Origin of the sequence: Microbispora sp. KK1-11 (assembly GCF_006874435.1) — a bacterium.
In the GTDB taxonomy this organism is placed as follows: domain Bacteria; phylum Actinomycetota; class Actinomycetes; order Streptosporangiales; family Streptosporangiaceae; genus Microbispora; species Microbispora catharanthi.
The window spans coordinates 226,916-275,523 of record NZ_VIRJ01000008.1; the positions used below are offsets into that span (position 1 = coordinate 226,916).

Sequence of the window (48,608 nt, forward strand, 5' to 3'; positions counted from 1 at the left end):
GACGGTGACCTCGTCCAGCAGCGACGGGATCGGCTCGACCCCGATGCCCGGGCCGGTGGGCACGGTCAGATGCCCGTCCTCGAGCTCGAAGGGCGGTGTGATGTCGGTGCTGTAGTAGCGGCGGGAACCGGAGGTGTCGCCGGGCAGGGTGAAGCCGGGAAGCGCGGCCAGCGCGACGTTGGCCGCCCGGCCGATCCCGGTCTCCAGCATGCCGCCGCACCAGACCGCCACGCCGTGGGCGCGGCACAGGTCGTGGATGCGCCGGGCCTCCAGGTAACCGCCCACCCGCCCCGGCTTGATGTTGATCACCGAGCACGCGCCGAGGGAGATGGCCGCCGCCGCGTGCTCGGCGGACTCGATCGACTCGTCCAGGCACACGGGGGTGCTGATCGCGGCGGCCAGCCGGGCGTGCTGGACCATGTCGTCGTCGGCCAGCGGCTGCTCGATGAGCAGCAGGCCGAACTCGTCCAGCCGCGCCAACTGCGGGGCGTCGGCAAGGGTGTAGGCGGCGTTCGCGTCGACCTGCAGCGGCAGTTCGGGTCCGAAACGCTCGCGCACGGCGCGTACGGGCTCCAGATCCCAGCCGGGCTGGATCTTGAGCTTGATGCGGACGTAGCCCTCGTCCAGGTAGCCGGCGACGGCGTCGAGCAGTTCGGGGACGGAGTTCATGATGCCGACCGAGACCCCGGCGGCCACCCGGCTCCTCGTGGCGCCGAGGAAGCCGGCGAGCGACTGCCCGGTGGTGCGCAGGTGGGCGTCCAGCACGGCCGTTTCCAGCGCCGCCTTGGCCATGCGGTGCCCCTTGATCGGGCGCAGCGCCTCGTTGACGGCGTACGGCCCGGGGCGCGAGGGCAGCGCGGGGATCAGGAAGCGGCGCAGCACGTCGGCCGCGCCTTCGGCGTACTCGGAGGAGTAGAGCGGCTGGGACATCGCCACGCACTCGCCCCAGCCCTCGGCGTCGGGCGTGACGACGCGCAGCAGCAGTACGTCACGCCGCGTCTCGGTGCCAAAGGACGTGCGGAACGGCGCGACCAGCGGCATCGCGATCCGCCGCAGCTCGATACCAGTGATCTTCATGCCCGTGTTCGTCATGCCCGTGTTCGTCATGCCCGTGGTCTCCATCCGCGTGGTGTCATCACAGTGCGCGGCCTGCGCCGCCTCTCCCTTCCTCGCGGGCGCCCCGGCGGACGACGTAGCAGGACCTGTCGTGGAATCCGGTGACCCGGGCGCCGTCGCGCAGCAGGCCGCCGAGCACCTCGCGCAGGGCCAGCCGCCAGGCCCGGGCCGCGGCCGGATCGGTCACGCGCAGGGTCTCGATGTCCCTGGGCACGGCGACCAGCACCGTCTCGGCGTCGGTGCGGCCCCGCACGGGCCGGCCGCCGTCGTCGTCCAGTCCAACGACGGCGTCCGGCGGGATCTCCACCGGGGACGGCTCACCCCGTACGGCGGCGAGCACGGGAGGCGAGGCCAGGTGCCAGACGGCGAGCACCCGGTCGGACTCGTCCCCGGCGTTGATCGCGTCGCCCATGGTGCCGTAGAAGGCCGGCAGGTACTCCTCGGGCCGCGCGCCGAGCTTGGCGAGGTTGAAGTGGGCGTTGCGGCGCACCAGCGGATCGTACGTCCAGGTGATTGTCTCCAGGCCTCGGTCGAGCGCCCACTCCCGCTGGTGCAGCTTCAGCGCGAAGCCGACGCCGCACCCGGCGAGAGTCCCGGTGACGTGGGAGTGCAGCGCCCGCCGCGGCGGGGCCGCGGCGAACCCGACCGACGCGCCGACCAGCCGATCGTGCAGGTAGGCCCCGGTGACGTAGTTGCCGGCGTGCGAAAGCGCCCGCATCATCTCCACCGTGATCGGCTCGCCTCCGGGATCCGGCCGCCAGATGCCGCCGAACAGGCGGCAGACGTCCTCGAACTCCTCGATGGTGTGGAGTTCCCGCAGACGCAGGTCGCCGAGGCCGCTCATCGGCGCACCGCCTCGATCAGGCCGGTCAGCAGCGCCGCACGGCCCGGCATCTCGGCCACGACCACGTGCTCGTCGTCGGCGTGCGCGCCGCCGCCGACCGCGCCCAGCCCGTCCAGGGTCGGGCAGCCGGCCCCGGCGGTGAGGTTGCCGTCCGACGCGCCTCCGACGGCCGCGCCCGTGAGGGGAGCGAGCCCGAGGCCGGCGGCGACCCGCTGCGCGAGCGCGAACAGGCCGGCCGACGAGGCAGGTTCGAGCGGCGGGCGGTTCGGGCCGCCGAGAACCTCCAGACGGATGCCGGGCGTCCGGGGTGACAGCGCCCGCATCAGCGCGTCCACGCGGAGCTGGGCCGCGACGGTCGGCACGCGGACGTCCACGGCCAGGCGGGCCAGCGCGGGCACGGTGTTCATGGTGGTGCCGCCGGACAGCAGCGTGGGCGTGACCGTCGTTCCGTCCAGGGTCCCGCCCGGGCCGTCCGCGGCCGCCATCGCGGCGACGGCGAGGATCTGGTGGGCGAGCTCGACTCCGGCGTTGGCCCCCTTGCCGGGGTCGAGGCCCGCGTGGGCGGCCCGGCCGTGCACCACGATCTCGTACGCCGAGATGCCCTTGCGCGCGATCTTCAGCGCGCCGCCCTCGGCGCTCGCCTCCAGCACGAAGGCGGCGGCGCGGCCGCGCGCCGACTCCTCGACCAGGGCGCGGGAGGACGGCGACCCGACCTCCTCGTCCCCGGTGACCAGCACGCACACGCCGTCGGGGGAGGGCAGCGCGGCCAGCGCGTGGAACATCTGCACCAGCCCGGCCTTCATGTCGAACACTCCGGGTCCCCGCGCGATCCCGCCGCTGAACGACCACGGCCGCGTACGCAGGGAGCCGATCGGCCAGACCGTGTCGTGGTGACCGAGCAGCAGCACGCGCGGCTCGCCGAAGCTCCACCGCAGGTGCGTCACCCCGTCGATCACGATCGTCTCGGGAGGCACACCGAGCAGGCGGCGCCCCTGGCCGGCGACCACGGCGGCGCTGCGGGCCACCGCCTCATGGTCGGCGGAGAACGACTCGCAGCAGACGAGCTCCTCCAGGTCGGCGAGCATGGCCGCGGCATTCACCGTCGTCGTCACCGGGGCCTGCCCAGCTCGGCTCGGAACAGCCGCCGCACGTTGCCGCCGAGGATCTTCAGGATGTCGTCGCCGGGCAGGCCGCGCCGCAGCAGGGCCTCGGTGACCAGGGGCAGCCCGCGTGGCCCGTCCAGCCCGGGCAGGGCGGCGCCGGGGTCGATTCCGTCGAAGCCGAAGTCCTCACAGCACGGGGGAGTGACGTCGTGCAGCACCTCGCGGACGAAGTCGGGCCCCAGCCCCACGTGGTCGATCCCGGCGACCTCCGCGACGTGCTCGATGTGGTCCACCAGCCGGTCCACGGTGTGGTCGGCCGGATCCTCGGCGAGGAAGACCGGGAAGAAGTTGACGCAGACGACCCCGCCGGTGGCGGCGACGCCGCGGAGCTGGTCGTCGGTGAGGTTGCGGTGGTGGTCGCGCAGGGCCCGGGCGGACGAATGCGTCGCCATCACCGGGCGGCCGGCCAGCTCCAGCACGTGCTCGACCCCGCGTGCGCCCAGGTGGGAGACGTCGAAGATCATGCCGAGCCGTTCCATCTCGCGTACGGCCGCCACCCCGGCGTGGGTCAGCCGGCCACCGGTGGCGTCCTCGCCGCTGCCGTCCGCAAGCGGCGTGCGTCCCCAGTGGGCGATCGAGGCGACCCGTACGCCGAGCCGGTGCAGGGTGGGCAGCAGTTCGACGGAGGAGTCCAGGCCGGGCATGCTCTCCAGGGCCAGGACCAGGGCGATCACGCCGTCGTCGAGCGCCCGGTCGACCTGCGCGCCGTCCAGGCACAGCCGTACGGCGTCGGCGTTGCCCTCGGCCAGCGTGTGCGCGCACTCGATCATGCGAAGGGTCTGGCGCAGCGCGCCCTCCGGGCGGTAGCGGTCGTCGACGAAGACCGGCAGCACCTGGAGGTCCACTCCGCCGTCCCGCAGCTGGGGCAGCCACCGTTCCCGGAAGAACTCCGCCCACCGGGCCGGCGGGCGTTCCGCGACCGCCATCAGCAGGTCGTTGTGCGTGTCCGCGACGACCGCGCGGTGGTGGAAGGAGGAGGGGAGTTCGACTGACACCCCGCTGACGGTACGGCAGGGAGAGAGCGCGGCAATTCGTCCGGTCTCACCAAAGAACGGCGTGATGTTCGTCCGCCCGCACAAACGCCTCACATTACTTTGTAAAGGCGGTCCGCTGAATAAGCTGACCCCGTGGCAGCGCCGTACCGGACGATCAGGGACATCGTCGAGCACGAGATCGAGATCCGCCGTTCGCGCTTCGTCTGCGCGCTCGCCCCCGCCGCGACGGAGGAGGCCGCGCGGGAGTTCGTCGCCGAGCGCAGGCGCCTCTACGCCGACGCGACCCACAACTGCTCGGCGTACGTCGTCGGTGAGAGCGTGCGCAGGGCGGACGACGACGGGGAGCCCGGCGGCACGGCCGGCACGCCGATGCTGGAGATGCTCACCAGGCGCGGCTTCGCCGACGTGGCCGCCGTCGTCACCCGCTACTTTGGCGGGGTGCTGCTGGGCGCGGGCGGCCTCGCGCGGGCGTACGGCGGTGCGGTGGGGGAGACGCTCGACCGGGCGGAGGTGGTCGAGATGGTCCCCGCGGCGGTCGTGACCGTGTCGGTCGGCCACGCCCAGGCCGGAAGGCTGGAAAGCGACCTGCGCGCCTCGCCGTACGCGCTGCGCGGTGTGGACTACGGCGCGCGGGTCGCCTTCGAGGTGGCGGTGGCCGAGGACCGGCTGCCCGTCTTCGAGGAGTGGATCGCGGCGGTCACCGCCGGGCGGGCCGTGACCGCGCTCGGCGGCACCGTTCACCTCGCTCGCTGACGCGAGTCCCGCCTCGCCCGCCTCGCTCGCTGAGACGAGGAGACGCGCGTCACCCCTCCAGGGCGTACCGCATCACGCGGAGCTTGGCCTGCGCCTCGGCGAGCTCGGCGGCGGGGTCCGACCCGGCCATGATGCCGCAGCCGGCGAACAGCCGGGCGCGCCTGCCCGAGACGTACGCGCAGCGCAGCGCGATGCCCCACTCGCCGTCGCCGCGCGAGTCGATCCAGCCGACCGGTCCGGCGTAGCCCGCGCGGTCCATGCCCTCCAGTTCGCGGATGACGCCGAGCGCGGCCCTGGTGGGCGTTCCGCCGACGGCGGCCGTGGGGTGCATGGCCGCCACCACGTCGAGCACCGACGCGCCGTCGGACAGCCGCCCGGTGACCCGGCTGGCCAGATGCTGCACGTTGGGCAGCACCAGGAGCTCGGGCTCGTCGGGGACGTGCAGTTCCGAGCACAGGGGGGTGAGGGCCTCCCGGACCGACGCGACCGCGCAGGCGTGCTCGTGGCGGTCCTTCTCCGACGCGTACAGCGCGGCGGCGCGCGCGGCGTCGTCGGCCGCGCCGCCGCCCCGCGCCGTCGTGCCCGCGAGCACCAGCGACTCCACCGCCTGGCCGGTGTGCCGCACCAGCAGCTCCGGCGTCGCGCCGACCAGCCCGTCCACGGAGAACGTGTAGCACTCGGGGTAGCGCTCGGCCAGCCGTCCCAGCAGCACGCGGGGGTCGATGTCCCGCTCGGCGACGGCCGTCAGGTCGCGGGCGAGCACGACCTTGTCCAGCAGGCTGTCCTCCTTGATCCGCCGCACGGCTCGCGCGACCCGGTGCTCCCACTGGGCCGCCGTCAGCGAGCCGTCGGCGTACCGGATGCGGCCGGGCCCCCTCGGTGGGGTGACCAGGTCGAAGGCGCTGTCGCCGATCGTGGTGAGCCAGGCGCGGCCGTCCCGTCGGGCGAGCACCACGCGGGGGACGACCAGCACGGTCCCCTGGGCGTCGCCGTCGAAGGTGAAGGAGCCGAAGGCGACCGGTCCCGAGCCCGGCACGCCGACCTCGTCCTCGATGAGCGCCCCCGCGAACAGCGAGGAGAGCCAGCCGCGCGCCCAGTCGAACCGGCCGGGGCCGGGCGGCACCGCGGCCCGTGCCGCCTCCCCCCAGCCCACGAGTCCCTCACCGTGTCTGATCCAGGCGTACGGCGCGGCGTCGGGCAGACGCGCCAGCAGATCGTCAGGGTCGCTGACCGCGACCGTGCGAACCACGAGGGGCCGGATTAGAGCGACAGTCACCCGACTCACTCTACGCAGGATCTGAACATGTTCGACAAGAGACCCCCCTTGCGCTCGCGGGCTCCCTCTGTCAAGCCGCGATAGGAACTTGGTCATGGAAGGCCCGCCTTCCCTGGTGGCGATAGAGCGCACCTCCACGCGATCCCTACCTTTGATCTCCCGGAGGTGCCAATGATCAAGAAGATCGCGCCGGTCCTGGCCACGGCCGTCCTGCTCGTGCCGACCGGCGCCCACGCCAGTACGACCCCGGCCGTGATGGCGGCGCTGGGCGACTCGATCAGCGCGGGGTTCAACGCCTGCGGCTGGTATGTCGCCTGCACGTCCCGCTCGTGGTCCGCGGGCGACTCGCCGTCCGTGAACAGCCACTATCTGCGCCTGCTCGCCATGGGGAGCGCGATCAAGGGGCACAACCTGAACTTCGCCGTCCCGGGGGCGACCAGCGCCGACCTGGCCGGGCAGGCGCGGCAGGCCGTCCAGGCCGGGGCCGGCTACGTCACCGTCCTGATCGGCGCGCAGGACGCCTGCGTGGGCTCCGAGAAGGAGATGACCCCCGTGACCGCGTTCCGGCGCAACATCGACGCGGCCTTCGACGTGCTGCGGCCCACCGGCGCGCGGGTCTATGTCGCGAGCATCCCGGACGTCAAGCGCCTGTGGCGGGTCGGCAAGGACAACGGATGGGCACGCGTCTTCTGGGGGATCGGCCACATCTGCCAGTCGATGCTGGCCAACCCCAAGTCCACCGCGAAGAAGGACGAGGCCAGGCGCGACCGGGTGCGCGAGCGGGTGATGGACTACAACGATCAGCTCGCGCAGGCGTGCGAGAGCTACGGCCCGGCCTGCCGCTACGACGGGGGCGCGGTCTTCTCCTACCCGTTCAGCCTGAAGCAGGTGAGCGCCTGGGACTACTTCCACCCCAACGCCGACGGGCAGAAGGCCCTCGCCAAGATCACCTTTGACGCCGGCTTCTTCTCCGACGTCGAGCCCTGACCGCGCTCACTCAACCGCGCTCACTCAACCGCGCTCACTCAACCGCGCTGACTCATTCGGCGCGGCGGAGGCGGTCGAGGGTCTGCTCCAGTTCCTCCTGCAGCACGCGGCCCGCGCCGTCGGCGTCGCCGCGCTCGACGGCTCCGACGAACGCCGCGTGGGAGTCGTCTCCCGGGTTCGGGTCGCCCGTCCGCAGGTCGAGCAGGTCCACCAGGGCGACCAGACCCTCGCGCAGCCGGGGGACGAACTCGGCGAACAGGTCGGTCAGCACCGGGTTGTGCGCGGCGGCGACGACGGCCGCGTGCAGGGCGATGTCGGCGTCGACGAAGGCGGCGTCACTCTCCCGCGCGGCGGCCCGCCGCGCCTCCAGCGCCGCGTGCAGCGCCGTCACGTCGTCCGGCGTACGGCGCCGCGCCGCCAGCCGGGCGGCCTGCACCTCGACCAGCATGCGCACCTCGTAGACGTCGGCCACGGCCGCACGGCGCAGGCGGGCCGTCCAGTCCTCGGCGGGACTGGTGGCGATGACGAAGACACCGGCGCCCTGCCGCGCCTGCACCAGCCCGGCTCCGGCCAGCGCGCGCAGGGCCTCGCGGACGGTGGAGCGGCCCACGCCCAGGGTCTTGGCCAGGGTCGTCTCACCGGGCAGCCGGGTGCCGACCGGCCAGCGACCCTCCGCGATCTGCTCGCGCAGGCTCTCGACGGCCTGGTCGACCAGAGGGCTGCGGTGGAGTGCGCCGAGCGCCATCGAATCTCACCTCTCAGGTTGTCTGAGGAGTTGTCCTGTGGTTAGTCTAGCCGCCATGTCGTCGCACTGGTCCTTCGGCCGTCTTCCCGGCCTGCTTCTCGGCCGCCGCGGCGGGGTTTGATCCGAGACCGGCGCCCCGCCGCGGGGTGCCGTGCCGCCGGTCGCCGGCAGACCGACCAAAGGATCGACTCTGTGACCACCGTCCCCACTCCCGTCCCGACGACCCGCGCACCTTTCCCCACACTCCGCACCCCGGACGGCCCGGTGCCCGCCGATGCGCCCACCTGGAATCCCCAGCGGGGCAGCGCGATGCCGCACCACCGCTACCGGCCCGCGCACGAGCGGGTCGAGATTCCCGAGATCCGGCGCGCCTGGCCGGGGCGCAGGATCGAGCGGGCCCCGCTGTGGGTGCCCGTGGACCTGCGCGACGGCAACCAGGCGCTGGCCGAGCCGATGGACACGCCGCGCAAGCGCCGCATGTTCGACCTCCTCGTCGCGATGGGGTTCAAGGAGATCGAGGTCGGCTACCCGTCGTCGAGCCGGACCGACTTCGACTTCGTCCGCCACCTGGCCGCACGCGGCGCGGTGCCGGACGACGTGACCCCCGTGGTGTTCACTGCGGCCCGCCGCGACCTCATCGAGCAGACCTTCGCCTCCATCCAGGGCATGCCGCGCGCGGTGGTGCATCTGTACACCGCGACCGCGCCGGTCTGGCGCGACATCGTGCTCGGACAGGACCGGGCCGGCCTGCACGCGCTCATCAGGGAGGCGGCCGAGCACATCGCGCGCCTGGCCGACGCCATGCCGGAGACGGCGGTGCGGTTCGAGTTCTCCCCCGAGGTGTTCAACTGCACCGAGCCCGACTTCGTCCTGGAGGTCTGCAACGGCCTCACCCGGTTGTGGGACGCCTCGCCTGACCGGCCGGTGATCCACAACCTGCCCGCCACCGTCGAGATCGCCACGCCCAACCTGTACGCCGACCAGATCGAGTACATGCACCGCCACCTCGAACGGCGTGACGCGGTCATCCTCTCGGTCCACCCGCACAACGACAGGGGCACGGGGGTGGCCTGCGCGGAGCTCGCCGTACTGGCCGGGGCGCAGCGCGTCGAGGGCTGCCTGTTCGGCAACGGCGAGCGCACCGGGAACGTCGACCTCGTCACCCTCGCGCTGAACCTGTACGCGCAGGGCGTCGACCCGATGGTGGACTTCTCCGACATCGACGTCATCCGGCGGACCGTCGAGGAGTGCAACCGGCTGCCGGTCCACGTGAGGCATCCGTACGGGGGAGACCTGGTCTACACGGCCTTCTCCGGCACCCACCAGGACGCGATCAGCAAGGGCCTCGCCCACCACGAGCGCGCGGCGGCCGAGCGGGGCGTGCCGGTGGGGGAGGCGCCCTGGTCGGTGCCCTACCTGCCCATCGACCCGGCCGACGTCGGCCGCACGTACGAGGCGGTCATCCGGGTCAACAGCCAGTCGGGCAAGGGCGGCATCGCCCACCTCCTCCAGGCGCACCACGGGCTCGACCTGCCGAAGGCGCTGCGCGCCGAGTTCTCCCAAGTCGTGCAGGACGCGACGGACCGCAGCGGGCGGGAGGCCACGCCGAAGGACCTGCTCCAGTTGTTCCGCGCCGCGTACATGCCTGAGGACGGGCCGGTCACGCTGTCGTCGTGGACCGCCGGCGACGGCGGCTTCCACTGCCTGGTCCGGCGGGACGGGCGCGACAGCGAGGGCGCCGGCGCGGAGCCCGTGGACGCCCTCACCGCCGCGCTGGAGGCGTCCGGAATCGCGGTGGAGGTGCTCTGGCAGGGCGGGCATCCGGCGGACGGCGGCGCCGTCGCCTACGCCCGGTGCCGCGTCGGCGACACCCCCGCGTGGGGAGCGGGCGAGGACGCCGACGCCGTGACGGCGTCCGCCCGGGCGGTGCTCGCGGCCGTCAACCGCGCCCTGGCCGGGCAGCGGGGTGACCGCTCGCAGGGGTGACCGGGCGATCCGCCCGCCCCCGGCGAGTCTCGGTGGCCTTGCTCGCCTGCCCAGGTGGGAGGCGGGCAAGGCGCCGAAGAGGCGGCGCAGGATCCGGCTCGCCCGGCGCCCGGGCATGCGGCCCTGGCGGCCCCGCACCGGCTGCGGTGACGGCGAAACGCCGTCTCGTCGGGGTGTCCTAGTTCGGGGACGTGCGTGTCGAGGCGGTGTCGTGCCGGTGCTGAGGGCCGAGCACGCGCAGCATGTCCAGCGCCTCGGTGCCGCCGGGCGGCGGAGTGAAGACCCGCAGCCGCTGGTCCGTCGCAGGCGTCGCCAGCACCTCGCAGTCGAACTCGATCCTGCCCAGCTCGGGATGCACGAGCCGGTACGGGTGTGACCTGCGGACCGCGACCTCGTGCCGGTCCCAGAGCGCCGCGAACTCGGCACTGGCCGCGCGGAGCCGCGTGACAAGTGCGAGGGCCGCCGCGTCGTTCCCGCGGCGGGCCACCGCGGCGCGCAGGTCGGCGACCAGCTGCCGGGAGTGCTCCTCGTGCTCCTCGGCCGCGAAGTGGTTGCGCACGTCCGGCTCGGTGAACCAGCGCAGCACGATGTTGCGGTCCTCCCGGGCCACCCTGCACACGCACCCGAACAGCGCCTGCGCCATGTCGTTCTGCGCCAGCAGGTCGCCCAGGTCGCTCAGGACCTGGACCGGGACGCTGTCCAGACGGTCGAGGAGGTACAGCATGCTCGGCCGCAGGTACTCCCCGGCCCGCGCTCCCTCCGGCGGGCGGTGCCCGGCGAGCAGGTACAGGTGGTCCCGCTCATCGGTGGTCAGCCGCAGCGCGTGCGTCAGCGCCGCCAGCACCTGAACCGAGGGCTGCGGGCTCCTGGCCTGCTCGAGCCGCATGTAGTAGTCGGCCGACATCCTGGCGAGTGCCGCGACCTCCTCGCGGCGCAGTCCCGGCGTACGCCGCCTCGGCCCCTCGACCAGTCCGACGTCCCGTGGACTCAGCCGCTCTCGCGACCGGCGCAGGAAGTCGGCGAGGTCGTCGCGGTGAATCCCCATATCGCTAGTGATATCACCGTTCGTCGAACACATCCTGGGACCGTCGATCCTAGGGAGACCGCTCCGCTTCTGACCCGTCGACGGCGGAGGCATAGTCGAGCCCTGGCCGTTCACGGCCCATCCCGACGAGGAAAACGATGAAGGCGGTCTCATGAGGGAATCCGTGCTGGAAGTGCCCGGCGCGCGGCTGCGTCATTTCGTCCGTGGCTCGGGCCCCCTGCTCGTGCTCGTCGCCGGAGGGCATGGGGACGCCGCCGTGAACGAGGCTCTCGCCGGTCATCTCGCCGACAGGTACACCGTCCTGACCTACGACCGCCGTGGCCTGTCCGGAAGCACCACCGACGCCCCCGGACCGACGCCGGCCACGCATGCCGACGACATCTCCCACCTGCTCTCCGCACTCACCACTGAACCCGCCCACGTCTTCGGCAGAAGCATGGGTGCGCTGATCTCGCTGGAGCTCACGATCAGGCACCCCGGGCAGGTCGGCGTGGTCGTCGCGCACGAACCGCCCGTCATCCAGCTGTTGCCGGAGCCGGAGCGCGCTCGCGCCGTCGAGGACCTGCTCGGAGCCGAGGAGACGTTCAAGGCGGAGGGCGCCTTCCCCGCCCTGCGCAGGTTCGCGACGTTCGCCGGCATCGACCCGACAGACCGCGAGTCCGACGTCGAGACGCGCGTTCCGGGGCCGGAACAGCTGCCCAACCTGGAGTTCTTCCTCACCCACGACGCGCCGGCCGTACGGACGCACGCTCTCGACCTGACCGGGCTCAGGAACTCACCCGTCCGTATCGTGCCCGCTGCCGGTGAGAACTCGGGCCACATCTGGGCGCACAGGTGCGCCAGGTTGCTCGCCGAGGAGCTGGGGATCGCCTGCGAGATGTTCCCCGGCGGGCACAACGGATACGTCTTCCGCCCGCGCGCGACCGCGGAGCGACTTCACCAGGTGCTCGACGACCAGGCCTGCCGGACCGGCACCCCCGATACCTGTCCGAACAAGGAAGAGCGGTGATCACGCGATGAAGGCGGTGCGGTTCCACGAGTACGGCGGGATCGACGTGCTGCGGGTGGAGGAGGTGGAGCGTCCGGTTCCCGGCCCCGGGCAGGTGCTGGTCGAGGTCCGCGCGGCCGGGATCCAGCCCGGCGAGGTGATGATCCGGAAGGGCGCCCGGCACGAGCGCTGGCCGGCGACGTTCCCCTCCGGGCAGGGCAGCGATCTGGCCGGTGTCGTGGTGGAGGTCGGTCCGCACGCGCGTGGCGTCGCGGTGGGCGACGAGGTCCTCGGCTTCACCCACAACAGGGCAAGCCACGCGGAGTTCGTGGTGGTCGACGACGTGAATCTGACCCGGCGTCCGGAGGGGCTGTCCTGGGACGTGGCCGGGTCGTTGTACGTGGCCGGCACCACCGCGTACGCCACCGTGTTCGCGGTCGACCCCGGACCGGCGGACACGGTCGTCGTGTCCGGTGCGGCGGGCGGCGTCGGGTCCCTCGCCGTGCAGCTCGCGCGGCGGCGCGGCGCCACGGTGATCGGGCTGGCGAGCGAGCCGAATCACGCCTGGTTGAAGGATCGCGGTGTCGTCCCGGTCGAGTACGGGGAGGGCGTGGCCGAGCGGATCCGGCAGGCCTGCGGCGGGAAGGTCGACGCCTTCATCGACACGTTCGGCGACGGCTACGTGGATCTGGCGGTGGAGCTGGGCGTGCGGCCCGAGCGGATCGACACGATCCGCGACTGGCGGACCGCGGCCAGGGTCGGCGCGCGGACCTACGGAGAGGGCGCGGCGGCGTGCGCGGTCGTGCTCGGCGAGCTGGCCCGGCTCGCCGCGCGCGGGGAGCTTGAGGTGCCGATCGCCCGCGTCTACCCGCTGGAGCGGGTGCGGGACGCGTTCCGCGAGCTGGAACGGGGGCACACGCACGGCAAGATCGTGCTGCGGCCCTAGTACTCCAGACGTAGATCGTGATCTTGTTGCCGGAGTGCGGTGGAGAGGGGGCAGCGGTCAGTCGTCGACGAGATCGAGCTGGGCAGCACAGGCGTCCGCTACTCGAGCCCTTCGAGACGGCGGGCATCTTTGATCTCGCTGATCCTGGCAGCCGTCATCGGGGTCCACTCCCTCCTCTGTCCAGCGGCACGGAGGGCTTCTCCAACCTCGCTGAGCTTCACGGAGGACAACACGCCCGCCCGCTCGATCAGGTCGTCCCGGGCCACGGTGGTCAGCCATGTGCACGGAGTAAAGCCTGGACGCGGGAGCGCGAACCGCAGCACGCCTTCGAAGGGCAGTCCTTCCGGGGCTCCTACGGCCACTTCAACGCCCAGGCCGCTGATGTCGACGCCCGCTGGCGCAACGACCTGCATCGCCTGAAACCCGGATGACTCCTCGTCCGAGAGCAGCACGACCGGGCGTCGCTCATCGAAGTCGACCCACCAGACTTCACCGCGTTGCATCTGTCCTCCTGGCACGAGACGGGGGGCGAACGCTGCGTGCCCCGTGCGGGACACGGAAGGGATGCGGCCCCGTCTTCGCAGGTCGTGACCGAGGGGCGGTGAAGACGGGCGCGGCACCGTTGATCATCGGTGTGTGAAGACTGAAGATCATGCGGTGGCCGCGAGTCACAGCGTAGACCCTGCCCGCTGGCAGGAGGCGTTCGAGGTCCTGATGCCCCGGATAGCGGGCCGGTTCGCGTGGGTTGAACCCCGGCGTCGGGTGCGGGACTTGGTGCTGGGGCTGCTGTCGGACCTGCCGCGCAAGAACTGCTGGAGCATCGCCGAGTGGGCCGGGCAGGCCAGTCCGCATGGAATGCAGCACCTGCTCGGCCGGGCTAAGTGGGATGCCGACACCGTGGGCGATGACGTGCGCGAGTACGTGCTGGAACATCTGCACGACGACGATGCGGTGCTGGTCGTCGATGAGACCGGGGACGTGAAGAAGGGCACGCACACCGTGGGTGTCCAGCGCCGGTACACCGGCACGGCCGGGGTGATCGAAAACGCTCAGGTCGCTGTCTACCTCGTCTATGCAGGCTGCCGCGGACCCGCGGCGATCGACCGCGAGCTGTACGTCCCGCGCTCGTGGACGTGCGACCCGGACCGCTGCCGGGCGGCGGGACTGGGCGAGGACACCGTCTTCGCGACCAAGCCGGAGCCGGCCGCCCGCATGATCGGCCGGTTCCTTGACGCCGGGCACCGTGTGGGCTGGGTCGCGGGCGATGAGGTCTACCGCGGCAACCCCAAGCTGCGGGCCGCGCTGGAAGAGCGCCAGGTCGGCTACGTGCTCGCCGTTGCTTGCTCGGCCGAAGTCACCACGGGCGCGGGGAAGTTCCGCGCGGATGCCCTGGCCGTGAAGGTGCCGAAGTGGGCCTGGCTGAAGCTGTCGGCAGGGGCCCACGGCCGTCGTGGGTGCTGTCGGGACCTTCAGCGGAAGGAGCGGCGGTAGGCGGCCGGGGTGGTGCGCAGGGCGGTGTGGAAGCGACGGCGGAGGTTGACCGCGGAGGAGAGGCCGACGCGGGTGGCGATGGTCTCGACGGGCAGGTCGGTCTCCTCCAGCAGGGCGCGGGTGGCGGCCAGGCGGCGTTCCAGCAGCCAGCGGGCGGGTGGGACGCCGAGCTGATCGGCGAACTGGCGGGTGAGGGTGCGGGGGGAGACGCCCGAGTAGGCGGCCATGTCCTTGACGGTGACCTGGTCGGCCAGGCGTGAGAGGAGCCATTCGAGCAGGGGCGCCAGGGAGTCCGGCATGGGGCCGGTGGTGGGGAGGGGAGGGTACTGGCGCTGGCAGCCCTCGCGGTGCGGACCGGCGGCGAGCTGGCGGCCGATGCGCATGGCGTGGGCCGCGCCGTACTCCTGGAGGACCTGGTGAAGGCAGAGGTCGAGGGTGGCGGCCGAGGCTCCGGCGGTGGCGACGTCGCCGTGATCGACGTAGATGACGGTGTCGTCGGGAATGACGCGCGGGTGGCGCGCGGCGAGTTCGCCGGACAGTTCCCAGTGGACGGAGGCGCGGCGGCCGTCCAGGAGGCCCAGGGCGGCGGGGATGAAGATTCCGGCGCAGACGGCGACGATGCGGGCGCCTCGGGCGTGGGCTTGCGACACCGCGTGGAGTACGGCGGGCGAGGGCGTGAGGGTCCAGCTCGCGATGACCACGGTGTCGGCGTCGTCGAGGGCTTCGAGACCGCTGTCCACCTGGATGGGGACGCCGAGGGTGGTGGGGAGGGTGCCGGGGTGTTCGGCGCACAGGCTGAAGCTGTAGCGCTGGGGGATGTCGGGGCCGTGGTAGCCGAAGACGGCTGAGGCGGAGGTGACCGGGTAGAGCTCCTGGTTCGGGGCGATCACGGCGACCACGCGATGCGGGTTGAGCGGCGCAGGGGGCGTTTCCGGGCAGTCCAAGGCCATGGCGCAAATGTACCTAATGATGTCATTCGGGACACCGGTGCTCTGATCTGGAAAAATCCAAGATTGGGCTCATGTGGACGAGGAACTTCACCCTCTACTTCGGGGCCCGCACGATCTCACTGCTCGGCGACGCGATGATGCCGGTCGCCTCGGCGCTGGCGATCGGGAAAGTCTATGGGATCGCGGGTGTCGGCTACGTGCTCGCGCTCTGGACCGCGTCGGCTGTGCTGGTCATGGTGTTCGGCGGGGTTGTCGCCGACCGGATCGGCGCCCGGCGCCTGATGATCGGCGCGGACGTGGTCAGGGTCGTCACCCAGGGCGTCGTGGCCGTCGCCTTCCTGGGCGGTGCTCCGCCGTACGCCCTGTTGCTGGCGATGGCGTTCTTGTCGGGCACGGCCGCCGGGATGTTCGAACCGGGCGTCAACGGCATGGTCCCGCTGGTCGCCGGAGACCCGCAGCGGGCGAACGCGACGCTGAAGATCGCCGAGGCGGTCACCCAGCTGGCGGGTCCCGCGCTGGCCGGAGTCCTCGTCGTCGTCGCCGGGCCGGTCTTCGTCTACACGGTGGACGCCGCGACGTTCCTGGTCAGCGCGGTGTGCCTGCTGCTGGTCCGGGTCGCCGTACCCAGGCCGGAACCCTCCGGCGTGCTGAGCGACCTGCGCAGGGGCTGGGAGGAGTTCACGGCAAGGAGCTGGATGTGGTCGGTCATCCTGGTCTGGGTGTTCTGGGGCGTTCTGGTGGTCGGGCCGTACGTGCCGCTGTCGTCGCAGGTCATCGGGGCCGACTACGGCTGGGTGATGTCGGCGCTCGGACTCGGCACCGTGCTGGGCGGGCTGGTCGCGATCAGACTGAGGCCGCGCAGGCCGCTGGCGGCCGGGGCGGTGGCGCTGAGCGGGTACGCGGCGGTGCCGCTGACGGTCGCGCTCGGTTTGCCGCTGCCGCTGCTGATGGCCGGGCACCTGCTCGGGGGGTGCGCGTGGGCGTTCTGGTCGGTGATGTGGTCGACCAGCGTGCAGACACAGGTCGCGCCGGACGTGGTGAACCGGGTCAACGCCTACCAGGTGGCCGGGTCGGTCGCCGGCATGACGGTCGGGCAGGCGATGGCCGGTCCGGTCACCGCGCTGGTCGAACCGCGCACCTTCATGCTGGGGTCGGCTCTGGTGACGGCCGGCGTGGTGGCGGCGCTGCTGTCGATCACGCCGGTCAGGCGGCTGGGCCGGGAACCTCTGGAGCCCGCAGGCCGGTCGATCCCGGTCTCGGCCGGCTTGTCGACGTAGTCGCCCGCCACCGGTGGACTCTCCCACTGTGGGAGGCCTGACGCTACTTTCAGCGATCAGGGATGGGGGCGGTGGGACCGCCGCGCCGGCATGAGGAGAGCGAGCATGGCCGTCGTGAAGGACGTCGAGGCCCGTGGGATGCGGCACTGCGAGACGACGGCGCTGGGGGTGCTGTTGCGGCATGAGGGACTCGATCTGTCCGAGCCCATGCTGTTCGGGCTGGGCTCGGGCCTGTCCTTCATCTACTGGGACAGCAAGGGCATGCCGTTCCCCCTTCTCGGAGGGCGGGTCAAGCCTTTCGACCTCACCAGGAACCTGGCCGCCAGGCTGGGGCTGACGTTGACGGTCGAAGAGACCGCCTCACCGCGCAAGGCGTGGGAGAACGTGGCCGCCCCCATCGACGCGGGCCGGCCGGTCGGCGTCCAGCTCGACTCCTATCACCTGGACTACTTCCGCTCCAAGGTGCACTTCGGCGGTCATGTCGTCGCCATGTACGGCTACGACGAGCACGACGTCTACCTTGTGGACACCGACCAGCAGGGAGGGGCGGTGCGCGCCAGCCGGGCCGGCCTCGCCATGGCACGGGCCGAACGCGGCCCGATGGCCGCAAGGAACCGATCCTTCACCATCACCCTGCCGGCTCGGCCGCTTTCCTGGCAGGACCAGATCATCCCCGCCATCAGAGACTGCGCCGGCGCCTTCCTCGCCGCTCCCATCGCGAATCTGGGCCACCGGGGCATCGAGAAAGCCGGCAAGCAGGTGCCCGGATGGCTGCTACGCGCCGGCGATCCGCGGCAGGACCTGCCGCAGGCCGCCCTCCTCATGGAGAAGGGCGGCACCGGCGGTGCCCTGTTCCGCGTCCTCTATCGCGACTTCCTCGACGAGTGCACCCGGCTGATCGACGACGACGACCTCCGCGCCGGTCACCGGCTGTACGCCGAGGCCGCCGTCCTGTGGGCGCAGGTGTCCGCTCTGATCGCGAAGGCGGGGGAGAGCGGTGACGCGGGGTGCCTCGAACAGGCCGGCGCCATCCTCCACGATCTTTCGCGCGTCGAGAAGGACGCCATGCAGGTGCTGCGTCGGTTGTAGACGGCCTCAGTCACGTTCACGTCGTCCCGGCGCCGTTCCGGCGGCGCGGGCCCGCCCGGCCGCCGAGGGCGTCGGCGATCAGGCGGGCAGGTCGGCCACCCGGGCGGCGACCGGGCCGAACAGGTCGCCGATCGTGGTCAGGGCGGCGGCGTGCAGGGCCTGCGCGGGGATCGGCGCGCCGTCCGGGCCCGCCAGCGGCCGGGTCGCGCACGCCTCGGCGACGACGGTGGGCCGGTAGCCGAGGTTGAACGCGCTCTGGGCGGTGAACTGGACGCACATATGGGTCATGAAGCCCGCCAGCACCAGGTGCGGCCCGGCGTCCAGGCCGCGCAGCACCTCCGGCAGGTCGGTGCCGTGGAAGGAGTCGGGAAAGTTCTTCACCACGACCGGCTCGCCGTCCCGGGGCGCGACGCGCGTGTCGATCTGCCCGATCTCGGCCCGGATGTCGTACGGGCTGCCTTCGCCGCCGTCGTTGACCACGTGCACCACCGGGGCGCCTGCGGCGCGGGCGCGGTCAAGGAGGCGGGCGGCGGCGTCCAGCGCGCGGTCGGCGTCCGGCAGCGCCATGACGCCGGTGCGATAGGTGTTCTGGAAGTCGATCATGATCAGGGTGCTCGCGGAGAGCGCCGGCAGCGCGCCGTCCAGGCCGATCACTTCACGCAGGGTCGTCGAAACGGTCATCATCGTCTCCTTGCATACAGAGGGAAAAGGGCAGGACGAACCGCCGGTCCTGCCGGGCCGGGAAAAGGGGGAAGGGAAAGATCAGGCGGCGGTGCGGAAGCGCCGCCGGTAGGCCGCCGGGGTGGTGGCCAGCCGACGCCTGAACACGCGGTGCAGGGTCTCCACCGAGCCCAGGCCGGCCGCGGCGGCGACCCGCTCCAGTGGCTCGTCGGTGCTTTCCAGCAGCCGCCGCGCCGCCTCCGTCCGCGCCGCCTCGACATACGCGGCCGGGGTTTCGCCGGTCTCCTTGCGGAAGACCCGGGTGAAGTGGCGCTCACTCAGGCACATCCGCTCGGCGAGCGCCGCGGCGGACAGGTCGGCGGTCAGGTTCTCGGTGATCCACGCCCGCAGTTCGTCGAGGTCCCGGCGCTCGGCCGGGGCCTGCCACAGCGGGACGCTGAACTGGCTCTGCCCGCCCTGCCGCTTGAGGTACATCACCAGTTGCCGGGCCACCGCCAGCGCCGGCCGCTCACCGTGGTCCTCGGCGACCAGGGCGAGCGCGAGATCCATGCACGCGCTGATCCCCGCGCCCGTCCACACCTTCCCCGAGCGCACGTAGATCGGGTCCGGGTCCACGACGACGTCGGGGTGGTCGGCCGCCAGCCGGGCGGCGGTGGCCCAGTGCGTGGTCGCCGTCCGGCCCGCCAGCAGGCCTGCGGCGGCCAGCAGATGCGCGCCGACGCACACCGAGGCGACTCGGCGTGCGTGCCGGGCGGTCTCGCCGATCCAGCCGACCAGGTGCGGGTCGATCACCGGCGCCCCGTCGCGGTCCACCGCTCCGGGCACCACGAGGGTGTCCACCCGGTCGCCGACCTGGCCGAAGGTCAGGTCGGTCGCGAGCCGGACGCCGGCGGCGGTGCGCACCTGGCCGCCGTCCGGGCCGGCCAGCAGCACCTGGTAGGGCGGCCGGTCGGGTATCTCCCGGTTGGCGACCGCGAACACCTCCGCGGGTCCGGTGACGTCGAGGAGGTCGACGTCGGGGAACACGGCGATGACGACACGGTGCGGGGCGGGCATGCACCCATTGTTGTCATTGCACAGCCATGGCCGCCATGACGGGGTTCTGTCACATCCGGACATCCGAGGGTATGCCCCCCCGCGAGCTGCGGCGACACGGCCTGACGTCGTCCCGGACCCTGCGCCGGCGGGGCGGGCGAACGCTAGCCCTCGCGGGAACGGTGGGCGCGGACCTTGTGGCGGTTGCCGCACCGCTCCATCGAGCACCAGCGCCTGCTGCCCGGGCGTGAGGTGTCGACGAAGATGAGGGCGCAGTTGTCTCCCGCGCACTCCCGCACGCGGTCCGCGTACGGGCCGGTGAACAGCTCGATCGCGTCTCTCGCGACGGTCGCGGCCACCTGGCCCCCGGTCGCGGGGGCGGCCCAGGATCGCAGCCCGTCCGCCGTCATCACGGGCGTCAGCGGCGGCTCCGCCGCCGCCCGGTTGACCGCGTCCACGTCCGCCTGTCTCGGCGTTCGTCCGTGGACGCGGTCGCCGGCCAGCCCCCACAGGGCGGCGCGCAGGGCTTTGGCGCGGGCGAGCTCGTCGGCCGTCGTGTCCACTTCCGCCAGGCCGAGCCGGGACACGGCGGCCCACCGGGCGAGGTCGGCCGGCTCGTGCAGCGTCTCGTAGTGGACGTAGACCCCGACGCCGCCGCTCACCAGGAACTCCAGGCAGAGGGCGCCCGGATCGAAGCGGAAGGAGACGCCGTCGCGTGGATGTAGCGTCAGGCTCATGTAACCACTATAAAGGGTTACATGACTCTCGAATGGAAGCTTGTCGTCGACTGTGCCGACCCGCATGCGCAGGCGGCCTTCTGGGCGGAGGCCCTGGGCTACGAGGTGGAGGACAACAGCGCGGTGGTCGGCCGGCTCCTGGCCGCCGGCGTCGTGGGGGAGGAGGCGGTGACCCCCGACCACGCGGCCTTCCGGACGCTGCGGGCCGTACGGCACCCGGACGACCCGGTCGATCCGGACAGCGGCACCGGCCTCGGCCGCCGGATCCTCTTCCAGGCGGTGCCTGAGCCGAAGGCCGGCAAGAACCGCCTGCACATCGACCTGCACGCGGGACCCGAGCGCAGGGACGCCGAGGTGGACCGGCTCAAGGCGCTCGGCGCCACCGTGCTGCGCACCGTACGGGAGCCCGGGGGCCACCACGTGACCATGGCCGACCCCGAGGGCAACGAGTTCGACGTGCAGTGAGCCTCTACAGCCAGCCGTTGTGGCGGGCCAGGCGGGCGGCCTCGATCCGGTTCCTGGTGCCGGTCTTGCCGATGGCCGACGACAGGTAGTTGCGCACGGTGCTCTCCGACAGGTGGAGGCGGGCCGAGATGTCGGAGATCGTCGAGCCGTCGGACGCCGCGGCGAGGACGTCCCGCTCCCGGTCGGTCAGCGGGCTCGGGCCGGTGCTGAGCGCGGCCGCCGCGAGTGCGGGGTCGATGACCCGCTCGCCGCGCAGCACGCGGCGGACGGCGTCGGCGAGATCCTCGACCGGGCCGTCCTTGACCAGGAACCCGCGCGCCCCGGCTTCCATGGCGCGGCGCAGGTAGCCGGGCCGCCCGAACGTCGTGAGGATGAGCACGGCGCAGCCGGGCAGGCGCTCGCGCAGGTCCGCGGCGGTCTCCAGCCCGCCGCGGCCCGGCATCTCGATGTCGAGCAGGGCCACGTCGGGCCGGGTGCGCAGGGCGGTGTCCACCACCTCGTCGCCGTGGCCGACCTGGGCGACGACCTCGATGTCCTCCTCCAGGCCGAGAAGCAGGGCCAGCGCGCCGCGCATCATGCCCTGGTCCTCGGCCAGCAGCACCTTGATCACTGACCGTCCTCCTTCGCGTACGGCACGGCCACCCGGAGCAGGAAGCCTCCGTCCGCCGGCGCCGTGGCCTCCACGGTGCCCGCGGCGGCCTTCACCCGCTCACGCAGGCCGATCAGCCCGTTGCCGTGCCCCTGGGCCTTCTTCGGCGGGCCGTCGTCGCGGATCTCCAGCACCAGGAGCCCGCCGTCGTCGCGCAGATCGATCTCGCAGGCCGACGCGCGGCTGTGCCGTACGACGTTGGTCACGCCCTCGCGCACGGCCCAGCCGAGCAGCGCGTCGGTCTCGGGACCGGGCCGTACGGAGGAGGTGCGGACGGTCGCCTCGATGCCGGCGTCCGCGAGCGCGGCGCGCGCGGAGTCGAGCTCGGCGGTGAGCCCCCTGCCCCGGTAGCCGGTGACGGCGGCCCGCACCTCGGTCAGCGCCTGCCGCCCGATCTGCTCGATGTCGGCCGCCTGCCCCGCCGCCGCGTCCGCGTCCACCCGCGACAGCCGGCGTACGGCCTCGGCCTTGACGACCATGATCGAGAGGGTGTGCCCGAGCAGGTCGTGCAGGTCGCGGGAGAAACGCAGCCGCTCCTCGGTCACGGCGGCCCGGGCCAGCTCCTCGCGGGTGGCCTTGAGCTCGTGGATGGCCTCCCACAGCCGGATGATGATCGCTGGTATCAGGCCCGCGGTGAACGTGCCCCAGATCATGGACAGGACGCCGGTGAGGTCGGCGCCGGCCCCCACGGCCACGGCCAGTGCGGCGCCGCACTCGGCGAACAGCACCACCGGAAGGACCTTGCCGCGCACGGTGATCCCGGTGGCGACGGCCAGCATGACGATCAGGTAGAGCCAGTTGTGCCGGAACCCGGCGGCGGACGCGAGGACCACCACCGCGAGCAGTCCGAGCACCGGCAGGGCGCGCCGCCGGTCGGCGAAGGCGAAGTACGTGGTGACCACGTAGAGCCCGGCGGCGGCCAGCGCGGCCGGCCAGGCCAGCCAGAGGGGGTGGGACCGGCCGTGCGCGATGTCCCACATGGGCGCCGCCGTCACGGCCACCCACATGTACATGCCCTTGGCGTCCGGACCGCGCTCGCCCTCGCGTAGCGGGTCGAGCCAGGTGTCGCGTTCTGTCGTCATCGGGAACGTCACATTAGCGGTCAGGCCCGGCGACCGGCGCGGCGGTAGCCGTACACCGCGTAGACACCGAAGACGATCAGCCAGGCCGACAGGAGGACGACCTGACGGAGGGTGGGGACGTCGCCGAACGCGATCCGCCAGGACAGGCCCGCGTAGCTGTTCGACGGGGTCCACTCGGCGATCGCCCGCAGCCAGGACGGGAAGTTCTCGACCGGCACCCACAGGCCGCCGAGGATCGCCAGCGTCAGCATGGTCGCGATGTTGGCCATCGCCGCCGACTGACCCGTCAGGCGGTAACCGTTGCCGAGACCGAGCAGGGAGAAGGGCACGGTGCCCGCCCACAGGAGCGCGACGATCGCCAGCCACCGCTGCGGGGGGAGCGTGACGTGGTTGACCAGCACGCCGGCCAGCAGCACGGCCGCGATGCTGGGCACGACGGCGACCACTCCGGTGACGACCTTCCCGGCCACCACCTGGGCCGGGGTCAGCGGGGTGAGCCGCAACTGACGCAGCCACCCCGCCGCGCGGTCCTCCGCGATGCCGCTGCCGTTGTTGAACGCGCCGCCGAGCGCGCCGTACGCCGCCATGCTGACCATCGTGTAGATCGCGGCGTCGTGCCGGTCGCCGGGGGCCAGGCCGAGGTTGGTGAAGACGAGGTACATGACGACCGGCATCACGATCCCGAAGATCACGTAGCCGCCGTCGCGCAGGGTCCTGGTCAGTTCGAGCCGTACGTATCCCCACATCACGCGTTCTCCTTCGTTGTGAGGGCGACGAAGGCGTCCTCCAGGTCGGCCGGGACGACCTCCAGCTCGCGGACGGCGCCCGCGCGGGCGAGGGCCATGACGGTGGCGTCGGAGTCGCCGCTGCGCAGGTGGACCCGGCGGCCCCTGATCTCCATGTGGCGCACGCCGGGCAGGGTCGAGAGCCAGGCCGACTCGCCGTCGGCGGTCACGCTCACCGTGGTGAGCGCCGCCGCCCGCTTGATCTCCGCGCTGGTGCCGTCGGCGATCACCTTTCCGTGGCCGAGCACGACGACGCGGTCGGCGTGCTCGTCGGCCTCGTCCAGGTAGTGGGTGCTGAAGAGGATGGTCTTGCCCTGGCTGGCGAGCCCGCGCATGCCATCCCAGAACTCGCGCCGGGCCTCCACGTCGAGCGCGGCGGTGGGCTCGTCGAGGACGATCAGGTCGGGGTCGCCGCACACCGCCATCGCGAACCGCACGCGCTGCGCCTGCCCGCCGGACAACCGGTCCACCCGGCGGTCGCGCAGGTCTGCGATCCGGGCGAGCGTGAGCACCTGGTCGAGGGGGAGGGGAGCGGCGTAGGTCCCGGACACGAAGGTCAGCAACTCGCGGACCGTGACCCGGGGGATCAGGCCGCCCTCCTGCGGCATCGCGCCCACCAGGCCCTGCCGTACGGCCTGCTCGGGGCCGAGCCCGAACAGCGCGGCCCGCCCGGAGTCGGGTGGCAGCAGTCCGAGCAGCAGCGCGATGGTGGTCGACTTGCCCGCGCCGTTGGGGCCGAGGAGGGCCACGGTCTGGCCGCGGGGGATGGCGAGCGTGAGCCCGTCCACGGCCCGTACGGGGCCGAAGCGCTTGGTCGCCGAGGTCAGGCACACGGCGTCGGCGGTTGTCGTGGTCATGGGGACGACGGTAGGCGGGGGCCGTCGGCCCAGGTAGAGAGATCGATACGGCCCTGGGCGGGACATTTGTCCCGCCCAGGGAATCTACAACGTAAAGGCGTCCGCGTGTTATGCCACCTCGGCAAGGAGCACGGCCAGATCACCGGCGCGGGAGAGCATCGGCCAGTGCCCGGTGGGCAGCTCACGCAGCTCCCACTCCGGCCCGCCCAGCGGTGCGAACGCCGGGTGTCCGGTCGCGATCAGCTCCTTGACCTGCGCGAGCGGGAACGAGCAGCTCACCAGCGTCTTCGGCAGCGCGGCGAACGCGGCGGCGTCGTCGCCGAGCGCGAGGGGCTGCGTGATCGTGCCGAGCGGCTGGTCGGTGGCCCGGGCGGCCATCAGCGCACGCTCGCGCTCGCCCAGCCCCTCCAGGCTCGCACCCGACTCCTGCAGTTCGTCCCAGGAGGGCATGGGGTAGCGCCGGCCGTCCACGACGCGCTTCTCGACGAACTCCCGCCCGGTGAGGTCGATCTGGGCCATGCCGTCCGGCACCGGGCCGCTCTCGACGTACACGACCCGGCTCACGCGGCCGGCCGCGCGGGCGGCGGCTCCGGTGACCGCGGCGCCGCTCCCGCTGTGGCCGACGAGCACCACGTCGTTCAGGTCCTCGGCCTCGACGAGGCCGGTGATGTCGCGGATGTGGGTGTCCAGGTCGAGATCGGGGGAGGCGAGGTGGGCGCGGTCGGCGAGGCCGGTGAGGGTCAGGGGGTGGACCTCGTGCCCCATGCCGCGGAGGGCGGCGGTCACGTCCCGCCATGCCCATGCGCCGAGCCAGAACCCCGGAACGAGTACGTATGTCGTCATGTTTCGACGCTAGAGCCGAATCAGGGCAGAATCGGTCCTGTTATGTCGACCAATCGCGTTCTCGCCTTCCTGGAGCTGCTGCAGGCCAGGCCCGGGCTTACCGGTCCCGAGCTGGCCGAGCGCCTGGAGGTGGACGTGCGGAGCGTGCGCCGCTACGTGCGCAGGCTGGAGGACCTCGGCATTCCGGTGCAGGCCGAGCGGGGACGCTACGGCGGCTACCGGCTGATGCCGGGCTACCGGCTGCCGCCGCTCATGCTGACCGGCGACGAGGCCACCGCCGTGGTGCTCGGGCTGCTCGCGGGCCGGCGCGCGGGCCTGACGGTGGGCGAGGGGGCGGCCGAGAGCGCGCTCGCGAAGATCCAGCGGGTGCTGCCCGACGCCCTGCGCGACCGGGTCGGCGCCGTCGAGGACATGGTCGGCCTGACCACCCGCTCCGCCGCGACCTCCCGGCCGAGCGGCGCCACGTTGCTGACGCTGGCCGGCGCGGCCCGCCGTCGTCTCCGCGTACGGCTGGCCTATCGGTCCTACCGGGGACAGGACAGCGAGCGGACGGTCGATCCCTACGGGCTGGTGTTCCACTCGGGCCGCTGGTATCTGACCGGCCACGACCATCGCAGGGGCGAGGTGCGGACGTTCCGGCTCGACCGGATCGGCCGGGCGGAGACGACGGAGGAGGAGTTTCCCGCCCCAGGGGAGTTCGACGCGGTCGCCCACGTCGTGGAGTCGCTGGCCTCCGTGCCGTACCGCTACGAGGTCGAGGTGGTGCTGGCCACGACGATGGAGGAGGCGCGGCGGCGGATCCCGCCGACGGTGGCCACGCTCGCCCCGGTGGACGGCGGCGTCCGGATGACCGGCCGCGCGGAGCGGCTGGACGGCATGGCGCAGGTGCTGGCGGGCCTCGGCGTGCCGTTCACCGTGGTCGGCCCGCCCGAACTGCGCGAGGAGGTCCGGGCGCTCGCCCGTCGTCTGGAGGAGTGGGCCGGTCAGGCTCCGAGGCGCTGACTGCCGATGACGGCGAGCAGGCGCAGTTTGTCGTGGCTCTCGGTGCCCGGCGTGGCCGTGTAGACGAGCAGCGCCTGCGACTGGTCGGGATCGAGCAGCGTCTGGCACTGCAGTTCCAGCACGCCGAGCTCCGGGTGCAGCAGCCGTTTTGTGTCGGGGTGCCCGAGACCGACCTCGTGTCTCTCCCAGAGCGCGGCGAACTCGGCGCTGCGGCCGAGGAGGTCGTGGGTGAGAGCGGCGGCGCGGGAGCGGGGCCCCTCGCGCGTGGCGGCCTCCCGCAGCAGGGCGGTGAACACACGTCCGTACAGGGGATGGTCGTCCTCCAGGTAGAGGCGCCGTTCGGCCGGGTCGGTGAACCACCGGTAGAACAGGCTGCGCTCCATGCCGCTGAAGACGGTCTGGTCGCCGAACAGGGCGACGGCGGCCGGGGTCTGCCGGAGCGTCTCGCCGAGTGCGGTGGTGACCAGGGCGGGTGTGTCGCAGAGCCGGTCGAGCACGCGCATGATCCCCGGGTTCACGTGGTCGCCCCGCAGCGCCCGCTGAGGTGCGCTGTGCCCGGCGAGCCGGAAGAGGTGGTCGCGCTCGGCGAGGGTCAGGCGCAGCCCGCGGGCGATCGCGGCGAGCATCTGCTCCGACGGCTGCGGCCCTCTCCGGCGTTCCATCCGGCTGTAGTAGTCGTTGGACATGCCGCAGAGGGCGGCCACCTCCTCGCGGCGGAGCCCGCTGGTGCGCCGGCGCGGCCCGCGCACCATCCCGACGTCCTCGGGCTGCAGCGCCTCCCTGCGCTTGCGCAGGAAGTCCGCCAGTCCCTCGCGGTCCACCCTCGGCCTCCTCTCCCTCGCCCTCTCCCGCTCATCCTTCCGCGCCGGCCGCCCCGTATCCACGGCCTGCCGATCCCCGGATACGCGCGCCCCGGCTGCGTGGGCCGTGGCTGCGCGGGTCATGGATATGTGGGCCGTGGCAGCCCGGCGCGTGACCCGGTGAACTGGGCGTGCCGGCCCCGCCGGGGGCCGTGTTCCCGATGACCAGGAGCTTCAATCATGACCTCTCAGCGAATCGCCCTCATCACCGGCGGCAACCGGGGCCTCGGGCGTGCCACGGCCCTCGCCCTCGCCGAGCGCGGCGTCGACGTCGTCGTCACCTATCGGGCCGGCAAGGACCAGGCCGAGGAGGTCGTCGAGTCCGTGACCCGGCTCGGCCGCACCGCGGCGGCGCTGTCGCTGGACACCGCGGTGGTGGCCGGGTTCGACGGCTTCGCGGACGAGTTGCGCCGCACCCTGCGCGAGCGGTGGGACCGGGACGGGTTCGACTACCTCGTCAACAACGCCGGCATCGCGGTCAGCGCGGCGTTCGCCGACACGACCGAGAGCGAGTTCGACGCCCTGACCGACGTGCACTTCAAGGGCGTCTTCTTCCTCACGCAGAAGCTCGCGCCCCTCATCGCGGACGGCGGCCGGATCGTCAACCTGTCGACCGGGCTGACCAGGTTCACGAGCGTGGGGCAGGCGGCGTACGCGTCGGTGAAGGGCGCGGTGGAGGTGCTGACGCGATACCTCGCCAAGGAACTGGGGCCGCGCGGCATCACGGTCAACACCGTCGCCCCCGGCCCTGTCGGCACCGACTTCGCGGGCGGCGTCATGCGGGACGACGAGGGGTTCCGCGCCGTGCTCGCGTCGCAGACCGCGCTGGGACGGGTGGGGGAGCCCGCCGACGTCGGGGGCGCGATCGGCGCCCTGCTCGCCGACGAGAGCCGCTGGATCACCGGTCAGCGTGTCGAGGTCTCCGGCGGAATCTTCCTGTGACCGTGGCCCCGGAGTCGCCGGCGGTGCTCCGGACGGTCCTCCTGATCGCCCGTGACACGGCCCCCCGCCGGTGGCTCACGCGTCCTGGCTGAGGCGTGCCGTCCGCCCGTCAGGCGTACGGCCGACGTCGAGCGCGGCGGCGTCGAGGGGGCCCGGCCGTTCCCCGGCGTCGTGCTCGCCGGTCCCGCCGGTCCCGCCGGTCCCGGCGGTCGCGGGCGCGAGCGGGTCGCCGGGCGCGAGACCGCGCCGCCGGGCCACCAGGCCGGACAGCAGGTCCTCCCATCGCGCGCCGATGACGTCGAGGTCGTGGCGCGCGGCCGTCTTCAGCGCGTTGGCGCCCATCTGACGGCGCAGGTCCTCGTCCTCGATGAGCGTGCAGATGGCGTCGGCCATCGCGTGGATCTTCTCCGGCTTCACCAGCAGGCCGTCGTGGCCGTGGGTGATCATCTCCTTGGGGCCCGTCGGGCAGTCGTAGCTGACGACGGGGACGCCCTTGCTCATCGCCTCGAGGATGACCATCGGCATGCCCTCGTGGCGGGAGCTCAGCACGAACATCGAGGCGTCCGCGAGGACGGCGCCGACGTCCTCGGCCGGGCCTTCGAGGAACACCCGCTCGGAGAGCCCGCGCTTGTCGATCGACGCCTGGAGCTTCTCCTGCCGGGGGCCGCCGCCGTAGATCCGCAGCGTCCAGTCCGGGTGCCGCGCCGCCACATGCGCCCACGCGCGAATGAGCAGGTCGTAGCCTTTGCCCCAGGTGAGGCGGCCCACGGTGACGACGGTCTTCGCGGTGAGCGGCGAGACGCCGCCGTTCAGGCGGGGCGTGGCGTTGGGCACCTGCGCCAGCACGGCCGGCCGGTCCCTGCGCGCCTTCTCGAAGGACCGCTCGTAGGCGCGCAGGTCGGCCTGTGTGAGGGTGACGACCGCGTCGTGCCTGGCGTACCTGCGGATGATCTGCTTGCGCACCAGCGGCTGGTGCGAGGACAGGTTCCCGTGCTCCTGGGCGACCGTGATGATCTCCGGTGGTGCGAAGCGGGCGGCGATCAGGTTCAGGCCGGGCCGGGTCCCGATGAGGATGCCCCTGCGGCGGGAGCGGATGTAGCGGACCAGCTTGAGGTCGGTGCGCAGGGTGAACCAGTGGTAGGCCGCCTCGTCCTTCGGCACCAGCCTGCTCGGGAACCGCGACAGCAGGCCCTTGCGGCGGGGCAGCCGGTCGTCGAGGTAGCGGACGCGCACTCCTGGAGGAACGGGGAGGAAGGGCTCCTCGCGTTCCCGTACGACGCTCACGATCTCGACATCGTGGGTGCGCGCCAGATATCCGGCGAGGTTGAAGACCGTGCGGATCGTGCCGCCCATGCCGTTGGCGTGCAGCAGCAGGATGCGGATCTCGTGACCGTCGGGCGGCGGCGCCGAGCGGGCACGCTGCCGGTCGCGGGCCTCCAGCGCCCGTACGACCGCCCTGGCCGCTTTCCTTGCCACCCTGCGGTGAAGAGAAGACACAGTCACGCCCCGTTTCGTGTCAGATGAAGATCCCCTTCCCTATGACGTAACCGGCAGTTACTCCGTTGTTGTGAACTAGGTCACAGAGTGCTTGGAAAGCCGATATATGGTCGTCCGTTTGCTGGGGGCGTCCTCCAGAACGGCGGGCACCTGATGCACCCCGACCTGCTCGAACACGCCCTCAGGGAGATAGGAGCAGGCGCGGTCGGGCACCCCGATAAGGACATCGCCGCCGGCCCGGGACAGGAACGGGGTGACCCGCCGGGCCAGCGACTCCTCGTAGTAGACGTCCCCGGCCAGCACGACCTGCTGGGACGGCGTCCCGTCGAGCAGGTCGCCGCCGGCGACGCGCACCGCGACGCCGTTGGCGCGGGCGTTCACGCCGACGGCCGCCAGCGCGTACGGGTCGACGTCGTTGGCGACGACCAGGGCGGCTCCGGCCAGCGCGGCGGCGACCGCGACCAGCCCCGAGCCGGTGGCGAGGTCGAGGACGGTGCGGCCCCGCACGATCTCGGGGTGGTCGAGCACGTGGCGGGCCAGCGCCTGCCCACCGGCCCAGGGACAGGCCCAGAAGGGCAGCCGCCCGGCGCGCTCCCACAGCTCGTACACGCGGTCGTCCCCGCCCGCGTCCGGCACCGCACTGCGCATGCCGCCGGGCACGGCGCCGGGCGTGATCAGGTGCAGCCGTATCTCCGGCACGTACGGCACGGCCGCGAGCTCGGTGTGCGCGCGGACGAAGGCCTCGGCGTCGTCCTCCACGGCCGCCGATCGTATCCGCATGGACACGCGTCCGGGGCTGCTACCCACTCGCGAGGAGGATCGCAACGGCCGGTGGCGTCATACCGTACGGCTCGCTCGCGGCCCGCCCAGCCCCCAGGAGACGATCTTGGTCGGGGTGATCCTGATGATCTCTCGGGACAGGCCGGGCAGGGGTGGCTCCTGATCGGTCAGCGCCGCCGCCTTGCCCCGGATCTCGACACCCCGGGGCGCCCACGGATCGACCGTCGCCACGTCGTCCACGACGAACGCGACCGTGCTGCCCTGCTGGACGTTCCGGAACTTCTTCGACCTGCCCAGCGCGCCCCCGCCGATGACGATCGTGCCGGTGCCGGCATCGAGGAAGAAATTGGTCGGGTTGTTCTGCACCTGCCCGTCGGGTGAGACCGTGGCCAGCCGCCCGATGCGCTGCGTGGCCAGGTAGTCGAGTTCGGCCTGGGTGAAGATCAAGGTTTCGATCCTTCCGTTGCTCCTGTAGCGGCGGTCCTCAGATCTGGATGCCGCCGGCGATGGTGGAGGCCGGCGTGTTGAGGATGCCGTCGAACGCGTCGAGGACGGGGGTGTGCAGGTAGGTGCTCTGCAGCCGGATGCGGTCGGGGCCGGGGCCGGGGGCGTGGCCGGTGCCGTCGGCCGGCTCACGGCGTGCCCGGCGGAGATCGGCGATGCCGAGCCCGAGGCCGGCGTCGGCGAATGCGGCTTCGACGCTTCCGGGTTCGGGCGGCCCCAGCGCGGTGTCGTCGATGGTGAAACCGAAGGGCGTCTTCTCGTCGCGGCGCATCTCGGCCGTGTGTCCGGTGATGCTCGTCAGGCCGAGGGCGAAGTACTCGTCGCCGAGGGCCCTGTGCAGGTGCTGCCCCATGGGAAGCCCCGTGAGGTGACCGTCGAAGGAGATCGGCGTCTTCTGGATGTGGGCGTTGTGGGCCACCAGCACGACCCGGGTGCCGGGTTCATGGCGCTCCAGATGCCACAGGACCGACCCGGCCATGTAGACGTCGCGGGCCGAGGTGTCGGCGGTCAGGCCGGTTCCGGCGAAGAGGCCTGCCATGGCGCGGAAGGTGTAGTCGCCGTGGCAGGCGGCTTCGAGGCGACGCAGGGCGATGTCATAGCTGTCCTGGTCCCCGCGCGAGACGTACAGCGGTTCGACGGCGCGGAACCGGATGAGCAGGCGCATCAGGATCGCGCTGAGGGCGTCCTGCTCGGCGGTGGCCAGGCGTGCCCACGCGGGCGCGGCCACCGCTCCGGAGCCGCTGGCGAACGATTCCGCGATCCGGATGGCCTCCTGGATCGCCGGCAGAGCCTCGGGATCGATCTGGCGCAGGTAGTCGGCGATCGGGGAGAGCGCGGGGAGCAGGGACCCGCCGGCCGCGGGGATGTCGATGCCGGCGAAGCGCACCGGTTGTGCGGCTGTGCGGTTGTGCCGCCGGATCCAGCGCAACGGCTCGTCGAGTCCCACGGGGATCGTCGCGGCGAGGTGGACCGCCAGGTCGTCGTCCGTGCCCTTCCCCTGGGCCCATGCGTCGAGGGGGAAGCCCTCGCTGAAGCCGTATTCGAAGGCCAGGACGGTGAATCCGCAACGTTCGACCAGGAACCGCAGGATGCGCCGGCGCATGAGCATGAACTCGTCGATGAAGTGGGAGTGCTCGCCGACCGCGACGACGCGCGCGTCGCCGATGATGTCGCGCAGCGGCTCCAGGTCGTCGAGCGGCGCCGCCGGGTCGAGGTGGGTGAGCGGGACGGCATGGCCGCGTAGCCAGCCGGCGAACGGGTTGTGGTGGAAAGCAGGCACGCTGATGGCTCGATTCCGAAGTGCTGGAACTTTGAAGTGCCGAAAGGCGAGTGGATCAACGGTGCGGGAGCGCGGGCGCCGCGTTCTCCAGGTCGTCGATGCTTCCGGACATGATCGTGCGCAGGTGTTCGGTGATGTGCTGGAGCGGCCAGTCCCACCAGGCCAGGGCCAGGAGGCGCTCGATGTCGGCGTCGCTGTAGCGGCGGCGGATGAGCCTGGCCGGGTTGCCGCCCACGATGCCGTAGTCGGGGACGTCGTCGACGACGACGGACCCGGAGGCGATGATCGCTCCATGGCCGATCCGTACGCCCGGCATCACCATGGACCGGTATCCGAACCACACGTCGTTGCCCACCACGGTGTCGCCCCTTCCGGGCAGGCCGGTGATGAGGTCGAAGTGCTCCGCCCAGGAACCGCCCATGATCGGGAACGGGAACGTCGAGGGGCCGTCCATGCGATGGTTGGCGCCGTTCATGATGAACCGCACGCCCTCGCCCAGCGCGCAGAACTTCCCGATGACCAGTCTCTCCGGCCCGTAGTGGTACAGCACGTTGCGAGTCTCGAAAGCGGTCGGATCATCCGGGTCGTCGTAGTAGGAGAACTCCCCGACCTCGATCAGCGGTGAGGTGACCAGCGGTTTCAGCAGCACCACCCGCGGTTGCCCGGGCATCGGATGCAGCACGGTCGGGTCGGCGGGCACAGCCGGCATCACGCGTCGTTTCCTTCCTGGCGAACGCACCGGAAGCAGCGATAACTCCACTAGTGCGACAGTTGATGCATTAAGATACTGCCATCACGCCGTCAATGGAGCAAACCGGACACCAGCGATGACTTCTTCGGCAGCACAACCACCGGAGGGCGCCCGGCCCGTGCCACCGCCCCACCGCCGCCCCGGCGGCCGTACCGCCCGTATCCGCAGGCATGTGCTCGACGCGGTGCTCGCGGAGCTCGGAGAGCGCGGCTATGACGGGCTCACCATGGACGCCGTCGCCGCCCGTGCGGGTGTGCACCGCGCGACGGTGTACCGGCGCTGGGGAGACGTCGGCGGCCTGCTCGCCGACGTCCTGGACGCGGCGGGCGACGACGCCTGGCAGCCCCCGGACACCGGCTCCCTTGAGGGCGACCTGGCCGCGCTGAACCGCGAGATCCAGGACGCGCTCACCGCACAGCCGCCGATCGTGGCGGCCCTGATCGCCGCCTCGTTCCGCTCCGAGAAGGCCGACCACGCCCAACGGCGGCTCTGGGAGGACCGGTACGCCCGCTGCGAGGTCATCGTCCGCCGGGCCGTCCAGCGCGCCGAACTCCCGCCGCGCACCGACGCTCGGCGACTGCTCATCGCCGCCACCGCGCCCCTGTATCACCAGCTTGTGCTTCTCCGCACGCCACCCGATCCGGGCCTGCCCGGCCAGGCGGCCAGGACCGCCACCCTCGCGGCATCCGCCGGCGCCTTCGCCGAGCCCCCGCAGGTCGGCGACGCCTGACGGGACCGGTCCGGCCCGCGGCCGAGCGGAAGCAGCCGCACCTGCCGGCGGACGCCTAAAGGAGCGTGAGCTGTTCGGGCGTCGCGGCCGGTGCGGGCCGGGGGGCCGGTGGCTCGCCGGGCCGGTGCCCGGCGCGGGCGCCGCGCGCCCCTGCCGCTCGATCGCCGCGCGGGGCCGACCGGCCGATGCCGTGCTCGCGGGCGAGCGCGCGCACGGCCTGGCCGATCCGTTCCTGGTACGCCTTGGGGGCGTAGGCACCCCGGCCGTACAGCTCCAGATAGCGGGGAACGAGCCGGGGGTGCTCGCGCGACAGCCAGGCCATGAACCACTCGCGCGCGCCCGGCCGCAGGTGCAGCACGATCGGTGTGACGTGCGTGGCGCCGGTCTCGGCGATGCGGCGCACGGTGGTCTCCAGCGCCCGCGGGGAGTCGCAGAGATAGGGGAGGATCGGCGCCATGAGCACGCCGCACGGGATGCCGTGCTCGTTCAGGGTGGCGCACACCTCCAGCCGTTTGCGCGGCGAGGGGGTGCCCGGCTCGACGGCCCGCCACAGTGACTCGTCGGTGAACCCGATCGAGACGGCCGTGCTGACGTCGGTCACCTCTGCCGCCTCGGCGAGCAGCCCGAGGTCGCGCAGGATCAGTGAGCCCTTGGTGAGGATCGAGAACGGGTTGCGGGCGTCTCGCAGGGCCTCGAGGATGCCCGGCATCAGCCGGTAGCGGCCCTCGGCCCGCTGGTAGCAGTCGACGTTGGTCCCCATCGCGATGGGGTGCCCGCCCCACCGGGGCGCCGCGAGCTCTTTGCGTACGAGGTCGGGGGCGTTGACCTTCACGACGATCTTCGAGTCGAAGTCCCGCCCGGAGTCCAGGTCGAGGTATTCGTGCGTCCTGCGGGCGAAGCAGTACGTGCACGCGTGGGTGCAGCCACGGTAGGGGTTGATCGTCCACTCGAACGGAACCCGGCTGGCCGAGGGGACCCGGTTGATGATCGACCGCGCGTGGATCTCGTAGAAGGTGACGCCGCGGAACTCCGGGGTGTCGAAGGTCCGGGTCACGGCCGACCGGGCGAACAGGGGCGTCGTCTCGCCCTGTCCGCCGTCACGCCCGCCGTCCCCCGTGTTCATGCCCACGTCGAGGCGCAGCCCGTCCCATCGCACCCTTCGATTAGAACAGAGGTTCGATGGAGATGGCAACGTGCAACGCGTCGTAAATCGCGGCCCTGGAAACGGCTAACGATCTTCATCGTTGGGCAGAACGTCGGCACATACCTTGCGTTCTGGGAGAGTTGCGCGATGGCCTGGTCGCAGGACGAAGAGCGGATGCTGGCGATGATCGAGCGGCACCTCACCGACGAGGACCCGAAGCTTGCGGCCAGGCTCGAGTCGTTCAACCACCGTGCGGGGCGCGGGCGGCAGGGGCGGGGGACGGGCCGCCACCGGCCGGGCCGCTCCACTGTGATCATCGCGGTGAGCTGGCTGCTCATCGCCACGTTGATCGCGACCCTGCTGGTCATGGCCCTGCGGCACGACGCCGCCGCTCTCCCGGTTTAGCGGCGCTCGGAATCCCGCCGAGCACGCCCACCCCTCGCCGATCGCGCCGGGGGCGATCGGTTGATCATGCCCGTCATCCGCCGGACCGGCCGGGCTCCCTCAGGACGGAGGGCGCGGTCTCGGCCAGGCGGTCGGCGAGGAAACGCTGTTCCGGCTCGGTCTGCGCGAGATCGAGCGCCCGGCGATAGGCGTGGTGAGCCTCGGCGTCGCGGCCGGCGCGACGCAGGAACTCCGCGCGGGTGGAGTGGAAGTACCGGTAGTGGCCGAGGTCGAGGCGGTCGAGGATGGCCAGGCCGGCCTCGGGCCCGTCGATCTCGGCCACGGCGACGGCCCGGTTCATCTCGACGATCGACGAGCGGGTCTGCCTGGCGAGCGTCTGGTAGAGCGCGGCGATCTGCCGCCAGTCGCGGGGCTCCTGCAGGTAGAGGTCGGCGATGGCCCCCTGGACCAGGTAGGGCCCGGTGCGCCCGCGTGCCGTGGCCCGTCGCAGCAGCGCCCGGCCCTCGTCGATCTGCCGCGCGTCCCACAGAGCGCGGTCCTGCTCGTCGAGGGGGACGATCCGCCCGTCGCGCAGGCGGGCGGCCTTGCGCGCGTCGTGCAGCAGCATCAGCGCCAGCAGCGCGAGCACTTCAGGTTCGTCCGGCAGCAGAGCGGCGAGCGCCCGGCCGAGGTGGATCGCCTCCGCGGCGAGGTCGACGCGGCCGCCGCCCCAGCCCTGGTTGAAGATCAGGTAGATCACGGCGAGTACGGCCGCCAGCCGGTCGGGCAGCCGGTGATCGGGCGGCACGGCGAACGGGATGCCCGCGTCGCGGATCTTGTGTTTGGCCCTGGTCAGCCGCTTGCTCATGGTCTCGAACGGGACGAGGAACGCCAGCGCGATCTCGTCGGTGGACAGGCCGCCGAGGGTGCGCAGGGTGAGCGCCACCTGCGCGTCGAGGGCGAGCGCCGGGTGACAGCAGGTGAAGATCAGCTCCAGCCGCTCGTCCGGGATGGTGGCGGCGTCGTCCACGAGGACCTCCGGTGGCTGTGGCCCGGTCTCGATGTCGCGGGTGAGCAGCGTCGTCTTACCGGCCAGGACCTGCCTGCGGCGCAGGTGGTCGAGGGCGCGGTTGCGTGCGGTCGTGATGAGCCAGCCGGTGGGGTTGGCCGGTTCCCCGTCGCGTGGCCAGCGTTCGGCGGCGATGGCGAACGCTTCGGCGGCCGCGTCCTCGGCCAGTTCGATGTCGCCGAGGATCCCGACCAAAGTGGCCAGCACGCGACCCCACTGCTCGCGGAAGACGGCGTCAAGCGCCACGGAAGCGTCCGTCGAGGATGGGCCGCACCTCGATCGCGGTGCCGGGTCTGGTCGTCCGGAGCAGTTCCGCGGCGGTGGCGAGTGCCCCGTCGAGGTCGTCGGCCTCGATCAGGATCAGGCCGGCGAGGTACTCCTTGCTGTCGATGAACGGCCCGTCGGTCAGCAGCATCCGTCCTTCGTCGTTGCGCAGCGTCGTCGCCGACTCGTCTGCGTGGAGCCGCGTCCAGCCGGTGACGTCCGGCCGGTCGAGCAGGGGAGCGAGAGCATCTGAAATCGGGCGCGTTGCCCGGTCTGTGGTCTCCGCCGGGCTGTAGGCCAGCAACGCGTACTGCATGGGTCCTCCGGTCGGGGGTCGACATCGCGTCAAGTATCAGACGAACAGCGTCGCCGTGGACGGACAGCGACCGCCGACGGAATTTTTCCGGCGGGCGTGTCCGTCCGGCGCCCGGCCGTTCGTCACTGCTGCAGATCCGCCCGACAGATCCGCCCGGCAGGGCCGGTTCAACCGCTGGGACTGAACACAGGCCAGGCAAGCCCGGCCCGCAGAACTCCCGCCCACAGAACGAGGAGAATCGATGACCACCGAACCCACGCCCAGCCCGGACACCGCCAGGCTCGAGCGCACCTACGACGCTCCGGCGGAGCTCGTCTGGGAGCTGTTGACCACCGCCGCCGGCCTCGAGGAGTGGTGGGTCCCCGACGGTTTCGAGATCCGGGTGAGCGAGCTCGAGCTCAGGCCGGGCGGCCGGTTGCGGTACATCATGACCGCGACCGCGCCGGAACAGGTGGCGTTCATGCGGAACACCGGCAACCCACTCTCTGCCGAGTTCCACAAGACGTTCACCGAGGTCGCGTCGCCGACCCGCCTCTCCTATCTGTCACTGATCGACTTCGTGCCCGGTCACGAGCCGTACGAGCACCTGACGACCATCGACATCGAGCCCGCAGGTGACCGCACGAACCTGGTCATGACGCTCGATCCCCTCCACGACGAGACCTGGACGCGGCAGCACCGCGCCCATCGCGGCAACGAGCTCGACAACCTTCAGGCGGCGATCAGGCGACGCGCACTCTGATCGCCCATGCCCGGCGAACGAGACGCGGCGCCGCCCCGGTCACGGCAGTGGCGGTGCCACGACAGGGCTGCACCCTCGCCCCCCGGTCGAGCGCCGCGGCCGCCAGACTGACCTGAGCCGGCCTGACCTCAGGACAGGGACTTGAGGAAGTGCGCGGCGACCGGGGCGGCCACCTCGCCGCCCATGCCGCCGGCCTCCACGACGACGGCGAAGGCCAGGTCGCCGCGGAAGCCCATGAACCAGGCGTGCGAGTCGAGTTCGGGCCCGGTGCCGAACTCGGCGGTCCCGGTCTTGCCCGCCGTGCCCGCGGGCAGCCCGGCGGCGTGGGCGGTGCCCTTGGTGACGACCGCCCGCATCATCGACCGCAGGCTCTTGACGACCCCCTCCGGCAGCTTCTTGGGGTCGGTCTTCTGCTCCAGAGAGGGCACCAGCGTGGGCGGCCGCCAGGAGCCGTCGGCCACCGCCGCGGCCACGCTGGCGATCACCAGCGGGCTCGCGGTGATCCTGGCCTGCCCGAACGACTCCGCGGCGAGTTCGGCGTCGCTGGCGGCCTTCGGCATGCTGCCGGGGGTCGCCGGGACGCCGATGCGCAGGGGCTGGTTGAAGCCCAGGTCCGTCGCCAGGTCGTACAGCTTGCGCGCACCCAGCTTCTGGGCGGCGAGCGGGGCGAACGTCGTGTTGCACGAGTGGGCGTAGGAGTCGAGGAACGACAGCGACCCGAACGCCTCGTGGTCGGAGTTGCGGATCTTCAGCCCGCCGACGACCGCCTCCTTGGGGCAGGTCACCCGGCTCGACGGGGTCAGTCCCTCGGCCAGCAGCCCGGCGGCCGTGACCGTCTTGAACGTGGATCCGGGGGCGTACTTGCCGTCCAGCGCGCGGTTGAAGCCGCCCCTGTTGTTCACGACGGCGAGGATCTCGCCCGTCGAGGGTTTGACGGCGACGAGCGAGGTGGGCTTGTCCAGGTCGCGCACCGCGTCGGCGGCGGCCTTCTGCACCTTCAGGTCGAGGCTGGTCCGCAGGTCCTTGCCGGGGGAGCCCTTGACGCTGTGCAGGGTCTTCCGGCTCCCGCCCACCACCTGGATCTCTGTGGTGGGGGTGCCCGCGAGCTGCTTCTGGAACGTCTCCTGCAGGCCGCCGCGGCCCACGGCGTCGCCCTTCTTGTAGGCGGTGCCCAGCTTCTCGACGTCCTTGTCCGTCGCCTTGTCCAGGAAACCGACGAGCTGCTGCACCGAGCCGCCCACGTCGCCGCCGTCGATGCGGTCGCCGTTGGCGTCGGTGACGGCCGCCCGCTGCGGCCACGACGTCTTCAGCGCCAGGTGGTTGGTCCCGTCGAGCGCGGGGTGGACCGCGGACGGCGACCAGTCGACCTTCCAGTAGTGGTCCTTGACCACGAGCTTGAGCGAGCCCTTGTAGGTCCAGTCGCCGACGTTCTTCACCGTGGCGGTGGCGGTGTAGGAGGCCGTCGCCCGGTCGTCCTTCGCCGCCCCGGCCCGTACGTCGCGGACGGCGACCTTCGCCACTGCGAGGTTCTTGGTGAGCTCGGCGTACGCCGCGTCGAAGCCGGCGGCGGGTGAGGCGAGCTCGGCCTTCATCGCCGCGAGGTCGCCCCTCGACCAGGCCGCGGTGAACCGCGCCGCGGTCTCCTGCGGCGTGCCGCGCGTGTGCAGCACGTAGTAGGCGCCCCCGGCGGCCGCCCCGGCCAGAACGACGGCCACGGCGGCCGAGATCGCGACGGTACGTCCTCGCGGCACGCGCACCCCCAATGACGGCCCTGTGGTCGGGTTCAGAGCCTAGCGGGGCCAAATCGTTATTTACACTCCGGCTTCGCCGGCCTCCTTGACGCTGGCGCCGTACCGGGGGACGTACTCCTGGCCGGACAGGCGCTGGATCGCGGCCATGACCTCGTCGGTCACCCTCCGCCGGTCCCTGGCGCTGCCCGGGTCGCCGGTGAAGGTCATCGGCTCGCCGAACCGCACGCCGATGCTGTGCAGGCGCGGCACCGAGGTGCCGGGCGGCAGCACCTTCTCGGTGCCGAGCATGGCGACGGGCACGACCGGGGCTCCGGTGGTCAGCGTGAGCCAGGCCACGCCGACCTTCCCCCGATACAGCCGGCCGTCGGGGGAGCGGGTGCCCTCGGGATAGATGCCGAACAACTCGCCCGCCTTCAGGACCTCCACCGCGGCGTCGAGCATGTCCTGGGCGGCGGAGACGTTCTCCCGGTCGATCTCCATCGCCCCCATCGCGCGCATCCACGCCGCGACGACGGGGTTGCCGGTGAAGTACTCCTTCTTCGCCACGAACCGCACCATGCGCGGCACCACCGCCGGCATGAAGAACGAGTCGAGCACGGACAGGTGGTTGGAGGCGATGATCGCGGGCCCGTGCGCGGGGACGTGCTCGCGTCCCTCCATCCGCGGCCGCCACAGCGCGTGCATGACGGGAACGCTGACGAACTTCAGGGCGGGGTAGAGCACGGCCTCTCCTTCTCCGGTCCGACGGACATACCCTAGGCCGCCCGGACCCCTGTTCAGGTGTATGCCCCCTGCAACACACCGCCTCGTGTTTTGTACGGCTTCACCAACGCTTCTTTGTACCTACTAGTATGTACGGCATGAGCACCCCGGACCGCCTGATCGAGAGCACCCGCGAACTGCTGTGGGAACGCGGCTACGTCGGAACCAGCCCGCGGGCCATCCAGCAGCGGGCGGGAGCCGGTCAGGGCAGCATGTATCACCACTTCTCCGGCAAGCCCGACCTCGCGCTGGCCGCGATCGGCCGTACGGCGGAGGAGATGCGCGCCGGGGTGGAGGAGATCCTGGACGGCCCGGGCACGGCCCTTGAGCGTGTGTCGGCCTACCTGCGGCGCGAGCGGGAGGTGCTGCGGGGCTGCCCGATCGGCCGGCTCACCCAGGACCCCGACGTCATGGCCGATCCGGCGCTGCGGCGGCCGGTGGAGGAGACGTTCACGTGGCTGCGCGACCGGCTCGCGGCGGTGCTGGCCGAGGGACGCGACCGGGGCGAACTCGACGCCGGTCTCCAACCCGGGCCGACCGCCGCGACGGTCGTGGCGGTGCTGCAGGGCGGATACGTCCTGGCCCGCGCGGCCGGCTCGCCCGAGCCGTTCCACCAGGCCGTCGACGGCGTGCTCGCCCTGCTGTCCCGCCCCTGACCCACCCGAAGAGGCCGCCGTGTACGCGATGCAGTACGAGATCACCCTGCCCGCCGACTACGACATGACGATCATCCGGGAGCGGGTGGCCACCCGCGGCCACGCCCTCGACGACCGGGCCGGGCTCGGCCTCAAGGCCTACCTGATCCGCGAGCGGGGCGCCGCCGGGTCGCCGGTCAACCAGTACGCGCCGTTCTACCTCTGGCACGAGGCCGGGAGGATGGGCGAGTTCCTGGTCGGCGGGGGCGGCTTCCAGGGCATCGTCGGCGACTTCGGACGGCCGGTCGTACAGCACTGGACGGGCCTGGCCGTCGAGGCCGGCCCGGCACGGGGGACGGCGCCTGTCGCGGCGTCGCGGCGGCTGACGCCGATGCCCGCCTCGGCCGACCTGACCGAGCAGGTGGCCGGCGCCCTCGCCGAGCTGCGTGATCTGGGCGGCGCCGCGGGCCTGCACACCGCCGCCCTCGCCGTCGACCCGCACCACTGGCGGTTGCTGACGTTCGCGCTGTGGGAGCGGGAGGCGCCCCGCCATGAAGGAGCCGAGCACTACGAGGTGCTGCACCTGTCCGCCCCCGGCCTGGCGAGCCTGCCGCGAGGCCGAGCCTGGTGAAAAGACACGGCGCCCCGCGAGAACGAGTCTCGCGGGGCGCCCACGTCGAGGGCCGATGTGGCGGTCGCCTCCTCGGCGAGATGCACAACACGGCTCCAGCCGAACGGTATTCCGTGAAGGCGGTGATTGCGGCCCGGGGGACACAAACCACATCGGCCACGAATGACTCTAGCCGACTTCCGCCTCTGCTTTCTCCCGCCCCCCGCATCGGTGTCCGTCATCAGCGGCCAAAGCCTGGGTGCACTATCGTCGGCGGGTGACGAATTCGATCAAGACAGAACGGCTCGTGCTGCGGCGCTGGCGCGAGGAGGACAAGGAGCCCTTCGCCGTCCTGAACGCCGATCCGGTCGTCATGGAGCACTTCCCGGCCACGCTCTCCCGGGAGGAGAGCGACGCGCTCGCCGAGCGTATCGACGCCCGCTTCGACGAGCGCGGGTTCGGCTTGTGGGCGGTCGAGGCGGACGGCGTGTTCATCGGCTTCACGGGGCTGTCGGTCCCCAGGTTCACCGCCCACTTCACGCCGTGCGTGGAGATCGGCTGGCGGCTCGCCCGCTCCGCCTGGGGCCGGGGGTACGCCACGGAGGCGGCGCGGGCGTCGCTGGAGGACGGGTTCGGCCGGGTCGGCCTGACCGAGGTCGTCTCGTTCACGGCGGTGCCGAACGTCCGCTCGCAGGCGGTCATGCGGCGGCTCGGGATGACGCACGACCCCGCGGAGGACTTCGACCACCCGGTGCTCCCGGAGGGGCACCCGCTGCGCCGCCACGTCCTGTATCGAATCCGGAGACAGGGGTGAGCGGCATGCGGTTGCTGGTGCTGGGCGGCACGACGTTCGTCGGCCGGTGGGTGGTCACGGCGGCGCTGGAGCGCGGCTGGCACGTCACGACGTTCACTCGCGGGCTCGCCGGGTGGGCCCACCCCGGGGCCGAGGCGGTGACCGGCGACAGGCTCCGCCCGGCCGACCTGGCCCCGCTCGCCGAGGGCCGGTGGGACGCCGTGGTGGACACCTGGGCCGGCGCGCCCCGGGTCGTGCGCGACAGCGCCCGCGCGCTGGCCGGGTGCGCGGGCAGGTATGTGTACGTCTCCAGCAGGGCGGTGTACGCGCCCCCGACGCCGGCCGGCCTGAACGAGGACTGGCCCACGGTCGAGGCGTCGCCGGACGCCGAGGACACCGACTACGCCCCCAACAAGCGGGGCGGCGAGATCGCCGTGGAGGAGGCGTTCGGCGACCGCGCCGTACTGGCCAGGGCCGGGCTGATCCTCGGGCCGTACGAGGACCAGGGACGGCTGCCGCACTGGCTGCTGCGGGCCGCGCGGGGCGGGGAGATGCTCGCCCCCGGCCCGGCCGGCCAGCCGTTCCGCTACGTGGACGTGCGCGACCTCGCCGCCTGGCTTCTCGACGCGGCCGAGGGCGGCGTGCCGGGCCCGGTCAACCTGGTCAACCCGGAGGGGCACACCACGACCCGTGACCTGCTGGAGTCCGCGGTCGCGGTCACCGGCGGGCTCGCCGAGCCGGTCTGGGTCGAGCCCGAGGCGATCGAGGCCGCGGGGATCGACCGGTGGGCGGCGCTGCCGGGATGGATTCCGCCAGGTCCCGAGCAGGCCGGGCTCATCCACACCGACGTCGGCCGGGCCATGTCCACCGGGCTGCGGTGCCGTCCGGTGGTGGAGACCGTCGCCGACACCTGGGCGTGGCTGACCGGGTCGGGCGAGATCCCCGAGTTCCCGCCCGGGCTCGACCCCGCCGAGGAGCGGGCCCTCATCGACGCCTGGCGTCGGTCGGCGCCATGACGCCATGACGTTCGCGCCGCCGTGTGACGCTCAGACGGCGGCCGTCAGGTCGCGGATCGCCCGCAGCACCTCCTCGGCCCGCTCGACGTGCAGGTGCTGGTGGGAGGCGCCGTCGACCACGCGCTGCTCTCCTCTGGGCACCGAGCGGGCGATCGCCGCGTGCAGGGCGCGCACCCCGTCGTGCGCCTCACGCATCACCTCCTCCGGCATGAACTTCGCCCAGTAGGGGTTCACACCGCCCGCGGTCAGCACGATCAGCGGGACGTCGGGCAGCGGCCCGCCGTCGCGCAGCTCGCCGTAGACCTCGGTCTCGAAGTTCTCCGTCTCCCGCAGGCTCGTCCGCCACGACGTCAGGTGGTGGCCGATCAGCACCTCGCGTACCGGCGCGGGCCACTCGGCGTACAGGCGGCCGTACGCCTCGCGGGCGGCCTGGCGCTGCTCGTCGGTCAGCTCCGGCAGCCGCGCCGGGTCGGGCCGCATCCGCTCGGCCAGCTCGGCGGCCTGTGCCGGCATGTGGTCGAGGATGTCCTCGTGGCCGGGGTCGACCAGGAGGAGACCGGCGACCTCGCCCGGGAAGAGCTGGGCGTACCGGCGCGCGTAGAAGGCGCCGAGGGAGTGGCCGACCAGGAGGAACGGGCCCGGAACCGCCGCGGCTCGCAGGAGGTCGCGCAGTTCGACGGCGACCTCGGCCGCGCGGCGGGGGAGGGGCGCGGACGTGCTCCAGCCCGTGCCGGCGCGGTCGTACAGCACGCTCGTGGTGAAGGCGGCGGCGCCCTCCTGCACGTTCAGGAAGTCGAGGCCCACCAGGCCCGCGCCCGGCAGGAACACCACGCTCGGCCCGCCCGAACCCGAGCGGTGCAGCATCAGCCGCCGTTCTCCGACGTCGTACAGGCGCCCCAGTGGCGGGGCCGTTGTCTCCGATGACGCTCGTCCCATGCCGCCCTCTCCCACAATGATCGTTCGCATTTCTGCGAACGGTAGCACACGTGCGATCATTCGGACCATGGACGTTATGGAGGTGCTCGCGCACCCGGTGCGGCTGCGCGTCGTGCAGGCTCTCGCCGGCGGGCGGGTTCTCACGACGTCGCAGCTGTGCGAGCGCATATCGGACGTGCACAAGGCGACCGTCTACCGCCACGTCCGGGCGCTCGCCGACGCCGGCGTGCTGGAGGTGGACGGCGAGCACCGCGTGCGCGGCGCGGTGGAACGGCGCTACCGGCTCCGTGAGCGCGTGGTGATCGACGCCGGCACCGTGGCGGCGATGTCGCCCGAGGACCACCGGCGCACCTTCGCCACGGCGATGGCCGCGCTGATCTCCGAGTTCGACGCCTACCTCGGTCTGGACGGAGCCGATCCGGTGGCCGACGAGGTGGGCTACCGGCAGCACGTGCTGTGGCTGAGCCGGGAGGAACGCGCCGAGATGATCGAGGAGTTGCGTGCGGTGATCGTCGCGCGGATGAGGAACGAGTCCGCGCCGCACCGCAGGCGGCACCTGCTCAGCCCGATCCTGTTCCCGGTCGAGACGCCCCCGCCGGACGCCGGGGCGTGACCGGCCTCGGCGACGTCGCGCTGCTGGCCGCCGCCGGTGCGCTCGCCGGGCTGGTCGGCACCGCCGGCGGCATCACGTCCCTCATCTCCTATCCGGCCCTGCTCGCGGCGGGCCTGCCCGCCCTCGCGGCCAACGTGGCCAACATCGTCGCGCTCGTCGCCTGCTGGCCCGGCTCGGCCCTGGCCTCGCAGCCCGAGCTACGTGGGAAGGCGCCGTGGCTGCGGCGGTGGGTGCCGCTGTCGGCGCTCGGCGGTGCGGCGGGGTCGGCGTTGCTGCTGTCCACCCCGCCCGGTGTCTTCGCCCGCGTCGTGCCGTTCCTCGTGGCCGCGGGTTCGCTGGCGCTGCTCGCGCAGCCCCGCCTCGCCGTACGCCACGAGCGGCGCGGTTCACCTGACGTCGTTCTTCCGCTCGGGCTGACCGCTCTGTCGGTCTACAACGGATATTTCGGCGCGGGGTCGGGGGTGATGATCCTCGCCCTCCTCCTGGTGACCGCCGAGCCGCGGCTGCCCGCCGCGAACGCCCTGAAGAACATGCTCCTCGGCGCCGGAGCCCTGGTCTCCGCCGCCGGATTCGCCGTCTTCGGGCCCGTCGACTGGGCCGCCGTCGCGCCTCTCGCCGCGGGCCTGTTCGCCGGGTCCACGCTCGGTCCCCGGGTCACCCGGCGCCTGCCGGCCGGGCTGCTGCGCTGGCTGGTCGCCCTGATCGGCCTCGGCCTGGCGGTCCGCCTGTGGGTCGCACCGGGCGCCTGACCGCCGACGGCGTACGTCCAGGCGCCCGTACCGGATGGGGGCGCGTGCCGCCGCCGTGGAGGTTACGCGTACGCGGGTGATGGAGGCGTCGGCCGCGCTGTGGAGGCGGCGCTGGTACGACGACGTCACGCTGCAGCACGTCGCCGACGAGGCGGGGGTGTCGGTGCAGACGATCGTCAATCATTTCGGCGGCGAGGCCCGCACGCCGATAGGAGCGCTCGCGCGGCTGAGGGACCGCATCGTCTGCGGCCTCGCGGCCGATTACGCCCGGGACACGCTTGCGGAGTTGCGTGCCCGCCCGGCCGACGTGCTGATTGCCGAGCACATGCTGCTCGGCGCGCTCACCGCCGGCGCGGCCGCCGGGGGTTCCCGTGGTCTCGCTGGTGACGACCCTTTATCGACCCACGGCTCGACGACCCGGCCGTGGACCCCGCGACGGTCCGCGCGCCCGGCGACGTCCTGGTCACCGCGGCCGCCCGCACACCATTGCGCTGCGCCACGCCGCGGTGACGATCACGCACGCCGGCCACGGGACGGCCGTCAAATCCCTGGCCGCCGGGTCCCCCTGGTCTGCGTGCCGCTCGGGCGCGACCAGATCGAGGTGGCACGGCATGTCGAACTCGCCGGCGCGGGGATCACCGTGAGCAGGAACGCCTCACCCCGCACGCCCGTCGGCCGCATCCTCGCGTCTTCCATCGGGCACGCGCGCCGACCGGCCGAATGCGTTTGTCCGCCATCGAGGCGCCGCACTACCTTGCCGGTGTGGATCTCTTCGCGCACTCGTGGACGGCATTGCGCAGGGCGGTCGCCGAACTCCCTGACGAGGACTTCGCACAGCCGTCCGGCTGTGCGGGGTGGCTCGTGCGGGATCTGGTGTGTCATCTGGTGATCGACGCTCAGGACGTCCTGATCACCCTCGTGACCCCGGCGGAAACGGAACCGACGCGTGACGCGGTGACCTATTGGGAGGTCTCCGCGGCGCCGCCGACCGGCCACGATCCGCTCGACGCGCTGATCGTCCGGCTGGCCGCCGCCTACGAGGAGCCTCGGCTGCTCAAGTTCCACCTCGACGACGTCGGCTCCGCCGCGGGCCGCGCCGCCGGGCTCGCCGACCCGGGCCTGCGGGTCGGCACCCGCGGCGAGGTCCTCACCGCGGGCGACTACCTTTCGGCGTACGTCCTGGAGTGGACGCTGCACCACCTCGACCTGGTCGCGCATCTCCCGGGCGCGGCGCAACCGCCCCCCGAGGGGCTGGCCCGGTCCCGCGAGATGCTGGAGAAGATCGCCGGGAGCGCCTTTCCCGCGTCGTTCTCCGACACGGACGCGCTGCTGGTCGGCACGGGACGCCGCGCTCCGGCCGACGCGGAGAAGGCCGAGCTGGGCGAGCTCGCCGCGCGAATCCCATTCGTCCTCGGCTGATCGTCCGGCGTCATCCCGGCGGGTACGGCGTCCTCTTGGGCGGGCCCTGCGAGGCGTGCCGAGGAGCTGGTCGCGAGGCATTGGCCTGCGCGGCGTGGAGTTACGCGTACCTGCCGGGCACGGCGATCAGTTGCTCGTGGGTGCCGCGTTGGACGATGCGGCCCGAGTCGAGGGCATTGTTGTGAGTGCCGCCGCTTGACGATTTCCAGCCACGCATGCGATCCTGATTACGGGATAGAGGTTGACACTTCAGATACGCGTGGACATTCGTTTGCATTTCGCTTTATGATGCCCTTCCACGCTCGCCCTCGGCATCCCATTCCTCCACATCGGCTGAACTGTCGTCCGGCGTGCGCGTAGTCGGTCCGCGAGTCCTCGGAAGGACATCTGTTGGCAGCCTCGCCCCACCCTTTCGCCGTCCCGCCCGGTCCTCGCCGCGTCTCTTTCGCACGTATCGAGGAGCCGCTCGAAGTGCCCGACCTTCTCGCCCTGCAGACCGAGTCCTTCGACTGGCTGGTGGGCAACGAACGATGGAAGGGCCGGGTTGAGGCGGCTCGCCAGGCCGGGCGCAAGGACGTCCCGGCCCAGTCGGGTCTCGAAGAGATCTTCGAGGAGATCAGTCCCATCGAGGACTTCTCCGGAACCATGTCCCTGTCGTTCCGGGACCACAGGTTCGAGCCGCCCAAGTACTCGGTCGATGAGTGCAAAGACAAGGACATGACCTACTCCGCCCCGATGTTCGTCACGGCGGAGTTCATCAACAACGCCACAGGTGAGATCAAGAGCCAGACGGTGTTCATGGGCGACTTCCCGCTCATGACGTCGAAGGGCACCTTCATCGTCAACGGCACCGAGCGTGTCGTGGTCTCCCAGTTGGTCCGGTCGCCGGGCGTCTATTTCGATCGCAGCGTCGACAAGACGTCGGACAAGGAGCTCTACGGCGGCAAGGTCATCCCGTCCAGGGGAGCCTGGCTGGAGTTCGAGATCGACAAGCGCGACAGTGTCGGCGTGCGCGTCGACCGCAAGCGCAAGCAGCCGGTCACGGTGCTGCTGAAGGCGCTCGGCTGGACCAGTGACCAGATTCTGGAGCGTTTCGGTCAGTACGAGTCGATGCGGGCGACCCTGGAGAAGGACCACACCTCCGGCCAGGACGACGCGCTGCTGGACATCTACCGCAAGCTGCGTCCGGGCGAGCCGCCGACCCGGGAGTCGGCGCAGGCGCTGCTGGACAACCTGTACTTCAACCCGAAGCGCTACGACCTCGCCAAGGTCGGCCGTTACAAGATCAACAAGAAGCTGGGCGTCCAGGCCGACATCACTCAGGGCACGCTGACCGAGGACGACATCGTCGCCACCATCGAGTACATCGTGCGCCTGCACGCGGGTGAGGAGTCGATGCGAGGCGCCGGCAGTGAGGTCATCGTCGAGATCGACGACATCGACCACTTCGGCAACCGCCGTCTGCGCACGGTGGGCGAGCTGATCCAGAACCAGGTCCGCCTGGGCCTGGCCCGCATGGAGCGCGTCGTCCGCGAGCGCATGACGACGCAGGACGTCGAGGCGATCACGCCGCAGACCCTGATCAACATCCGCCCGGTCGTGGCGTCGATCAAGGAGTTCTTCGGCACCTCGCAGCTGTCGCAGTTCATGGACCACATCAACCCGCTGGCCGCCCTGACCCAGAAACGACGTCTGAACGCGCTGGGTCCGGGTGGTCTGTCGCGTGAGCGGGCCGGCTTCGAGGTCCGCGACGTGCACCCCTCGCATTACGGCCGGATGTGCCCGATCGAGTCGCCGGAAGGCCCGAACATCGGTCTGATCGGGTCGCTGGCCTCCTACGGGCGGGTCAACGCCTTCGGCTTCGTCGAGACGCCCTACCGGAAGGTCGTCGACGGCAAGGTGACCGACGAGATCGACTACCTGACCGCGGACGAGGAGGACCGGTACGTCAAGGCGCAGGCGAACACGGCCCTCAATCCCGACGGCTCGTTCGCCGAGCCTCGGGTCCTGGTGCGCACCAAGGGCGGTGAGACCGAGCTCGCCCGGGCCGAGGAGGTCGACTACATCGATGTGTCGCCGCGTCAGATGGTGTCGGTGGCGACCGCGATGATTCCGTTCCTGGAGCACGACGACGCCAACCGGGCGCTGATGGGTTCGAACATGCAGCGTCAGTCGGTGCCTTTGCTCAAGAGCGAGGCTCCGCTGGTCGGCACCGGCATGGAGTACCGCGCCGCGACCGACGCCGGTGATGTCATCACCGCCGAGAAGGCCGGTG

At 72.1% G+C, this 48,608-nt stretch carries 49 protein-coding genes and 3 pseudogenes (1 of these 52 cut by a window edge); 23 read left to right on the forward strand and 29 right to left on the reverse strand.

Features of this window, described 5'->3' with window-relative positions:
• The 4 genes in view from menC to FLW16_RS14855 are tightly spaced (at most 58 nt apart) and all read right to left on the reverse strand, a layout consistent with a single transcriptional unit that may run on beyond the window.
• Positions 1-1,077 carry the 5' portion of an o-succinylbenzoate synthase gene (gene menC / locus FLW16_RS14840; protein WP_142560654.1) on the reverse strand. The gene continues 24 nt to the left of window position 1, outside the view, so only the first 1,077 of its 1,101 coding nucleotides appear in the window; its start codon is at positions 1,075-1,077; its stop codon lies off the left edge, out of view.
• 58 nt (positions 1,078-1,135) lie between these two features.
• Positions 1,136-1,960 (reverse strand): GNAT family N-acetyltransferase, encoded by an 825-nt coding sequence (locus tag FLW16_RS14845; RefSeq protein ID WP_142560586.1) that lies wholly within the window; start codon positions 1,958-1,960, stop codon positions 1,136-1,138.
• Complete coding sequence (locus tag FLW16_RS14850; RefSeq protein WP_260615274.1) at positions 1,957-3,072, reverse strand: M20 family metallopeptidase; 1,116 nt, start codon at positions 3,070-3,072, stop codon at positions 1,957-1,959. The genes FLW16_RS14845 and FLW16_RS14850 overlap by 4 nt, the downstream gene beginning before the upstream one ends.
• Entirely contained in the window at positions 3,069-4,118 is a 1,050-nt protein-coding gene (locus FLW16_RS14855) for a dipeptidase (RefSeq protein ID WP_142560587.1), read from the reverse strand. Before FLW16_RS14855 ends, FLW16_RS14850 begins: the two co-directional genes overlap by 4 nt.
• Before the next feature lie 132 nt (positions 4,119-4,250).
• Between FLW16_RS14855 and FLW16_RS14860 the strand changes: the two genes are divergently transcribed.
• Positions 4,251-4,871, forward strand: coding sequence for a YigZ family protein (locus FLW16_RS14860; protein WP_142560588.1), 621 nt, complete (start codon positions 4,251-4,253; stop codon positions 4,869-4,871).
• A 49-nt stretch (positions 4,872-4,920) separates the two neighbouring features.
• Here the strand turns inward: FLW16_RS14860 and FLW16_RS14865 are convergent, their stop codons facing one another.
• A complete protein-coding gene (locus FLW16_RS14865; protein WP_260615275.1) occupies positions 4,921-6,147 on the reverse strand; it encodes an isochorismate synthase MenF in 1,227 nt (408 codons plus the stop codon).
• A 171-nt stretch (positions 6,148-6,318) separates the two neighbouring features.
• On the opposite strand from FLW16_RS14865, the gene FLW16_RS14870 reads away from it, so the two are divergent.
• A complete protein-coding gene (locus tag FLW16_RS14870; RefSeq protein ID WP_142560590.1) occupies positions 6,319-7,134 on the forward strand; it encodes a GDSL-type esterase/lipase family protein in 816 nt (271 codons plus the stop codon).
• A 52-nt stretch (positions 7,135-7,186) separates the two neighbouring features.
• On the opposite strand, the gene FLW16_RS14875 is transcribed toward FLW16_RS14870, so the two are convergent.
• A complete protein-coding gene (locus FLW16_RS14875) occupies positions 7,187-7,879 on the reverse strand; it encodes a FadR/GntR family transcriptional regulator (RefSeq protein ID WP_142560591.1) in 693 nt (230 codons plus the stop codon).
• Between the two features lie 309 nt (positions 7,880-8,188).
• On the opposite strand from FLW16_RS14875, the gene FLW16_RS14880 reads away from it, so the two are divergent.
• Positions 8,189-9,865 (forward strand): 2-isopropylmalate synthase, encoded by a 1,677-nt coding sequence (locus FLW16_RS14880; RefSeq protein ID WP_142560656.1) that lies wholly within the window; start codon positions 8,189-8,191, stop codon positions 9,863-9,865.
• A gap of 178 nt (positions 9,866-10,043) precedes the next feature.
• Here FLW16_RS14880 and FLW16_RS14885 read toward each other — a convergent pair whose 3' ends face one another.
• Complete coding sequence (locus tag FLW16_RS14885) at positions 10,044-10,910, reverse strand: helix-turn-helix transcriptional regulator (RefSeq protein ID WP_142560592.1); 867 nt, start codon at positions 10,908-10,910, stop codon at positions 10,044-10,046.
• 151 nt (positions 10,911-11,061) lie between these two features.
• Between FLW16_RS14885 and FLW16_RS14890 the strand changes: the two genes are divergently transcribed.
• Positions 11,062-11,919, forward strand: coding sequence for an alpha/beta fold hydrolase (locus tag FLW16_RS14890; protein WP_142560593.1), 858 nt, complete (start codon positions 11,062-11,064; stop codon positions 11,917-11,919).
• A 7-nt stretch (positions 11,920-11,926) separates the two neighbouring features.
• Positions 11,927-12,844 carry an NADP-dependent oxidoreductase gene (locus FLW16_RS14895; protein ID WP_142560594.1) on the forward strand — a complete coding sequence of 306 codons (918 nt, stop codon included), beginning with the start codon at positions 11,927-11,929 and terminating at the stop codon, positions 12,842-12,844.
• Positions 12,845-12,942: 98 nt separating this feature from the next.
• On the opposite strand, the gene FLW16_RS14900 is transcribed toward FLW16_RS14895, so the two are convergent.
• Positions 12,943-13,347 carry a type II toxin-antitoxin system PemK/MazF family toxin gene (locus FLW16_RS14900; RefSeq protein WP_142560595.1) on the reverse strand — a complete coding sequence of 135 codons (405 nt, stop codon included), beginning with the start codon at positions 13,345-13,347 and terminating at the stop codon, positions 12,943-12,945.
• A gap of 211 nt (positions 13,348-13,558) precedes the next feature.
• On the opposite strand from FLW16_RS14900, the pseudogene FLW16_RS14905 reads away from it, so the two are divergent.
• Positions 13,559-14,284 (forward strand): annotated as a pseudogene (locus FLW16_RS14905) (IS701 family transposase); the annotation flags it as partial.
• A 29-nt stretch (positions 14,285-14,313) separates the two neighbouring features.
• Here the strand turns inward: FLW16_RS14905 and FLW16_RS14910 are convergent.
• Positions 14,314-15,285 (reverse strand): GlxA family transcriptional regulator, encoded by a 972-nt coding sequence (locus FLW16_RS14910; RefSeq protein WP_142560596.1) that lies wholly within the window; start codon positions 15,283-15,285, stop codon positions 14,314-14,316.
• A 71-nt stretch (positions 15,286-15,356) separates the two neighbouring features.
• Between FLW16_RS14910 and FLW16_RS14915 the strand changes: the two genes are divergently transcribed.
• Both FLW16_RS14915 and FLW16_RS14920 read left to right on the forward strand, forming a co-directional pair.
• Complete coding sequence (locus tag FLW16_RS14915; RefSeq protein WP_142560597.1) at positions 15,357-16,562, forward strand: MFS transporter; 1,206 nt, start codon at positions 15,357-15,359, stop codon at positions 16,560-16,562.
• A gap of 105 nt (positions 16,563-16,667) precedes the next feature.
• A complete protein-coding gene (locus tag FLW16_RS14920) occupies positions 16,668-17,651 on the forward strand; it encodes a BtrH N-terminal domain-containing protein (RefSeq protein ID WP_142560598.1) in 984 nt (327 codons plus the stop codon).
• A gap of 78 nt (positions 17,652-17,729) precedes the next feature.
• Here FLW16_RS14920 and FLW16_RS14925 read toward each other — a convergent pair whose 3' ends face one another.
• The 3 genes from FLW16_RS14925 to FLW16_RS14935 form a co-directional block, all read right to left on the reverse strand.
• Positions 17,730-18,332 carry an isochorismatase family protein gene (locus FLW16_RS14925; protein ID WP_142560599.1) on the reverse strand — a complete coding sequence of 201 codons (603 nt, stop codon included), beginning with the start codon at positions 18,330-18,332 and terminating at the stop codon, positions 17,730-17,732.
• An 81-nt stretch (positions 18,333-18,413) separates the two neighbouring features.
• Complete coding sequence (locus FLW16_RS14930) at positions 18,414-19,388, reverse strand: GlxA family transcriptional regulator (protein WP_142560600.1); 975 nt, start codon at positions 19,386-19,388, stop codon at positions 18,414-18,416.
• Between the two features lie 143 nt (positions 19,389-19,531).
• Positions 19,532-20,104, reverse strand: a complete 573-nt coding sequence (locus FLW16_RS14935) for an ABATE domain-containing protein (RefSeq protein ID WP_142560601.1) — start codon at positions 20,102-20,104, stop codon at positions 19,532-19,534.
• A gap of 21 nt (positions 20,105-20,125) precedes the next feature.
• Here FLW16_RS14935 and FLW16_RS14940 point away from each other — a divergent pair, with 21 nt between their 5' ends.
• Positions 20,126-20,569 (forward strand): VOC family protein, encoded by a 444-nt coding sequence (locus FLW16_RS14940; protein ID WP_142560602.1) that lies wholly within the window; start codon positions 20,126-20,128, stop codon positions 20,567-20,569.
• Between the two features lie 4 nt (positions 20,570-20,573).
• Here FLW16_RS14940 and FLW16_RS14945 read toward each other — a convergent pair whose 3' ends face one another.
• The 5 genes from FLW16_RS14945 to FLW16_RS14965 all read right to left on the reverse strand — a co-directional run bounded on the left by FLW16_RS14945 (position 20,574) and on the right by FLW16_RS14965 (position 24,785).
• Complete coding sequence (locus tag FLW16_RS14945; RefSeq protein WP_142560603.1) at positions 20,574-21,179, reverse strand: response regulator transcription factor; 606 nt, start codon at positions 21,177-21,179, stop codon at positions 20,574-20,576.
• Entirely contained in the window at positions 21,176-22,300 is a 1,125-nt protein-coding gene (locus FLW16_RS14950) for a sensor histidine kinase (RefSeq protein ID WP_142560604.1), read from the reverse strand. Before FLW16_RS14950 ends, FLW16_RS14945 begins: the two co-directional genes overlap by 4 nt.
• Before the next feature lie 20 nt (positions 22,301-22,320).
• Complete coding sequence (locus FLW16_RS14955) at positions 22,321-23,046, reverse strand: ABC transporter permease (protein WP_142560657.1); 726 nt, start codon at positions 23,044-23,046, stop codon at positions 22,321-22,323.
• Entirely contained in the window at positions 23,046-23,942 is an 897-nt protein-coding gene (locus FLW16_RS14960) for an ABC transporter ATP-binding protein (protein WP_142560605.1), read from the reverse strand. The genes FLW16_RS14955 and FLW16_RS14960 overlap by 1 nt, the downstream gene beginning before the upstream one ends.
• A 108-nt stretch (positions 23,943-24,050) precedes the next feature.
• Positions 24,051-24,785 (reverse strand): alpha/beta fold hydrolase, encoded by a 735-nt coding sequence (locus FLW16_RS14965; RefSeq protein ID WP_142560606.1) that lies wholly within the window; start codon positions 24,783-24,785, stop codon positions 24,051-24,053.
• Positions 24,786-24,827: 42 nt separating this feature from the next.
• Here FLW16_RS14965 and FLW16_RS14970 point away from each other — a divergent pair, with 42 nt between their 5' ends.
• Positions 24,828-25,787: a YafY family protein gene (locus FLW16_RS14970; protein WP_142560607.1), complete on the forward strand. Its 960-nt coding sequence runs from the start codon at positions 24,828-24,830 to the stop codon at positions 25,785-25,787.
• Here FLW16_RS14970 and FLW16_RS14975 read toward each other — a convergent pair.
• A complete protein-coding gene (locus tag FLW16_RS14975) occupies positions 25,769-26,608 on the reverse strand; it encodes a helix-turn-helix transcriptional regulator (RefSeq protein WP_142560608.1) in 840 nt (279 codons plus the stop codon). The two genes, FLW16_RS14970 and FLW16_RS14975, sit on opposite strands and share 19 nt — an antisense overlap.
• Positions 26,609-26,827: 219 nt before the next feature.
• Between FLW16_RS14975 and FLW16_RS14985 the strand changes: the two genes are divergently transcribed.
• A complete protein-coding gene (locus tag FLW16_RS14985; RefSeq protein ID WP_142560609.1) occupies positions 26,828-27,589 on the forward strand; it encodes an SDR family NAD(P)-dependent oxidoreductase in 762 nt (253 codons plus the stop codon).
• A 75-nt stretch (positions 27,590-27,664) separates the two neighbouring features.
• Here the strand turns inward: FLW16_RS14985 and FLW16_RS14990 are convergent, their stop codons facing one another.
• From FLW16_RS14990 to FLW16_RS15010, 5 genes are all read right to left on the reverse strand, one after another.
• Entirely contained in the window at positions 27,665-29,065 is a 1,401-nt protein-coding gene (locus FLW16_RS14990) for a glycosyltransferase family 4 protein (RefSeq protein WP_260615277.1), read from the reverse strand.
• Positions 29,066-29,161: 96 nt separating this feature from the next.
• Positions 29,162-29,845 (reverse strand): methyltransferase, encoded by a 684-nt coding sequence (locus FLW16_RS14995; protein ID WP_142560611.1) that lies wholly within the window; start codon positions 29,843-29,845, stop codon positions 29,162-29,164.
• Positions 29,846-29,923: 78 nt separating this feature from the next.
• Entirely contained in the window at positions 29,924-30,313 is a 390-nt protein-coding gene (locus tag FLW16_RS15000) for a PPOX class F420-dependent oxidoreductase (protein WP_185949419.1), read from the reverse strand.
• Positions 30,314-30,350: 37 nt separating this feature from the next.
• Positions 30,351-31,649 (reverse strand): erythromycin esterase family protein, encoded by a 1,299-nt coding sequence (locus tag FLW16_RS15005; RefSeq protein WP_142560612.1) that lies wholly within the window; start codon positions 31,647-31,649, stop codon positions 30,351-30,353.
• A gap of 55 nt (positions 31,650-31,704) precedes the next feature.
• Positions 31,705-32,358 (reverse strand): CatB-related O-acetyltransferase, encoded by a 654-nt coding sequence (locus FLW16_RS15010; RefSeq protein ID WP_142560613.1) that lies wholly within the window; start codon positions 32,356-32,358, stop codon positions 31,705-31,707.
• 160 nt (positions 32,359-32,518) lie between these two features.
• Between FLW16_RS15010 and FLW16_RS15015 the strand changes: the two genes are divergently transcribed.
• Complete coding sequence (locus tag FLW16_RS15015) at positions 32,519-33,130, forward strand: TetR/AcrR family transcriptional regulator (RefSeq protein WP_260615278.1); 612 nt, start codon at positions 32,519-32,521, stop codon at positions 33,128-33,130.
• Between the two features lie 55 nt (positions 33,131-33,185).
• On the opposite strand, the gene FLW16_RS15020 is transcribed toward FLW16_RS15015, so the two are convergent.
• Positions 33,186-34,286 (reverse strand): Rv2578c family radical SAM protein, encoded by a 1,101-nt coding sequence (locus FLW16_RS15020; RefSeq protein WP_260615279.1) that lies wholly within the window; start codon positions 34,284-34,286, stop codon positions 33,186-33,188.
• A gap of 135 nt (positions 34,287-34,421) precedes the next feature.
• Between FLW16_RS15020 and FLW16_RS15025 the strand changes: the two genes are divergently transcribed.
• Positions 34,422-34,679 (forward strand): DUF3040 domain-containing protein, encoded by a 258-nt coding sequence (locus FLW16_RS15025; RefSeq protein WP_142560615.1) that lies wholly within the window; start codon positions 34,422-34,424, stop codon positions 34,677-34,679.
• 73 nt (positions 34,680-34,752) lie between these two features.
• Here the strand turns inward: FLW16_RS15025 and FLW16_RS15030 are convergent, their stop codons facing one another.
• Both FLW16_RS15030 and FLW16_RS15035 read right to left on the reverse strand, forming a co-directional pair.
• Complete coding sequence (locus tag FLW16_RS15030; protein WP_142560616.1) at positions 34,753-35,973, reverse strand: RNA polymerase sigma factor; 1,221 nt, start codon at positions 35,971-35,973, stop codon at positions 34,753-34,755.
• Complete coding sequence (locus FLW16_RS15035) at positions 35,963-36,307, reverse strand: YciI family protein (protein WP_142560617.1); 345 nt, start codon at positions 36,305-36,307, stop codon at positions 35,963-35,965. The genes FLW16_RS15030 and FLW16_RS15035 overlap by 11 nt, the downstream gene beginning before the upstream one ends.
• A 241-nt stretch (positions 36,308-36,548) precedes the next feature.
• On the opposite strand from FLW16_RS15035, the gene FLW16_RS15040 reads away from it, so the two are divergent.
• A complete protein-coding gene (locus tag FLW16_RS15040; protein ID WP_142560618.1) occupies positions 36,549-37,049 on the forward strand; it encodes an SRPBCC domain-containing protein in 501 nt (166 codons plus the stop codon).
• A gap of 128 nt (positions 37,050-37,177) precedes the next feature.
• Here the strand turns inward: FLW16_RS15040 and FLW16_RS15045 are convergent, their stop codons facing one another.
• Both FLW16_RS15045 and FLW16_RS15050 read right to left on the reverse strand, forming a co-directional pair.
• Positions 37,178-38,800 carry a penicillin-binding transpeptidase domain-containing protein gene (locus tag FLW16_RS15045; protein ID WP_142560619.1) on the reverse strand — a complete coding sequence of 541 codons (1,623 nt, stop codon included), beginning with the start codon at positions 38,798-38,800 and terminating at the stop codon, positions 37,178-37,180.
• A gap of 60 nt (positions 38,801-38,860) precedes the next feature.
• A complete protein-coding gene (locus FLW16_RS15050) occupies positions 38,861-39,523 on the reverse strand; it encodes a 1-acyl-sn-glycerol-3-phosphate acyltransferase (RefSeq protein WP_260615280.1) in 663 nt (220 codons plus the stop codon).
• 137 nt (positions 39,524-39,660) lie between these two features.
• On the opposite strand from FLW16_RS15050, the gene FLW16_RS15055 reads away from it, so the two are divergent.
• The 4 genes from FLW16_RS15055 (at position 39,661) to FLW16_RS15070 (ending at position 42,616) form a co-directional block, all read left to right on the forward strand.
• Positions 39,661-40,218 (forward strand): TetR/AcrR family transcriptional regulator, encoded by a 558-nt coding sequence (locus FLW16_RS15055; RefSeq protein WP_142560620.1) that lies wholly within the window; start codon positions 39,661-39,663, stop codon positions 40,216-40,218.
• Between the two features lie 28 nt (positions 40,219-40,246).
• Positions 40,247-40,828 (forward strand): DUF4865 family protein, encoded by a 582-nt coding sequence (locus FLW16_RS15060; RefSeq protein WP_260615285.1) that lies wholly within the window; start codon positions 40,247-40,249, stop codon positions 40,826-40,828.
• 256 nt (positions 40,829-41,084) lie between these two features.
• Positions 41,085-41,621 (forward strand): GNAT family N-acetyltransferase, encoded by a 537-nt coding sequence (locus FLW16_RS15065; protein ID WP_260615281.1) that lies wholly within the window; start codon positions 41,085-41,087, stop codon positions 41,619-41,621.
• A 5-nt stretch (positions 41,622-41,626) separates the two neighbouring features.
• Positions 41,627-42,616 (forward strand): NAD-dependent epimerase/dehydratase family protein, encoded by a 990-nt coding sequence (locus FLW16_RS15070; protein WP_142560622.1) that lies wholly within the window; start codon positions 41,627-41,629, stop codon positions 42,614-42,616.
• A gap of 30 nt (positions 42,617-42,646) precedes the next feature.
• On the opposite strand, the gene FLW16_RS15075 is transcribed toward FLW16_RS15070, so the two are convergent.
• A complete protein-coding gene (locus tag FLW16_RS15075) occupies positions 42,647-43,582 on the reverse strand; it encodes an alpha/beta fold hydrolase (RefSeq protein WP_221891077.1) in 936 nt (311 codons plus the stop codon).
• A 37-nt stretch (positions 43,583-43,619) separates the two neighbouring features.
• On the opposite strand from FLW16_RS15075, the gene FLW16_RS15080 reads away from it, so the two are divergent.
• The 5 genes and pseudogenes from FLW16_RS15080 to FLW16_RS15100 form a co-directional block, all read left to right on the forward strand.
• Positions 43,620-44,165 (forward strand): helix-turn-helix domain-containing protein, encoded by a 546-nt coding sequence (locus FLW16_RS15080; RefSeq protein WP_142560623.1) that lies wholly within the window; start codon positions 43,620-43,622, stop codon positions 44,163-44,165.
• On the forward strand, positions 44,162-44,914 hold the full coding sequence (locus FLW16_RS15085; RefSeq protein ID WP_142560624.1) for a sulfite exporter TauE/SafE family protein: 753 nt from the start codon (positions 44,162-44,164) through the stop codon (positions 44,912-44,914). Before FLW16_RS15080 ends, FLW16_RS15085 begins: the two co-directional genes overlap by 4 nt.
• A gap of 79 nt (positions 44,915-44,993) precedes the next feature.
• Positions 44,994-45,092, forward strand: a pseudogene (locus FLW16_RS46185) (hypothetical protein); the annotation flags it as partial.
• 584 nt (positions 45,093-45,676) lie between these two features.
• Positions 45,677-46,333: a maleylpyruvate isomerase N-terminal domain-containing protein gene (locus FLW16_RS15095; protein ID WP_142560626.1), complete on the forward strand. Its 657-nt coding sequence runs from the start codon at positions 45,677-45,679 to the stop codon at positions 46,331-46,333.
• A gap of 390 nt (positions 46,334-46,723) precedes the next feature.
• A pseudogene (locus FLW16_RS15100) lies at positions 46,724-48,608 on the forward strand (DNA-directed RNA polymerase subunit beta); the annotation flags it as partial.

Bases quoted from the DNA above. Each gene is read 5' to 3' on its own strand.
- FLW16_RS14845 (WP_142560586.1), bottom strand. From the start codon at position 1,960: ATGAGCGGCCTCGGCGACCTGCGTCTGCGGGAACTCCACACCATCGAG.
- FLW16_RS14870 (WP_142560590.1), top strand. From the start codon at position 6,319: ATGATCAAGAAGATCGCGCCGGTCCTGGCCACGGCCGTCCTGCTCGTG.
- FLW16_RS14875 (WP_142560591.1), bottom strand. From the start codon at position 7,879: ATGGCGCTCGGCGCACTCCACCGCAGCCCTCTGGTCGACCAGGCCGTC.
- FLW16_RS14880 (WP_142560656.1), top strand. From the start codon at position 8,189: ATGCCGCACCACCGCTACCGGCCCGCGCACGAGCGGGTCGAGATTCCC.
- FLW16_RS14885 (WP_142560592.1), bottom strand. From the start codon at position 10,910: ATGGGGATTCACCGCGACGACCTCGCCGACTTCCTGCGCCGGTCGCGA.
- FLW16_RS14890 (WP_142560593.1), top strand. From the start codon at position 11,062: ATGAGGGAATCCGTGCTGGAAGTGCCCGGCGCGCGGCTGCGTCATTTC.
- FLW16_RS14895 (WP_142560594.1), top strand. From the start codon at position 11,927: ATGAAGGCGGTGCGGTTCCACGAGTACGGCGGGATCGACGTGCTGCGG.
- FLW16_RS14900 (WP_142560595.1), bottom strand. From the start codon at position 13,347: ATGCAACGCGGTGAAGTCTGGTGGGTCGACTTCGATGAGCGACGCCCG.
- FLW16_RS14910 (WP_142560596.1), bottom strand. From the start codon at position 15,285: ATGGCCTTGGACTGCCCGGAAACGCCCCCTGCGCCGCTCAACCCGCAT.
- FLW16_RS14915 (WP_142560597.1), top strand. From the start codon at position 15,357: ATGTGGACGAGGAACTTCACCCTCTACTTCGGGGCCCGCACGATCTCA.
- FLW16_RS14920 (WP_142560598.1), top strand. From the start codon at position 16,668: ATGGCCGTCGTGAAGGACGTCGAGGCCCGTGGGATGCGGCACTGCGAG.
- FLW16_RS14925 (WP_142560599.1), bottom strand. From the start codon at position 18,332: ATGACCGTTTCGACGACCCTGCGTGAAGTGATCGGCCTGGACGGCGCG.
- FLW16_RS14930 (WP_142560600.1), bottom strand. From the start codon at position 19,388: ATGCCCGCCCCGCACCGTGTCGTCATCGCCGTGTTCCCCGACGTCGAC.
- FLW16_RS14935 (WP_142560601.1), bottom strand. From the start codon at position 20,104: ATGAGCCTGACGCTACATCCACGCGACGGCGTCTCCTTCCGCTTCGAT.
- FLW16_RS14940 (WP_142560602.1), top strand. From the start codon at position 20,126: ATGACTCTCGAATGGAAGCTTGTCGTCGACTGTGCCGACCCGCATGCG.
- FLW16_RS14950 (WP_142560604.1), bottom strand. From the start codon at position 22,300: ATGACGACAGAACGCGACACCTGGCTCGACCCGCTACGCGAGGGCGAG.
- FLW16_RS14955 (WP_142560657.1), bottom strand. From the start codon at position 23,046: ATGTGGGGATACGTACGGCTCGAACTGACCAGGACCCTGCGCGACGGC.
- FLW16_RS14960 (WP_142560605.1), bottom strand. From the start codon at position 23,942: ATGACCACGACAACCGCCGACGCCGTGTGCCTGACCTCGGCGACCAAG.
- FLW16_RS14965 (WP_142560606.1), bottom strand. From the start codon at position 24,785: ATGACGACATACGTACTCGTTCCGGGGTTCTGGCTCGGCGCATGGGCA.
- FLW16_RS14970 (WP_142560607.1), top strand. From the start codon at position 24,828: ATGTCGACCAATCGCGTTCTCGCCTTCCTGGAGCTGCTGCAGGCCAGG.
- FLW16_RS14985 (WP_142560609.1), top strand. From the start codon at position 26,828: ATGACCTCTCAGCGAATCGCCCTCATCACCGGCGGCAACCGGGGCCTC.
- FLW16_RS15010 (WP_142560613.1), bottom strand. From the start codon at position 32,358: ATGCCGGCTGTGCCCGCCGACCCGACCGTGCTGCATCCGATGCCCGGG.
- FLW16_RS15025 (WP_142560615.1), top strand. From the start codon at position 34,422: ATGGCCTGGTCGCAGGACGAAGAGCGGATGCTGGCGATGATCGAGCGG.
- FLW16_RS15035 (WP_142560617.1), bottom strand. From the start codon at position 36,307: ATGCAGTACGCGTTGCTGGCCTACAGCCCGGCGGAGACCACAGACCGG.
- FLW16_RS15040 (WP_142560618.1), top strand. From the start codon at position 36,549: ATGACCACCGAACCCACGCCCAGCCCGGACACCGCCAGGCTCGAGCGC.
- FLW16_RS15055 (WP_142560620.1), top strand. From the start codon at position 39,661: ATGAGCACCCCGGACCGCCTGATCGAGAGCACCCGCGAACTGCTGTGG.
- FLW16_RS15060 (WP_260615285.1), top strand. From the start codon at position 40,247: ATGCAGTACGAGATCACCCTGCCCGCCGACTACGACATGACGATCATC.
- FLW16_RS15070 (WP_142560622.1), top strand. From the start codon at position 41,627: ATGCGGTTGCTGGTGCTGGGCGGCACGACGTTCGTCGGCCGGTGGGTG.
- FLW16_RS15075 (WP_221891077.1), bottom strand. From the start codon at position 43,582: ATGCGAACGATCATTGTGGGAGAGGGCGGCATGGGACGAGCGTCATCG.
- FLW16_RS15080 (WP_142560623.1), top strand. From the start codon at position 43,620: ATGGACGTTATGGAGGTGCTCGCGCACCCGGTGCGGCTGCGCGTCGTG.